Below are 55890 nucleotides of genomic sequence, written 5' to 3'. Positions count from 1 at the left end.
GGAAGAAGCACGGTGGCTGGTAGAGCGCCAGATCCAGCACGCCATCGGATCGCCCGACCTCGCCCATGCCTGCCGGTCCGATCCAGGTCATCGGCAGCGTGGCCAGGCGCTCGGCGTCCGCGCGCGCCCCTTGGTTCATGGCAAGCACCAGATCGAGCTCGCCGCGGTCGAGCCGTTCGAGCAGCAACCGGTTGGGTTCGACCAGCACATCCACCCGAACCGCCGGATAGGCCTTCCTGAACTGCCCCAACGCCGCCGGCAACCAGGACTCGGCGAAATCGCCCGGCAGGCCGAAGCGCACCACGCCGTCGATCGCCGCACCGCGCACCGCGTGGACCACTTCATCGTTGAGTTCCAAAATGCGGCGCGCGTAGGCGTGTACCCGGTCGCCCGCCTCGGTCAACACCACGCGGCGTCCCTGCTTGCGGAACAGCGGCTGGCCCAACTGCAACTCCAGCTTGCGCATCTGCTGACTGATCGCCGAGGGCGAGCGCCCGATCCTTTCCGCGGCACGGGCCAGTCCGCCCAGGTGCAGGATCGCCACCAGGCTGCGCAACGCGTCCATGTCGAGATTGGGGAGCGGCATCGGTAAGCAATTCGAAAATGTTACCGTCAAATTATTCAGTTTTTCCGCATGTCGGCAAGCCCTACGATCGGCGAGGCCTCACCCACGAGTGCGCCACCCGATTCGAAGGAGGAAACCTCATGAACCTGCCCCGCCTGTTCTCCCGCCTTGCCGCCACGGCCTGTCTGCTGCCCGGCCTGGCCCTGTCCTCGGGCGCCACAGCGGCCGACACCCGCGGCGATGTTTCGCTCGCCGGAACCTGGACGCTGGTGGCGGCCGGCGTGCTGCATCCGGATGGCTCGCGCTCGCACGACTACGGCGATGCGCCGAAGGGCCTGCTGCTGATCGACCGCAAAGGGCACTACTCGCTGCAGCTCTACCGCGCCGACCGCCCGCGCTTTGCCAACCCGGACAAGGCCAAGGCCACCGCGCAGGAATACCGGGCGGCCGTGATGGGCGCGAGCACCCACTACGGCACGCTTGCGGTCGAATCGGGCAAGCACCAGTTGGTGTTCCATATCGAAGGCGCCTCCTTCCCCAACTGGGAAGGGCAGGAGCAACGCCGCGCCTTCGAGCTGCGCGGCGACACGCTCAGCTACCGGGTACCGCCGCGTCCGGACGGCAACGTGCCGATTTCGGTTTGGCGGCGCATTGGCGACTGAGCCCTTCGGAAAGGGTCTGACCCGTTAGACGGTTAGATGCAAGTTGGTTGCTTTTCCTGAACCGTGCCGGGCGTCACTCGCCGATACTCGCCAACAGTTACTAACTGGGGAGGTCGCCCGTCGTAGGAATTCTTGAATTCTTCGTGGATGCAGTTGTGATCCGGGCTCAAGGTCGCATGAATAGTCGTATGGACCCTCGTGCCATTGGTCGTGTCATCCAGTTCGACGGTCCACGAATTGCCTTGGATGGCTGTGGTGAACTCCGTACAGCCCTGCATGTTGTCACACCAGACGCTCTTGTATGCCTTCGCGCGGCTGTCCCACCACGTGTAGCTTTGGCCGATTAGATGACCGCTAGAGCCGTGCGACTGGAAATCCTGGACGATCGAAAACCCACCGGGTCCCTTCCTAATTACCATGACACCCCGATCGATTTTCTCTTCGGACGAGCCGGGGCCGGGCACGGTTCGAATGGTTGCTTGCCATTCTCCTATTCGCGGATAGAGCTTGTTCATTTCTGCAGGGGCATGCGTGCCCGCAAGCATCGATGAGGTTGCCGCTTTGGCGTTGTCTTGGCTACCTGCCACTGCTGGATTGTTCTGTTGCGCGCTCGAACAAATCGGTACAAGCAGAATGCAAAATGGAATCACCGAAAGTTTCATGATTTTTGCTCCCAAAGCTTGTGGCGCTACATGATCGCCCCTTCCGCTCAGCGATGAATGGTAAGAACCACCATGTCTCCCGTCACACAGTCCCTCGCGCTTTTTCGCTTGAGGAAAATGAACCTGTTCCCGAACAGTACGAAACGGGCGGGCGGCCGAGCGACTAAAACAGGGGGTGCACTTTTTTAAAGTCGACTCTGCGCCTGTTTTTTGGCGGACCTACCCACGCAACAGGAAGAACGGAATCGTCACCAGGCCCAGCGCGAAGAGTATGCCCAACAAGCTCATCACGACGCGCGCCGGGTCTGCACGAAGCAACGTGAAGAACGTCTCTGCGGTACCTGCCAGCTTGGCAGCGGCGTATTCGGCGCGGGCCCGGGCCGCGCGCTGCTGCTGGTATTCGTCCATCGCGCGCCTGGCATCCGCGTAGGCCGCGTCTTCCATGACCCAGATTCCCCCTGCCGAAATACCCCAGATACTGGGCCTGGTTTCGTAGAACGCGATCCGCTGCGCGTCGAGCATCGCGCGCACATCGTCGGCCTCATCATCAGGCACGTTACGCAGGTTCATGAGCAGCTTGGACATGACGCCATGATAGCCGCCCTTGAGTTCCTCCGACCGCGTTGTGTCAGCACGGAATCACGTGAACCCGACCCGGTTCTTCGGCCGATCAAAGCTCGGGTACGTCCCCCGACTCGAACAGCACTCGCGGCGTGCCGTAGTCTCCGCTCTCTTCGTCCACGTCCATGCTGTAGGCGACGACGCCGGCGTGCTTGCCGGCCAGCAGCCCTGCCCGGCGCGCTGCCTCGTCAGCCGTCTTGAACTGCAGGACCTGGCCTGGTTTCAAGCCATTCCTCACCCGGTCAAAGGGCTGCACCACGTGGATCGTTTCCATATTTGCTCCTGGGTTGAAGCAAGTATGACGGGTTGATATATCAGCACGACAAAGGTCCGAGTCGCCTTTCTCGAGAAAGCTCACTTCGGGGCCCAGCTTCGATTTACTTCCTCCGTCCCCTTTTTCCCGATATCTCCGATTTCACGCAGTACACTGACCGTCCAGCAGTTCGAGCCATCCAGCGCCACAACGAGGGTGTATCAGCATGTTGAGCATGATCGAGGGGCTTCCGGACCACGTGGTCGGCATCCGGATCAACGACAAGCTGCGCGCGGAGGACTACGAGAGGCAGCTCATCCCGCTGGTCAACGATAAGCTGGAAAGGCAGCACAAGCTCGACTTGCTGTGCTGCATCGAGGGCGAATGGAAGGGCATGGAGGCCGGCGCGGTGTGGCAGGATCTGCGGCTGGGGCTGGGCAAGATTGGCCACTGGGCGCGCATGGCGATCGTCAGCGACATCAAGTGGCTCGAGAACGCCATCAAGCTGTTCGGGCTGTTTTCTCCAGGTGAACTGCGGCACTTCGACAGCAACAACTACGCGGCTGCCGAAGCATGGGTCTGCGAGCGCGAGCGCGAGCGCATCGGCATCGCACTGGATGCCGGGGTCGGCGTCCTGGTGCTGGAGCCTGCCGCGGACCAGGCGCTGAGCGAAGACGACTTCGAAGCCGTCGGCAAAGTGATCGGTGACTATCTCAAGGATCACGCCCGGCTTCGTGGCGTCTTGATCCACAGCCGGAAATTTCCCGGCTGGCAGAGTGTGGGCGCCCTGTTCGCACACCTGAAGTTCGTCAACACTGTGCACGACAAAATCGGCAAGATCGCGCTGGTCACCGACAGCCCCATGGGTACATTCGCCGACCATGTACTCGATCCGTTGATGCTGGCCAAGGTCCGCAAATTCGATTACGGCGAGCGCGACCAGGCCATGAGCTGGTTGCAAGATTGAACGCACACGTCAGGCAAAACTTCGAGCCGGAAAACAACCACGGGAAGTGCACTCTGCCCCCTGTTTTCCGGTCAGCCAGCGACCCGACCCCTGTTTTGCGCTGCTTTTGCATGGATTCCGCCGGCGATGTCGAGTTTCGATGTTCCCATTCGTCTTTCCGATAGGGGGCCGGCCGAATCTAGAAAGGGCTGCGAGATGATCACCGTCTTTGGTGAAGGGAGAGGCTTCCGGGTCGTCTGGTTGCTGGAAGAGATGGGGCTTGCGTACCGGCTGAGGCCGGTGGATCTTCTGGCCGGCGTCGAGAAGGACGCGGAGTTCCTGGCCATCAACCCTGCCGGTTTCATTCCAGCGGTTCAGGACGACGACGTCACGATGGTCGAGTCCATTGCGATCATGGAGTACCTGATGGCCCGCTACGGGCCGACGCCGCTCGCGCCCGACCCGCACGATCCGGCCTTCCCCGCCTACCAACAGTTTCTCCACCTCGGCGAAGCCGGCCTCGCAGCCTCCATCTACTTCGTCGTTGGCGCCCGCCATTTTGCGCCAGAGTCCGAGCGGCAGAACTGGAGTGCCGGCCAGGCGCTAAGTGTTTTCGAAAGCCGGCTGACCTTGGTGACGCGGCAGCTTGCACGCACGCCCTATCTTGCCGGCGAGACCTTCACGGCCGCCGACATTTCGGTGACCTACGCGCTGCAGCTCGCCCAAAGAGCTGGAGGCGTCACTCTCGGCGAAGCAGAACACTCCTATATGGCCCGCACCAGCGCACGCGAAGCCTACAAGCGCGCCATGGAAACCTGTCGGTCCAGGAAGGCATGGCTCGCTGAAGCGCCCCTTCCATAACCGCTTGATCAAAGCAGGTCAGAGTCAGTTCCGGCGAGGGCATTAAGAAGCGCAGTCACCCATCGCCGACCGCCATCCCCCCTTCCCTGACTGCGCCACCAACCAGCCAGCTTTAGGCTCGTTGTATGCCGCGCCGCCCACGTCCAGAACTTCCCGGATGCCCGCTCCATGTCACGCAGCGGGGTGTGAACCGCTGTGCGATCTTCGTTGACGATGTCGATCGCCGCCACTTCTACGACCTGCTATGTGATGCGACGGCCGAACATGGCATTGCCGTCCATGCCTATGTCTTCATGGGAAATCATATTCATCTGCTGCTGACAAAAAGGTGTCAGGGACAATTTGGACCTGCCGGCGGACGACCTGCCGGCCGCACGGTAACAAATCGACCGGTTCTCTCTTCAACCCACGACCGAAACCGATCCGTCCCAAGCACCTTCTGCTGCTGCAAGTGGATACGGATCTCTTCGACAAGATCGTCGGGCAACGCCTCGGCAAACAAAGCCCGGTATGCCGAAGCGCGACTTGCCGGGTCTGTGCCAAGCCCCAGATACTCGGGATGCGGAGCAAGCAGCGGATCTGGGCGTCCCTCCGCGTTGGCACCGTAGCTCGACCGGGCGTGCTCGTCTGGCCGCGCCACCATCCAGGCGCGAACCGGATTGAGTTCGATGTAACGACTACAGGTCAAGAAGTAGCGCCCCGAATCCACCAGGCAAGCTTTGAAGCGACCTTCCCACAGTGTTCCTGTACGCCCGTGCCGACCATTGAACAAGCCCACGTAATTGCGCGCGAACGTGAACCTGACCCCGTTTTTCAGCGACATGAAAACGTGGGGAAACCTCAGCATCCGTCCTGGTTTCGCTTTTTCTTCTTTGCTAGTCAGGAGAGTACTGTTTCATGACTGCGATGAAGTCCCAATCTCCTAGATTCAAGACGGCCTCTGAAAGCCCTGCCCCTTTTCGAATAGTTTTCCCGAGTTCCCACGCCTGAATTCCGCGCTTTGCAACGACTGCGAGATACTCGTCAACCAATTCCTCGCCATCTAAATGTTGCGAAATATAGGACAAAGAGCTTTCCGAAAAGCGCACCTCTGCGGCGAGGGAGAACACCGGTTCAACAAGCGCAGCTGGAAGTGATCGAAACTCGATATCCTTTGGAAAGTCAGGGAGAGGCGGAAGTTTCATGCCCGCAGGAAGAATGGAATTGCCTTCTTCATGATGGTCCGTTCGCAGCTCGACATCAGACGCGCAATCTAGCGCGTAGTGTTCGCACATAAGCGCGAGGCGGAGCGCTGAGTAGTGCCGCGAACGGCGCGAAGTGAGCGCCTCACGAATCCAGACCAAACATTGGGTCAGACCAGCACCGAGCACGCCTGACGCGACCGCAATCCAAAGCCCCTGTGGCATCTCCATCCCCTTGTTCCAAAAGCAGCCGGAAAAACGCGGAAAAACGGGACGGAGGAAGTTAAGAGCGACCCCCATTTAACTTCCTCCGTCCCGGTTACGTGAGTTCAAACGGGTGTAAGTGAACCTGACCTTTTTGTTGACCCCGGCGGCGAAATGGTGCCCCCTTTTGCTCCTGCTACTGCGCAAGAGTCAACAGCTCATTGGACCCGAGCATCTCGAAGCCAAACTGTCGCAAAGCCAAAAAATGGCTATTGCCGAGATCAACCGACCTACCACCCATGAGACCATCCGTCCAAAACACTCCTTCCATCAGAACGCGCCCCAGAGGGCCAACATCAGAATCAATATGAGCGCCCCCATCTCTATCGGTGCTTGTCAGTATGACATCGCCTCGCGCCATTAGTGAGCCATCCCTTGCAAAGACAACCTGCTCCCACCAGTTTTTGACCGGGATAAAGTCCCTAAAATCACCTCCCCCAAGTGCAGGGCTAGTCATCCTGAATTTCGTTGGAGCAAGGACGGTAAGTGCGTCATACGATCCGCCGGGCGTCGGCGGATGAGGCCTTACCGTAGTCAGCAATTTAAGTGACTCCTTGGCATGCAAGTGAGTCAGCAAAGAAACGTTCCGTCCGCGATCGTGCAAAAGCACTCGCAGCGAAGTTCCAATTCGAATCGCTTCTTCGTCGATTCCGTCGTCGTAGAGCTGGCAGGAGCGAGAAATAAACCCGAGGTGACGCTTCAACTGCTCCTTGTATCGGTTCACAAGATAGCCTCACTTCTTTGTATTGATGAGCGAACATCGAAAACGGGATGGAGACACTCAGGCTCCAACAATAATGTCTCTGACTCCTTTTGCTTTCTCAGTCAGCGTTAGACCCCGCGGAAGACCACCCAATCCGCCAAAAACTGGGATTAAATGAATCTGACCCCCTTGTTTGTTTGCCATCCGGCTAAGCCGCTTCTGTTTCGGGAACAACTTCCTCGAAGTCATCCCCCATCATCATGCGGTAATGGCCTTCGTGCCCAAGCTTTTCGAAGACACGGCGAAACACATCTAGGTACACCTCGGTGGGGATATCGCCTGGAGCCATATAGACATCGTCGTGGACTGCGTGTGACGCGTCGTTCGCCCAAGACAGCAGTGCATTGCAGGCAAGGCAGTCGTCACCTTCGAACTCCGCGGATTTTTTGTGCACATCCACCCCGCCGAGCAGCTTGAAGTAGCTATCGAAGATGCGTCGCATGGTGTTCGGCAACGTTTCCGAATGCCCCTCTGGTTTTCGAACGTCGTGCCAAAGGAGCTGGTATGAGCTCTTGACCGGGTTGGTGTCCATCGGTCCAACCATCTCCGTCCAGCCGCTCTTCTTTCTGCACGTCCAGTAGGCAGTCTTCGGCAGTGCTCCACCGTTTCTGGCAAAGGTTATTTCCTTGTGGAAGTACACATTGTGGGTAAGGACCAGCACCTGCTTGATGGGTCCGGTGCCGTCCCGGGCCATGTCGGCGATTTCTCGTACGAGGGTTGAGACGATGAACAGGATGTCGCTATCGAGGCTGGAGATGGGGTCGTCGAGCACCACGACCCGGTCGTCCTCAACGCCTGTGGACGAGTCGCCGGCCTGTGCGAGGTGGTAGAAATAGAGGAACGTCACGAACGTTCGCTCACCCTCACTCAGACTGACATGAGCCGGCGCACCGTTCTGACGAATGAGCTGATAGGTGTGCGCTTCATCAGCCGGAGCAAGATGGAAGTTGGTGAAGTTGAACCACCGCAACGTGTGGTTGATTTTGTCCACCGTCGGCTGGGTGCCCGTCGTTTTTTGTTCCAACTCTTCCAGCTCCTGCTTGAGCCTTGCGTGATCCGCCATGGACTGCAGTATCTGAGCTCCGAGCGCCTGGACTGCCTTGCCGACAGTACCGTTGATCCTGTCGTAGGTGGCAGCTGCGTCCTTGAACTCGACGTCAATCAGGTATCGCCAGAAGTCCGCAGTAAGCCTGGTCTTCTCGGCGCCCGCGTTTGCCACCCGGCGATTGTGCTCGGCAATTCGTTCGTTGGCGGTAGTGACAAATTTCCGGATGTCTTCAAGTGAGGACGACACCCCTTCTATCTCAAAAATGGCGCTGGGTCCTTCCACCTTCCTTGTCATCTGGAGCTGGGCTGCGGAGAGGCGTGCATCAAACACGTCGAGCAGCTGTTCAAGCTCGACAGGGTCGTGGTACGGCACAGGCGCGGTCATGAGTGCATTAAGAGCGATCCGGACAACGACTGCCTCTTCACCGTAGTCGTTGACCACCCTGCCGAGGTGCGCCTTGGCGGCGGTGAAGGACTCATCAAAGAAGTCGGTCAGTTCCCGTTCCAGCGAGTCCGGCACCTTTTGCTGGCAGAACGGACATTGAGGGCGGCTCTCCCGGAGGAATACCGCACCTTCCGCTACCCAATCAGAGCTCTGGAGCCTGGCAATGAGGGCGGCAATGTTGACGTCTCCCTTGCCGACGATGGGCTTAGCGAAGATGTCGTCCTCTTCAGCGTCTTGAGCCTTGACCCGTCCGGCGCTGACAACGGCTCTATCCGGGTGGGGTTGCTGGCAAAAACAGACCGGGCTCGCTCCCTGAGTATCCCGAAGTCGTAGAGTGTTCCCTTGTTGTTGCTCCGCTCAGCCAGGAACTTCGTCATGAAGACAGCGCTGTTGCCCCGGACACCCGCAAGTGCCTGCTCGAATTCCTTCTCGTGCTTTCGCGTCTGTTTCAGGCACGCATCCTTCAGCTCCTTCGAAGCCGCTTCCAGTTCCGCCCTTTTGCCTCCCTTGCCGTCCTCGCCTTCGAGCGTGACCGTTAGGCGCCGATGCTTGGCCACCTCTTCTTTCAGCTTCTCTGACAGCGCATCCATGCGGTCTTTGAGGTCGACTCCCTCCTTGCCAAGGGTGAAGACACCTTTGACCCTACCTTTCTCGTTGAAGACTTGGTCGACGAAGTCTCGGTTGTAGACCACCGTCCGGAGCGCCCGGTTGTTCTCCCACGTGACAGAGCAACTGTTGAAGGCTGGAGCCCCCGTTGCGAACAGGTAGCGTGAAAGTGTGGTTTTACCGGCCCCATTCGGACCGTAGACAAAATTGCATGTCGACAACGGCCCCATTTGGGCGCCGACAGCAGCATAGGTGGCAACGTCCGCCAAGCGTATTGACCGAATCATTGTGTCCCCCAATCCCTTAGGATGACTATCGCTCTCCTAACCCCACCGTGCAACGGGGTGATAACCGAAGGCCTGCTTCAGCCCCGCGCGCGAGGCGCTTTTAACTGCTAAACACTCGTCCAGACTATTGTGAAAAAGGGCGCATGAAGGCGCCCTTTTCGTTCGCAGTCGTGGAAGAGGGCTGGGCTACATATTCCGCCGATACTCTCCACCCACGTCATACAACGCATGACTGATCTGCCCCAGCGAGTTGTACTTCACCGCCTCGATCAGCTGCTCGAACACGTTGCGCCGATCGCGCGCGGTGGTTTGCAGCACTTTCAAACTGTCTGAAGCCAACGCATTCCGCGCCTCCCCATACCGCTTCACGTTGGCAATCTGCGCACCCTTCTCCTCCTCCGTCGAGCGGATCAACTCGATCTCGGTCGCAATCTCCCCCCCATGATCCTTCGGCAGGAAGGTATTAACCCCAATCAACGGCAACGACCCATCATGCTTCTTGTGCTCGTAGTACATCGACTCTTCCTGGATCTTGCCGCGCTGGTACATGGTGTCCATCGCGCCGAGCACGCCGCCGCGCTCGCTGATCGCCTCGAACTCCTTGTACACCGCTTCCTCGACCAAGTCGGTGAGGGTGTCGACGACGTAGCTGCCCTGCCACGGGTTCTCGTTGAAGTTGAGGCCCAGCTCCTTGTTGATGATCATCTGGATCGCCACCGCGCGGCGCACGCTTTCCTCGGTGGGCGTGGTGATGGCTTCGTCGTAGGCGTTGGTGTGCAGCGAGTTGCAATTGTCGAACAGCGCGTACATCGCCTGCAGCGTGGTGCGGATGTCGTTGAACTGGATTTCCTGCGCGTGCAGCGAGCGGCCTGAAGTCTGGATGTGGTACTTCATCATCTGGCTGCGGCTGCTGGCGCCGTAGCGCTCGCGCATGGCGCGAGCCCAGATGCGGCGGGCGACGCGGCCGATGACGGTGTATTCCGGGTCCATGCCGTTGGAGAAGAAGAAGCTCAGGTTGGGCGCGAAGTCGTCCACCTTCATGCCGCGGGCGAGATAGTACTCGACGATGGTGAAGCCGTTGCTGAGGGTGAAGGCGAGCTGGCTGATCGGGTTCGCGCCGGCTTCGGCGATGTGGTAACCGCTGATCGACACCGAGTAGAAGTTGCGCACCTTGTGGTCGACGAAGTACTGCTGGATGTCGCCCATCATGCGCAGCGCGAATTCGGTGGAGAAGATGCAGGTGTTCTGCGCCTGGTCTTCCTTCAGGATGTCGGCCTGCACGGTGCCGCGCACCTTGGTGAGCGTGTCGGCCTTGATGCGGGCGTAGGTCTCCGCGTCGACCAGTTCGTCGCCGCAGACGCCGAGCAGGCCCAGCCCTAAGCCGTCGTTACCCTTGGGCAGGTCGCCGTGGTACTGCGGGCGCGACACGTTCTTGTACAGCTTGCCGATGGTCTGCTGCGCGGTGGCCCAGCGCTGTTCGTCTTCCTTGAGGTACTTCTCGACGTTCTGGTCGATGGCGGTGTTCATGAACATCGCCAGGATCATCGGCGCGGGGCCGTTGATGGTCATGGAGACGGAGGTGCTGGGCGCGCTGAGGTCGAAGCCGGAGTACAGCTTCTTCATGTCGTCGAGCGTGGCGATGTTGACGCCGGAGTTGCCGATCTTGCCGTAGATGTCCGGGCGCGGCGCGGGGTCTTCGCCGTACAGGGTGACCGAGTCGAACGCGGTGGACAGGCGCGTGGCGGCGCCGCCCTGGCTGAGGTAATGGAAACGGCGGTTGGTGCGCTCGGGCGTGCCTTCGCCGGCGAACATGCGGGTGGGATCTTCGCCGCTGCGGCGGTACGGGTAGACGCCGCCGGTGTACGGATAGTGGCCGGGCAGGTTTTCGCGGCCGAGGAAGCTCACCAGCTCGCCCCAGTCCTTCGACTTCGGCGGCGCCACCTTGGGCACTTTCTGGTGGCTCAGCGATTCGCGGTAGTTGTCGACGCGGATGACCTTGTCGCGCACCTTGTATTCGTTGACGTCGGCGGTGACGGATTCGTACAGGGCCGGCCATTCGCGCAGCTGGTGAATGGCTTCGTGGCTGAGTTCCTTTAGCGCGGCGTTGTAGCGCTGGCGCAGGAGGATGAGGGAGCGGTCTTCTACTCCCCTCTCCCTTTGGGAGAGGGGCTGGGGGTGAGGGTTCGGGGTTGAGATGGAGCTGCCCGCTCCGCCCGCACCCTCACCCTCGGTCCCTCTCCCGGAGGGAGAGGGATGCAAGTCGGCGCTGCTGTAGAGGTCGAGCGGGCGCGGCAGTTTCGGATCGCCCAGCTCCTTCAGCGCCTCGTAGTAATGCTGCGCCTTGCTGGCGAACTCAGCCTGGTGCGCGATGGCGCTGTTGATGGCGCGGCCCTGCTCGGCGATTTCGGCGAGGTAGCGCACGCGGGCGCCGGGGATCAGCACGGTGGCGCGCGGTTCCTTCAGCGTGGTGTCGAGCTGGGGCGACCATTGCTCCGCCGGCAGCGCGAGCTTCTCGCGCATCAGGCGGCACAGGTTGGTGAACATCCAGGTCACGCCCGGATCGTTGAACTGGCTGGCGATGGTCGGGTAGACCGGCACGTCCTCGTCCTTCACGCTGAACGCGGTGTGGTTGCGCTTCCACTGCTTGCGCACGTCGCGCAGCGCGTCTTCGGCGCCGCGCTTGTCGAACTTGTTGAGCACCACCAGGTCGGCGAAGTCGATCATGTCGATCTTCTCCAGCTGGCTGGCGGCGCCGTAGTCGCTAGTCATCACGTAGACCGGGAAGTCGACCAGATCGACGATCTCCGAATCGCTCTGGCCGATGCCGGCGGTCTCGACGATCACCAGGTCGTATGGCTGGCTCTTCAGGAAGTCGATGCAGTCGTGCAGCACGATGCTGGTGGCGGCGTGCTGGCGGCGGGTGGCCATCGAGCGCATGTAGACGCGATGGCTGCGCAGCGAGTTCATGCGGATGCGATCGCCCAGCAGCGCGCCGCCGGAACGGCGACGGGTGGGATCGACCGCCAGCACGGCGATGCGCATGTCGGGGAACGCGTGCAGGAAGCGCAGCAGCAGTTCGTCCACCACCGACGACTTGCCGGCGCCGCCGGTGCCGGTGAGGCCGAGCACGGGGGTGTGCTTGCCGGCCAGCTTCCACTGCTTGCGCTGGTGTTCGAGTTCGCTGTCGCCGAGCCTGCCTTCCTCGATCGCCGAGAGCATGTGACCGATCGAGATCTCGTCGTCGATGTCGACCTTGGGCAGCGCACGGGTTTCGGACTCGGCGCGCTTCGCGGCAGCACTGCCGGCGCGCTGCATCACATCCTCGATCATTTCGACCAGGCCGAGCTTCATGCCGTCGTTCGGGTGGTAGATGCGCTCGACGCCGTAGGCCTGCAGCTCGCGGATCTCTTCCGGCGTGATGGTGCCGCCGCCGCCGCCGAACACGCGCACGTGGCCGGCGCCGCGCTCGCGCAGCATGTCGACCATGTACTTGAAGTACTCGACGTGACCGCCCTGGTAGGACGACAGCGCGATGGCGTCGGCGTCTTCCTGCAGCGCGGCGCGCACCACGTCCTCGACCGAGCGGTTGTGGCCCAGGTGGATCACCTCCGCGCCCTGAGACTGGATAATGCGCCGCATGATGTTGATCGCCGCGTCGTGGCCATCGAACAGGCTGGCCGCGGTGACGAAACGCAGTGGGGTGGTTTCCGTCTGCGTGGCGCTGGCGGGGACGTGCTTGGCGGGGGAACTCATGGCGACTCCGGCATCGGTGCTTGAACATGTCGATTCTAGTGGATCGACAGGGGGCACGGAGTTTTGAGCTACCACGCCGTCATCCCGGCGAAGGCCGGGATCGCTTCCGAAACATGGGGGAGAAAGTGCGATCCCGGCCTTCGCCGGGATGACGGCGTTATTCCCCCTGAAATTCCGGGGGAGAAGGGAAACCTATACGCAGAGCGCGAGGTCGGGACTGCCGACCACGTGCGTGCCTACCTCTTCGCCGCGCACGAAGGCCAGCGCCGCCTCGATCACCTCGGGCGCGTCGAGCACGCGGCGGTGGCCCAGGCCTTCGGTGGTGTACAGCCGCGCGCCGGGCCAATGCTGGGCGTAACGCTCGCCCTCGCCCCACGGCACGTCGGCGTCGTCGAGGTCATGCACGATCAGCGCAGGCTGGCCCAGCATGGGCAGCTTGCGTTCCACCCGCAGTTCGTCGATGTGCACGCCGGTACGCCGGTGCAGCCATGCGTAGAACGGCTCGCGCAGATAGCCGGCCAGGTGCACGAAGCGGAAGAAGCGCCGCGCCGCCGCCTTCATGTCGGCGGCGGGCGCCACCAGGATCAGCCGGTCGGCATGCCAGCTTTCGTCTTGCGCGAGGGTGACCGCTGCGCCACCGAGCGAGTGGCCGACCGCGAGCGCGGCGTTGCCGTAGCGCGCGCCGATCGCGCGGATCGTGGCAATGAACTCCGGCAGCGTGCACAGCTTGCCGGTGCTGCGGCCGTGGCCGGGCTGGTCGAAGGTGACCACGGCCAGGCCCTGCGCGCGCAACTGCGCCACCCACGGCAGGAAGCGCAGGCCGAAGCTGGACCAGCCGTGCGCCAGCAGCGCGTAGGGCTGGGTCGACGGGTCGCCCCAGACGTAGGTGGCGATGGTTTCGCCGTTGACCTGCAACTCGCCGCGCTGCATGTCCACATCACCCTGCGTCGCCTGCGCGCGGCTGCGGCTGCTGGCATACGGGGTGGCGAACAGGCGCGCGGCGCGGTTCACCGTGCGCTTGGGTGCGATCCGGCCGCCCAGCACGAAGCCGGTACGCACGGTGGTGAGCTTGAGTCTGTCGATGACGGTGGGCATGGGTTTCGCCTCAGGTTTGCCAGCTGCGCCACAGGCGCTCGAAGGCCGCCTTGGTGCAGCGGCCGGCTTCATCGAATCCGAACAGCCCGGCGTCGTGGTGCAGGCCGAGCATCAGGGCGTAGATCTCGAAGGCCAGCAAAGCGACGTCGGTGTCGCGGCGCAGGTGGCCCAGTTCGACCGCCTGCGCGATCGCCTTCTGCAACTCGTCGCGCCAGCCGGCCTGCTGCCGCACCACGCCGTCGTGCAGCGCGCCTTCGCGGCCGTCGTACTCGCTCACGGCGGACAGCAGCACGCAGCCGCTCTGGTGCTCGCGGCTCCACTCGAACCAGTTCGCCACGATCGCGCGCAGCCGCGGCAGGCCGCGCGGCTGCTTCAGCGCCGGCAGCAGCACCTGGGTCACGAAACGCTGCCGGCCGGTGTCGAGCACGGCCAGTTGCAGGTCTTCGCGCGAGCCGAAGTGGGCGAACACGCCACTCTTGGACATGCCCACGTCGCTGGCCAAGTTGCCGATCGACAGGCCTTCCAGCCCGTCGCGGCGGGCCAGCGCGTAGGCGTGGTCGAGGATGGTGTCGCGGGTGGCCGCGCGCTTGCCGGGGTGGGTTGCGATCGTCATGGTAGCGAAAATAGCACGATCGTTCGTTCTATATCAAGCGGCAGTCACGCGGCCTCGGCAGACCTGGCAGGTATGCTTTGCCCCTGCAAGCCAAGGGAGGGTCCCGCATGAAAATCCGCAACCTGAGCATTCCGCTCGCCACCGCCCTGCTGGCCGCCTGCGTCACCTCGCCGACCGGCCGCTCGCAGCTGATGATGGTGTCGGACAGCCAGATGAGCCAGATGGGCCTGAGCGCGTTCAACGACATGCGCAAGCAGGGCAAGTTCGTGGACGCGCCGCGCGAGCGCGCCTACGCCACCTGCGTGTCCAACGCATTGATTGCGGTGCTGCCGCCGCCGTGGAACACCCAGCAGTGGGAGGTGCAGATCATCGGCGACGACACGGCCAACGCGTTTGCCCTGCCCGGCGGCCGGATCGGCGTGAACCGGGGCATGTTCAAGCTGGCCAGCAACCAGGATCAGTTGGCGGTGGTGCTGGGCCATGAGCTGTCGCACGTGGTGTCGCGCCACGGTGCGGAGCGCGTGTCCGACAACATGGCGGCCCAGGCGGCGGTGGCCGCCGGCACGATCTACGCCGGCACGCGCGGCAGCGATGCCGGCAATGCCGCCGCGCTGCTCGGCGTGGGCGCGCAGGTGGGCATCCTGCTGCCGTTCTCGCGCACCCAGGAGAGCGAGGCCGACACGCTGGGCCAGCGCTACATGGCCCAGGCCGGTTTCGATCCGCGCGCGGCGGTGACGTTGTGGGACAAGATGGGCGCGCAGGGCGGCAGCAAGCCGCCGGCCTTCCTGTCCACCCACCCGTCGTCCGGCAACCGTGCGCAGGCGCTGAACAAGCAGGCGCAGCAATTGCTGCCGGTGTACCAGCAGGCGCGCGCCAGCGGCCACGCGCCGAACTGCCGGATGTAGGCCCGACGTAATCGCTGGCTGAACGAGAGGCGGCACGCCGTCAACTGCGCGCGCCGCTCCTCGTTTTCCGTCCTGCCTGCCGCAGTTCGCGGCGCAGACGGAGAACACGATGACCCGCACACCTCTCAAGCTGGCCCTGCTGGCCGGACTCGGCCTGACGTTCGCCGGCGCCATGTATGCGCCGCCCGCCGCCGCGCGCACCCAGGTGGCGGTCGGCATCAACATCGGCGTGGCCCCGCCACCCCGTTTCGAGCGGCTGCCGCCGGCGCGGCGCGGTTACGTCTGGGCGCCTGGCTACTGGCGCTGGGATGGTTACGCTCATCGCCACGTGTGGGTCGGCGGCACCTGGGTGCGGGTGCATCCGGGCCGCCACTACCGCCCGGCACGCTGGGTGCAGCATGGTCGCCAGTGGCGCTTCCAGCCGGGTTACTGGGGTCGCTGAACACGCCATACGCCCCTGGCTTGTTGCGTCGCGTCACCACCTGCAGGGGCGACGTATTAAACTTGTCGCTTTGATTCATCGCCCCGGCTCCGGTCGGGGCGATGAGTTTCAAGCGTTTTCACACCCCCTGGCAGGGTTCCCATGTCGCTCCCCGCCGCCCATCTGTAGATGCCCATCGGCACCGTAAATCATGGAGTCACCGTTCCAATGATCTTTGAAACCATCGCCAACACGGGTCACGAAGAAGTCGTCTTCTGCCACAACAAGGACGCCGGCCTGAAGGCCATCATCGCGATCCACAACACGGTGCTGGGCCCCGCGCTCGGCGGTCTGCGCATGTGGCCGTACAAGACCGAGCAGGAAGCGGTGAACGACGTGCTGCGCCTGTCGCGCGGCATGACCTTCAAGAACGCCGTGGCCGGCCTGAACCTGGGCGGCGGCAAGGCGGTGATCATCGGCGACCCGAGCAAGGACAAGTCCGAGGCGCTGTTCCGCGCGTTCGGCCGCTTCGTCAACTCGTTGAACGGCCGCTACATCACCGCCGAGGACGTCGGCATCGACGTCAACGACATGGAATACGTGTTCCGCGAAACCGAATACGTCACCGGCGTGCACCAGGTGCACGGCGGTTCGGGCGACCCCTCGCCGTTCACCGCCTACGGTTCGCTGCAGGGCCTGATGGCCGCGCTGCAGTTCAAGCACGGCAACGAAGACGTGGGCAAGTACAGCTACGCCGTGCAGGGCTGCGGCCACGTCGGCGGCGAGTTCATCAAGCTGCTGCGCGAACAGGGCGCCAAGGTGTTCGTCACCGACATCAACAAGGAAGCGGTGCAGCGCTGCGTGGACGAGCTGGGCTGCGAGGCGGTGGGCCTGGACGAGATCTACGACGTCGACGCCGACGTGTACTCGCCGTGCGCCCTGGGCGGCACGCTGAACGAGCAGACCATCGACCGCATCAAGGCGAAGATCATCTGCGGCCCGGCCAATAACCAGCTGGCCACCGACGAGATCGGCGACGAGCTGAACCGTCGCGGCGTGCTGTATGCGCCGGACTACGCGGTCAACGCCGGCGGCGTGATGAACGTGTCGCTGGAGATCGACGGCTACAACCGTGAGCGCGCGATGCGCATGATGCGCACGATCTACTACAACCTCGGGCGCATCTTCGAGATCTCGAAGACCGAGAACATCCCGACCTACCGGGCCGCGGATCGCCTGGCCGAGGAGCGCATCAACGCGATCGGCAAGCTGAAGCTGTCGCACATGGGCAACGGCGGCACCCGCTTCCAGGGCCGCATGCGCGGTCAGTAAGCTGCTTCGACACGATATGCCGACCTTCGGCATGCCATGCTCCCCAAAGGCCTGCCGCCATCCGCGGCAGGCCTTTGCATAGGCGGGGCGGTGACCGAATAATCGGACGCAGGAGGTGCCGGATGCGCAGGGTGATGATCTGGCTGGGCGGGGGCGTGCTGGCGCTGTTGCTGCTCATGCTCAGCGGGCTGCTGCTGGCCGACCACCTGACTCCGCGCGCCACCGGTGCACCCAGCACGGCGTTGCCGCTGCTGCCGGCACAGACGGCGATCGACCGCGAACTGGCGCCTTACCTGGCCACGCACCCCGGCGAAACCGCAGCGACCCTGCTGCCCGACGGCCTGGACGCGTTCGCCGCGCGCGCCGCTTCGGCACGCCTGGCCGGGCGCAGCCTGGACCTGCAGTACTACATGTGGCACGACGACCTGGTCGGCCACCTGCTGGCACGTGAGGTGTACGCCGCGGCCGAACGCGGCGTGCGCGTGCGCCTGCTGCTCGACGACATCAACACCAAGGGACTCGACCCGGCGCTGCTGGCGCTGGACGCGCATCCCAACATCGAGGTGCGCCTGTACAACCCGTTTCGCAACCGCAGCGGCGTGTGGCGCCTGCTGGAGATGGTGCAGCGTTTCTTCAGCGTCAACCACCGCATGCACAACAAGGCGTGGATCGTCGACGGCCGGGTCGCGCTGGTCGGCGGCCGCAACATCGGCGACGAATACTTCGACGCCGGCAGCAGCGTGAATTTCCGCGACCTCGACATGCTCCTGCTCGGCCCGGCGGTGGCCGACGCCAGCGCGATCTTCGACGATTTCTGGAACTCCAGCGCGGCGGTGCCGATCGAGGCGCTGAACCCGCAGACGCCGGAAAACCTGCACAAGCTGGTGGCCGCGCTCGCCCACGAGTCCGCCGACGCCACGGCGCAGGTCTACCTGGAGCGGGTCGCCGCCTCGCCCTCCGCGCAGCGGCTGAGCAATCACGAACTGTCGCCGCACTGGAGCGCGAACATCGTGGTGGCGTCCGACCCGCCACTGAAGACGAAGTCCGCCGACCGCGGCGACTGGCTGCAGCCCCGGCTGGCCGCCCACCTCGACGGCGTGCACAGCGAGGTGCTGCTGATCTCGCCCTACTTCGTTCCCGGCAGGCAAGGCACCGCGACCCTGCTTGGACTGGTACGCAGCGGCACCCGCGTCGGCGTGATCACCAACTCGCTGGCCACGAACGACGTGCCGGCCGTGCACAGCGGCTACGAGCGCTACCGTCCCCGCCTGCTGGCCGGCGGCGTGAGCCTGTACGAGCTCCGCCGCAACGGCCCGGTCGCCACCCATGGCCTGTTCGGCAGCAGCGGCGCCAGCCTGCACACCAAGGCGTTCGTGATCGACGGTACGCGCGGCTTCGTCGGTTCGTTCAACCTCGACCCGCGTTCGGCCAACCTCAATACCGAGATGGGCGTGCTGTTCGACGATCCGGGCCTGGCCCGCGACCTGCGCCGGGAATACCTGCGGCTGGCCGCGCCGGCGCTGAGCTACCAGCTCCGCCGCGGCGCGGACGGCTCGACGCAGTGGCTGGACCGCACCACGCAGCCGCCGCAGGTGCTCGGGCACGAGCCCGACGCCGGCTGGTGGCTGCGCGCGATCACCCGCGTGATGAGCTGGCTGCCGATCGAATCGCAGCTGTAGCTCCCGCACCCGCCCGTGGCCGGCGCGGCGAGGCGGCGTGCGCTAAAATCGCCGGTCTGCATTCAAGGAGTTCGCCATGCGTCCGTTTCCGCTCGGAGAAGACATCGACCTGCTGCGCGAGTCCGTGCATGCGTTTGCGGAAAAGGAAATCGCCCCGCGCGCCGACCGCATCGACCGCGACAACCTGTTCCCCGCCGACCTGTGGCACAAGTTCGGCGAGATGGGCCTGCTCGGCGTGACCGTGCCGGAAGAATACGGCGGCAGCGGCCTGGGCTTCCTCGCGCACATGGTGGCGATGGAGGAGATTTCGCGCGCGTCCGGTTCGGTCGGCCTCTCCTACGGCGCGCACTCCAACCTGTGCCTCAACAACATCTACCACAACGGCAACGAGGCGCAGCGACAGAAATACCTGCCGAAACTCTGCAGCGGCGAATACGTCGGCGCGTTGGCGATGAGCGAACCGGGCGCCGGTTCCGACGTGGTCGGCTCGATGAGCTGCAAGGCCGAGCTGCGCGGCGACGTGTGGGTCGCCAACGGCAGCAAGATGTGGATCACCAACGGCCCCGATGCCGACGTGTTGCTGGTCTACATGCGCACCGCGCCGCGCACCGCCGGCAGCCGCTGCATGACCGCCTTCATCGTCGAGAAGGGCATGAAGGGTTTCAGCACGGCGCAGAAGCTGGACAAGCTCGGCATGCGCGGCTCGAACACCTGCGAGCTGGTGTTCGAGGACTGCGAGATCCCGGCCGAGAACATCGTCGGCGAGGTCAACGAAGGCGTGCGCGTGCTGATGAACGGGCTGGACACCGAACGGCTGGTGCTGTCCGGCGGCCCGATCGGCCTGATGCAGGCCGCGCTCGACATCACCATGCCGTACGTGCGCGAGCGCAAGCAGTTCAATGCGCCAATCGGCACGTTCGAGATCATGCAGGCGAAGGTCGCCGACATGTACACGGCGCTGCAGAGTTCGCGCGGCTTCGCCTACATGGTCGCGCAGCAATTCGACAACGGCGTGAAATCCCGCATCGACCCGGCCGCCTGCCTGCTCAACGCATCCACCAACGCGGTGAAGGTCGCGCTGGAGGCGATCCAGTCGCTGGGCGGCAACGGCTATATCAACGAGTTCCCCGCCGGCCGCCTGCTGCGCGACGCCAAGCTGTACGAGATCGGCGCCGGCACCAACGAGATCCGCCGCATGCTGATCGGCCGCGAGCTGTTCCACGGCAAGGCGTGAAATCTTGGTAGGCGGGCAGTGCCCGCCGCTACGAAGCGGGCAACTGCAAAAACACTGGCAACGCGATCAGAACGACCAGCTGAAGTTCGCCGTGGCCATCTGCGCCTGCTGGCGCTGGCCGGTGTAGCGGTCGTAGCCGAGCTGCAGGCTGGCGCGTGGCGACATCTGCCAGTCCAGCGTGGTGCCGAGCACGCCGCCGTAGCGCGACAGGCCGATGCCGCCGACCGGGGCGAACTGGTCGATGCCGCTGAAGCTGGCGTCGAACACGTCGCCACGCACGCCGAACGATTGCTGCCACAGCATGTGTCCCTGCAGGCTGAGACTGCCACCGCCGAGCAACACCCACTCACGCGCCGCGCGCAGGCCCGTGCCAACCTGCCAGCGCGCGGCCGTCTGCGCCGCCGACTTCAGGCCGAAACCATACGCACCCACCTCGTTGAAGCCGTCGCGTTGCAGCTGCGCGTATTGCAGGCTGAAGTAGGGCGTGATCGCCGTGCGCCCCAGCGCCAGCCGATAGCCGCTTTCGGCATAAGCAACACCATAGCGGCCGTTGTCATCGCTGGCCAGACCGGCCGACTGCCCGCCGAGTTCGACCCGGCGACGCATGGTCTCGCGATAGCTGCCGACGCCGAAGCGCCCCATCGTGTACCAGGCATTTCGCACGACGCCGCCGTACAACATGGCCTCCAGCGAATGGCTGTGACCCTGATCAGCACTCTCCTCCAACCGGCCCAGCCCCTGGCTCTGGCCCAGCGCGTATCCAGCGATGCCGTTGCTGCCGACCCGCTGGTCCGCGCCAACGAGGAAACCACTGAGGTCATAACCGACACGGTTGTAGCCGCTGCGCGACATGTCGCCCTGATAGCCAAGGCTCTGCGTCCAGCCACCGGTGACTGGAGTATAAATCAGCCTCTCGAAGCGACCGGACAGCGCGCGGGTGCCGGCGTCGATCGCCTCGAACATCATCGCCGCGCTGGCGGCATGCAACTGCCCTGAGAGACTCTCCAGCGAACGCTGCGCCGTGGCCAGGGTGGCCGACTGCTGCAGACTGGCCGCTCCGGCAATGAAACTCGTCCCCACCGGCCCGCCGCCGACACCAGTACCGGTACCGGCATCAGCCATCTGCGTATTGATCTGCGCGAACGCATTGTCCACGCGCACCGCCGCGCCCATCGAAGCGGCGGTGTAAGTCATCGCCGGGACAGCGCTGGCCTGCACCTGGGTCACGTTCAGCCATGCGCTCGTGGCGTCGTAATTGAGCGTGGCATCGAGCAGTACGCCGGCTCCAGGCGCGAGCAAATTGAAGGTTCCACTCAAGCCGCCCTGCGCTACCAGTACATCCGTGTGTGCGTTGGCGACGTAACCGTTGGCCGCACCAATGACCTCAAGTACGGGGCCGGGGTAGACAGTCCCGGCGGCAGACAACGTCGCCTTGCCTGTAACACGCAGCACCGATCCCAGTTCCAGCGAGAGCCAGCCACTCGGCCCCTGGGCGTAGTCGCCACCGACGGTGACATCACCGCCATTGACCATCAGTGTGCCGCCGTTGGTGACACTGCCACCGACGCTGTGGGTGTCGAGGACGCCACTGTTGGCATTGATGTTGAGCGAACCGCCGATCCCAGCGGCAACCAGCGTGCCCTCCATGACATTGGTCAGGCCCGTATACGTGGTCGGCTGGGTGATGATCAACCTGCCGCCACCCTTCTTGATCAAACCACCGGCACCCGAAATGACATTGTTCCAGGTTGACCCGCCGCTGAAGTCCACCGTCACATCACCCCAGTCGAACTTCGCCGGCCCATTCACCGCGCGGCCAACGTTCAATTCGCCGTAGCCGAATATCGGGTCCACACCCGTCGTGCCAAGATCATCGGCGGTCCCCAGCAGGGTCTGCTGCACCAGGTCGTTGCTGAAATACGGAAAGGCCTGCCACACCAGTGCGGCGGCGCCGGAGACTTCCGGTGCGGCGAACGAGGTGCCGCTGACGACCCAGTAGGTAGGACTGATGCCGGCGACGGCGTCCTTGTCGCTGACGATCACGTCGCCCGGCGCGGCCAGGCAGTAGGTCATCGCCCTGCCGCAGGCGTTCGAGTAACTCGCCAGCTGGCTGGGGTGGTTGCTATCGACCGCCACGGCGACCAGCCAGCCCGGCGCCAGTTGCGGCGCCAGGCTGGGCAGGCTGGCGATATCGCTGGGGTCGCTGCGCGAGTCGTTGCCGGCGGCGAACACCACCAGCCCGCCATGCTGCAGCACGAACGGCTCGTAGGCCTGGGCGAAAGCCTGGTTGATCGAGCTGTTGGTGGTATCCCAGTAGATGCCGCCCCAGGAGTTGTTCATCACTTGCACGCCGGCGTTGATCAGGGCCGGATTGAGCGTCTGCGCGAAGAAGTCGGCATCGGCGGCGGTTACCGCATTGCCCTGGCCCGAACCGTCGTCCTTCGGCTCGACGTCGCTGATGATGCGCGCCGACACCAGGCTGGCGCCGGGCGCGATGCCGCCGGGAAACTTGTCGAACGCCCGTCCGGCGGCGATCTGCGAGACCCAGGTGCCGTGGCCGACCACGTCGTCGATCGCGGTGTTGTTGGTCGACGGATCGACGTAGATCAATTCCTGCTCGACCCGCCCGACCAGCGCCGGATGGTTGCGCATGATGCCGCTGTCGACCACGCCGATGGTCACGCCGGCACCGGTGTAGCCCAGGCTGTGCGCGGCGTCGGCGTTGGTGAGCGTGAGCTGGGCATCCAGCGGCGGCTGATCGGTCGGCGTGCTTGGCGGTGGAGGCGAACTCGGCACCGTCGGCGGTGGTGTCGGTTTGACGTTGCCGCCCCCGCCGCAGGCACTCAATCCAAGCGTCATGGCCACCAGCCACGCCATCTCGCGACGCCGCAAACCCGAGTCGAACGTTTTCATCCATCCCCCGCCAACGCAGTTTCAACCCACGCATCGCCGGCGTAGCAGATACGCCACGGTGCTGCCCTGCCGTGCATCTTGGCACAACGAAAATCCAATGAAACAGGGTGCAAATCCAGGCGCCGCAAGGACTTGCGGCTGTTTGCCGAGTTTCGCGGCGGGCTGCGATAATTGCGGGGTTATCAGTCAGGCGTTCGCGCCCCTCGAGTCTTGCAAGCGGAGTTATCCATGTCGGATGTCAGCGTCGTCATCGTCGGTGCCAAGCGCACGGCCATCGGTTCCTTCCTCGGCCAGTTCACCGGCGTCCCCACCCCGAAGCTCGGCGCCACGGCGATCCGCGCCGCACTGGAACAATCCGGCGTGGCCCCGGCCGACGTCAGCGAGGTGATCATGGGTTGCGTGCTGCCCGCCAACCTGGGCCAGGCGCCGGCGCGGCAGGCTTCGCTGGGCGCCGACCTGCCGGCCAGCACCGGCTGCACCACGATCAACAAGGTGTGCGGCTCGGGCATGAAAGCGATCATGCTGGGCCATGACCTGATCAAGGCCGGCTCGGCGACCGTGGTGGTGGCCGGCGGCATGGAGTCGATGACCAACGCGCCGCACATGGTGCAGGCGCGCACCGGTATCCGCTACGGCGACGGCCAGCTGGTCGACCACATGGCCTGGGACGGCCTGACCAACCCGTACGACGGCAAGGCGATGGGCGTGTTCGGCGAACTGTGCGCCGACAAGTACCACTTCACCCGCGAGGCGCAGGACGCGTTCGCGATCGAGTCGGTCAAGCGCGCATTGGCGGCCCAGCAGAACGGCGGGTTCGCCGGCGAGATCGTTCCGGTCACCGTGAGCGGCCGCAAGGGCGACGTGGTGGTCGACACCGACGAGCAGCCCGGCCGTTCCGACATCACCAAGGTCCCCAGCCTGAAACCGGCCTTCCGCAAGGAGAACGGCACGATCACGGCGGCCAGCTCGTCCAGCATCTCCGACGGCGCCGCCGCGGTGGTGCTGTTGTCGGCCGACGATGCAGGCAAGCGCGGCCTGAAACCGCTGGCGCGCATCGTGGCGCATGCCACCCATTCGCAGGAGCCGGAATGGTTCACCACCGCGCCGGTCGGTGCGATCCAGAAGGTATTGGACAAGGCCGGCTGGAAGGTCGGCGACGTCGACCTGTTCGAGATCAACGAGGCGTTTGCCGTGGTCGCGATGACCCCGATGAAGGAGCTCGGCATCCCGCACGACAAGCTCAACGTCAACGGCGGCGCCTGCGCGCTGGGCCACCCGATCGGCGCCAGCGGTGCGCGCCTGGTGGTGACCTTGTTGAACGCGCTGAAGACGCGCGGCCTCAAGCGCGGCATCGCGTCCCTGTGCATCGGTGGCGGCGAGGCAACGGCGGTCGCGGTGGAGTGCATCGACTGACGCTGATCCATGACCAGCGCGTGATATCCACATGACGGCCGGGTAAATCAGTTTTTAATACGCCCTGAAGCTCCACTACAAAAGGTGTGGCGCAATTTCCGCGAAAGCGCTATTAATACACGGCCAAACGGCATTCCACGGCAAAGGAGATCCACCATGAAGTTTACGCGTACCCTACTCGCCGCCGCGCTCGTCGCGCTGTTGGCGGCATGCAGCAACGGCGCGCAGGATTCCGCGCAGGACGCCCAGAAGTCGGCTGATACCGCCCAGCAAGCTGCCGATACGGCGCAGCAGGCTGCCGCGGCAGCTCCGACCACGGCGACTGAGCAGGCTGCAGACCAGGCCACCACCGCTGCCAACGCAGCCGGTCAGGCCGCCGACCAGGCTGCACAGGCTGCCACCGCAGCTTCCGCAGCTCCGGCCGCTAGCGGCACTGCTGTCGACCAGGCCAAGGACGCCGCCACCAACGCTGCTGACGCTGCCGCCAAGGCTGCCGACGCTGCCAAAGACGCTGCTGACAAAGCCAAGGATGCCGCAAAGGGTCATTGATCCTCTCCGGTTTCCTGAAAAACGGCCGCCTTGCGCGGCCGTTTTTTTTCGCCCGTAATTCGCCGTTTCCGCCCGTTTATTTTGGTCGCAGGCCGACGCCCGCTATTATCCGTGGTTTGGCCTTGATGGCAGTCAATCCGTGAGTCCGCATCCATGAGCGTCATTGCATCGCAGATCGACCCGCGTTCTCCCGAATTCCAGGCCAGCAGCAACCAGCTGCGTGCCGTGGTGGATGACCTGCAGCGCGAGCTGACGCGCAGTGCCGAGGGCGGCGGTGCGAAGGCGCGCGAGAAACACGTCGCCCGCGGCAAGCTGCTGCCGCGCGAGCGTATCCGCGCCCTGCTCGACCCGGGCTCGCCGTTCCTGGAACTGTCGCCGCTGGCCGCGCACGGCATGTACGACGATGCCGCGCCGGCCGCCGGCCTGATCACCGGCATCGGCCGGGTCAACGGCATCGAGGTGGTGGTGGTCGCCAACGACGCCACGGTCAAGGGCGGCACCTATTTCCCGATCACCGTGAAGAAGCACCTGCGCGCGCAGGAAGTGGCGCTGGAGAACCGCCTGCCCTGCGTCTACCTGGTCGACTCCGGCGGCGCGTTCCTGCCCCTGCAGGACGAGGTGTTCCCGGACAAGGAGCACTTCGGGCGGATCTTCTACAACCAGGCGCGGATGTCGTCGCTCAACATCCCGCAGATCGCGGTGGTGATGGGCTCGTGCACCGCGGGCGGCGCCTACGTGCCGGCGATGAGCGACGAGACGATCATCGTGCGCGAACAGGGCACGATCTTCCTCGGCGGGCCGCCGCTGGTGAAGGCGGCCACCGGCGAGGTGGTCGACGCCGAGACGCTTGGCGGCGCAGACGTCCATACGTCCATCTCCGGCGTGGCCGACCACTTTGCCGAGAACGACGCGCACGCGCTGTCGATCGCGCGCGACATCGTGGCCCATCTCAACCGGAAGAAGGACATGCCGCTGGTGCTGCGCGCCCCGGTCGAGCCGAAGTACCCGGCCGAGGAACTGTACGGCGTGATCCCGCAGGACACCCGTCGCCCGTTCGACATCCGCGAGGTGATCGCGCGCATCGTCGACGGTTCGGAGTTTCACGAGTTCAAGGCGCGCTACGGCAAGACCCTGGTCTGCGGCTTCGCGCACATCCATGGCTACCCGGTCGGCATCGTCGCCAACAACGGCATCCTGTTCGCCGAGAGCGCGCTGAAGGGTGCGCACTTCATCGAGCTGTGCAACCAGCGCAACGTGCCGCTGGTGTTCCTGCAGAACATCACCGGCTTCATGGTCGGCAAGAAATACGAGCAGGCGGGCATCGCCAAAGATGGGGCAAAGATGGTCACCGCAGTGGCCTGCTCGCACGTACCCAAGTTCACCGTGGTGATCGGCGGCAGCTTCGGCGCCGGCAACTACGCGATGTGCGGCCGCGCGTACGGCGCGCGTTTCCTGTGGATGTGGCCGAATGCGCGTATCAGCGTGATGGGCGGCGAGCAGGCGGCCTCGGTGCTGGCGACGGTGAAGCGCGATGGCATCGAGGCGAAGGGCGGCGAATGGTCAGCCGATGAGGAGGAAGCGTTCAAGGCCCCGCTGCGCGACCAGTACGAACGCCAGGGCCACCCTTATTACGCCAGCGCGCGGCTGTGGGACGACGGCATCATCGACCCGGTCGACACCCGCCGTGTGCTCGGCCTGGCGATCTCCGCCTCGCTCAACGCACCGATCGAACCGCAGCGCTACGGCGTGTTCCGCATGTAATCCCGGGCGGCTTTCAGCGCGGCTGGCGCACGGCTTCCATCGGGCGGATCAGCCGCGCGCCGGCCCACAGCGCAGCCAGCGTCGACGCGTAGAACACCAGCTGCATGCCAGCCGGCTGGGCGTCGTAGCCGACCAGGATGTGCGCGGTCTGGCCCAGCAGCGAGCCGTTGCCGAGCAGCCAGGAGCTGTCCCACAGCTGATGGCCCCAGGCCGGCAGCAGGTTGGCCTGGATCAGGTAACGCGCGGCAGTCGAAGCCAGTCCGGCGGCCAGCAGCACCAACATGGCATTGGTGGCGCCGAAGAAATGCCGCACGGGAATGCGCAGCAGGCCCGCATACAGCGCGAAGCCGAGTGCCGCGCCGGCCACTACACCGATCGACAGCCCGGCCCACAGGTGTTCCGCCCCACCGGCACGCATGCCGTACAGGAACAGCACCACCTCCGAGCCCTCGCGCAGCACCGCCAGCGCCACCACCACCAGCAGCAGTCCCAACGAGCTGGCACCGCTGTGCACCGCGTTGCCCAACACCTGCATCTGCCGGCCCAGCTCGCGGCCGTGGCTGGACATCCACAGCACGTGCCAGCCGATCATCAGCACCGCCGCCAGCAGTACGCCGGCGTTGAACAGCTCCTGCCCGACGCCGCTGAATGCCGCGGCCAGCAGGTCGGCCGATAACGCCACCAGCACCGCGCCGAAGATTCCCAGCGCGATGCCGCCGCCGACGAACCAGCCGCGCCGCGGCACGCCGCGGGTGGCTGCCGCCACCACGCTGACGATCAGCGCCGCTTCCAGCACTTCCCGAAATACCAGCAAGGCCACTGCCCACATGGCTCTACTCCACCACCAACATGCCCTGCGCGGTGGGCTGGTGGAAATCGCCATAGAAGCGGTAGCGTCCGGGCTTGAACGGGCCGATGAACAGGCTGGTGCGGCTGTTCGGCATCACGATCTTCTCGGCCGGGAAGTCGTCGCTCTCGAACTCCTCCGGCGAGGGATCCTGGTTGATCAGCTCCAGCTTGATCCGGACATTCGCGGGAATGCGCAGCTCGCTGGGCTGGTAGCGGTGATCCTTCAGGGTCAGCGTGTAGCTGGCAACGTCGGCCGCGCTGGCAAGCAGCGGCAGCAGTAGTGCGGCGAGGACAAACGGCAACAGGCGTTTCATGGGTGGTTTCCTGCATCAGGAAAAATTGACTGATAGTCATTCTCATTCAATGATCGAATGATACCCCATTGCCAAGCACGCTGCCGGTGGGTTTCGTTCGGTCATGACGGCAAGCCGTACCGCATTCTGGCAGCGGCAGGCCGCCGCCCCCATGATCTGGATCAGCCGCGGCGTCAGCGAAACGACAGGCTCAGCCTTGCGGCTCTTCCCCGCGCAGGCGCACGTCGTTCGGCAGCATGTCGGTGCGTTCCACGCTGGCCTCGCGTTGCGACTCGAAGAAGCGCTGCACCTGCTGGCACACGGCCATGGTGTTCTCGCGGGCGATCGCCGAGACCAGGAACCAGGGCTGGGTCCAGTCCAGTTCGGCGACGATCTTCTCCGCCACGGCCTGGCGCTCGTCCTCGGCCAGCATGTCGGCCTTGTTGAGCACTAGCCAGCGCGGACGCTCCAGTAATTCCGGATTGAATTTCTGCAGTTCCTGCTCGATCGCACGTACCTGGGCGGCCACGTCGGAACCGTCGATCGGCGCGATGTCGACGATGTGCAGCAGCAAGCTGGTGCGCGCCACGTGGCGCAGGAACTGGATGCCCAGGCCGGCGCCTTCGGAGGCGCCCTCGATCAGGCCGGGGATGTCGGCGATCACGAAGCTCTGGTCGGTGCCGAGGCTCACCACGCCCAGGTTCGGATGCAGCGTGGTGAACGGGTAATCCGCCACCCGCGGCGTCGCCGCGGACACCGCACGGATGAAGGTGGACTTGCCGGCGTTCGGGAAGCCGAGCAGGCCGACGTCGGCCAGCAGGCGCAGCTCCAGCTTCAGCTCGCGCGCCTCGCCCGGCGTGCCCGGCGTGGCCTTGCGCGGCGCCCGGTTCACCGACGTCTTGAAGTGGATGTTGCCCAGGCCACCCTTGCCGCCCTGCGCCACCAGCATGCGCTGGCCGTGGGCGGTGAGGTCGCCGATCACCTCGTCGGTGTCGACGTTGGTGATCATGGTGCCGACCGGCACGCGGATCGTGGTGTCCTCGCCGCCCTTGCCGTACATCTGGCTGCCCATGCCGTTCTCGCCGCGCTTGGCCTTGAAGCTGCGCTGGTGACGGAAGTCGACCAGGGTATTCAACCCCTCGTCGGCCACCAGCCAGACCGAGCCGCCGAAACCGCCGTCGCCGCCGTCGGGACCGCCGAACGGGATGAACTTCTCGCGGCGGAAGCTGATGCAGCCATTGCCGCCGTCACCGGCCTGGACTTTGATGTTTGCTTCGTCGACGAATTTCATGGGAGAGCCGGGAATGGGGAATGGAGAATCGGAAACAGGAAGAGCTGGCAATCGGGATAGGGTACGGGACTTGCGGAAACCCCGCTTTTTACCATTCCCGATTCCCCATTCCCTGCCGCAAACGAAAAGCCCCGCCGAAGCGGGGCCTTCGCTATCGCGTCGCGGAAGGCTTACGCCTGGACGACGTCGACGAAACGGCGGTTCTTGTCGCCGCGGACGGCGAACTTGACGGTGCCGTCGACCAGCGCGAACAGCGTGTGGTCGCGACCCAGGCCCACACCCGTGCCCGGGTGGAACTGGGTACCGCGCTGACGCACGATGATGTTGCCGGCTTCGATGGCCTGGCCGCCGTAGATCTTGACGCCGAGGTATTTCGGGTTCGAATCGCGACCGTTGCGGCTGGAACCTACGCCTTTTTTATGTGCCATGACTCAATGCTCCAGGTGCTCAGGCGTTGATGCCCGTGATCTCGATTTCGGTGAAATGCTGCCGATGGCCCTGCTGACGCTTGTAGTGCTTGCGGCGGCGGAACTTGATGATGCGGATCTTGTCGGCACGGCCGTGCTTGCGCACGGTGGCGCTGACGGTGGCGCCTTCGACGACCGGCGCACCGACGGTGACCGACTCGCCGGAACCGACCAGCAACACCTGGTCAAAGCTCACAGTGGCGCCTTCTTCGGCGGTCAACAGCTCCACGCGCAGCACGTCGCCCTGCTGCACACGGTACTGCTTGCCACCGGTCTTGATGACTGCGTAACTCATGGGAATGCCCTTCTGTCGTTATTCTCTTGGGTATCGCCATGACCTTGTCGGGTCTGGCGAACTGCGGATTATAACGACCTGCCCGCGCACTGGTCAAATACTGACCACAACCGGCTCCGCACCCTCCCGGATGGCCGTGGGCCGGGGCTTGCGCGGCTCAATGGTCCGGTTTCGGTACCGGCTTCGGCGTGGTGGCCGCCGGGCTGGCGGGGCAGCGTCCGTTGGCGTCGAGCGTACCGTTCTGCTGCAGTTGCCGGACCATCGCCTGGCCCCGCTCGCGGCCCCATTCCTGGCCGATCTTCATGCCCTCGGCCATGGTCACCGGCATCTGCGTGATCACCTTCTGGCCCAGCGGCGACTTGTAGAACTTCAGCAGGCCGGCCACGTCGGCGGCGCTGAAGTGATGCTGGTAGATCGGTACCATCCGCCCGAGCAACTGCTGGCTGCCGCTGGCGTCGATGAAACCCTGCCAGTACGACGCCGGCACGCACGGCACCGCCTGTCCCATCACGCCGGCCATCTGCGAGTTCATCTGGTCGAACATGCGCTCCATGTGCATCACCTGGAACAACTGGCGCACCTGCTTTTCGCTCGGCTGTGCCGCCATGACCTGGCCCGCTGTCCCCAGCGCCAGCACCGCGCCGGCCGCCATTCCCACCCACTTCCGCATGATTTACCTCCCACATTCGGCCATGGCGAGCATGGCCATGAAACCGGAATCCACCGGGCACTCCATCAACCAACACAATGAACTATCGAAACTCCTTGGTATAGTAAACGATCCCCCCCATATCCGGCGTCCATGGACACCATTCGCATCCGCGGCGCACGCACGCACAACCTCAAGAATATCGACCTCGACCTCCCGCGCGACAAACTGATCGTGATCACCGGCCTGTCCGGCTCCGGCAAGTCGTCGCTGGCGTTCGACACGATCTACGCCGAAGGCCAGCGGCGCTACGTCGAATCGCTGTCGGCGTACGCGCGGCAGTTCCTGTCGATGATGGAGAAGCCCGACGTCGACCACATCGAAGGCCTGTCGCCGGCGATCTCGATCGAGCAGAAATCCACCTCGCACAACCCACGCTCCACCGTCGGCACGATCACCGAGGTGTACGACTACCTGCGCCTGCTGTACGCCCGCGTCGGCACGCCGCGCTGCCCCGACCACGGCATCCCGCTGGAAGCACAGACGGTGAGCCAGATGGTGGACAGCACGCTGGCGCTGGATCCGGAGCAGCGCTACATGCTGCTGGCGCCGGTGATCCGCGAGCGCAAGGGCGAGCACGTGCAGGTGTTCGAGCAGCTGCGCGCGCAGGGCTTCGTGCGCGCCCGCGTCGACGGCGCCGTATACGACCTGGACGCGGTGCCGCCGCTGACCCTGCGCCAGAAGCACACCATCGAAGTGGTGATCGACCGCTTCCGCCCGCGCGAGGACATCAAGCAACGCCTGGCCGAATCCTTCGAGACCGCGTTGCGGCTGGGTGACGGCCTGGTGATCGTCGCGAACATGGATGATCCGAAAGCACAAGAACAGCTGCTGTCCTCGCGCTATTCCTGCCCGGTCTGCGACTATTCGCTGCCGGAACTGGAGCCACGCCTGTTCTCGTTCAACTCGCCGGTCGGCGCCTGCCCGTCCTGCGACGGCCTGGGCGTGACCCAGGTATTCGATGCGGCGCGCGTGGTCGGCCATCCCGAGCTGCCGTTGTCCAACGGCGCGGTGCGCGGCTGGGACCGGCGCAACGCGCATTACTTCCAGCTGATCCTGTCGCTGGCCGCGCACTACGGCTTCGACGTGGACACGCCGTGGCAGAAGCTTCCCGCGGACGTCCAGAAGGCCATCCTGTACGGCAGCGGCAAGGACAGGATCGCGTTCCGCTACATCACCGAGCGCGGCGGCAAGGTCACCCGCGAGCATGCGTTCGAGGGCATCCTGCCGAACCTGGAGCGGCGCTACAAGGAAACCGAATCCGCCGCCGTGCGCGAGGAGCTGGCCAAGTACATCAGCGACCAGCCCTGCCCCGAGTGCGCCGGCCAGCGACTGAACCGCTCGGCGCGCAACGTGTTCGTCGCCGACCATGCGCTGCCCTCGCTCACCTCGCGCTCGATCGACGACGCACTGGCGTTCTTCGAGGAATTGAAGCTTGCCGGGTGGCGCGGCGAGATTGCGGTGAAGATCGTCAAGGAGATCCGTGAGCGGCTGACCTTCCTCAACGACGTGGGCCTGAACTACCTCACCCTCGACCGCCAGGCCGACTCGCTGTCCGGCGGCGAGGCGCAGCGCATCCGCCTGGCCTCGCAGATCGGTGCCGGCCTGGTCGGCGTGATGTACGTGTTGGACGAACCCTCGATCGGCCTGCACCAGCGCGACAACGAGCGCCTGCTCGGCACGCTGACCCGCCTGCGCGACCTCGGCAACACGGTGATCGTGGTCGAGCACGACGAGGACGCGATCCGCATGGCCGACCACGTGCTCGACATCGGCCCTGGCGCCGGCGTGCACGGCGGCGAGATCGTGGCGCAGGGCACGGTGCAGGACATGCTCGACTCGCCGCGCTCGGTGACCGGCCAGTTCCTCTCCGGCGAACGTGCGATCGAAGTGCCGAAGGAACGCCGCCAGCCGATCGACAACGACGCGTGGCTGCGCCTGAAAGGCGCCAGCGGCAACAACCTGAAGCACGTCGACCTGGCCATCCCGGCCGGCCTGTTCACCTGCGTCACCGGCGTGTCCGGCTCGGGCAAGTCGACCCTGGTCAACGACACCCTGTTCCGCCTGGCCGCGGCCGAACTCAACGGCGCCGGCACCCAGTCGGCACCCTACAAGTCCGTCGACGGCATGGAGCTGTTCGACAAGGTGGTCGACATCGACCAGTCGCCGATCGGCCGCACGCCGCGTTCCAACCCGGCCACCTACACCGGCCTGTTCACCCCGCTGCGCGAGATGTTCGCGCAGGTGCCCGAGGCACGTTCGCGCGGCTACACGCCGGGCCGCTTCAGCTTCAACGTGCGCGGCGGCCGCTGCGAGGCGTGCGAGGGCGACGGCATGATCAAGGTGGAGATGCACTTCCTGCCCGACGTCTACGTACCCTGCGACGTCTGCCACGGCAAGCGCTACAACCGCGAGACGCTGGAGATCCTGTACAAGGGCCACACCATCGCCGACGTGCTCGACATGACGGTGGAGGACGCGCTGAAGCTGTTCGAGAACGTGCCGACCATCGCGCGCAAGCTCGACACCCTGCGCGCTGTCGGCCTCGACTACATCAAGCTCGGCCAGAGCGCGACCACCTTGTCCGGCGGCGAGGCGCAGCGCGTGAAGCTGTCCAAGGAACTGTCCAAACGCGACACCGGCCGCACCCTGTACATCCTCGACGAGCCCACCACCGGCCTGCACTTCCACGACATCGAGCAGTTGCTCGACGTGCTGCACCAGTTGGTCGACCAGGGCAACACGGTGGTGGTGATCGAGCACAATCTCGACGTGATCAAGACCGCCGACTGGATCGTCGACCTCGGCCCCGAGGGCGGTGCCGGTGGCGGCCGCATCCTGGTTTCCGGCACACCGGAAACCGTGGCGGCCACGCCCGAATCGCACACCGGCCATTTCCTCGCGCCGCACCTGAAGCCAGCCAAGCCGAAGAAGCCGGGTGCCGCCACGCGGGTCAAGGCCGCCACCAAGCACATCGCCTCGGCCGACAAGTACAAGCCGATGCGCGGCAGCGGAAAAAAGAAGAAGCCTTCATGAGCGACCATTCGACCGGCATCGCCGAAAACGGAACCGGCGCGTCCGACGCCCCCCTGTTCGTCGCCTCGATCGGCGTGCGCTGGCGTGACCTCGACGCGTTCAATCACGTCAATAATTCCAACTACCTCACCTACCTCGAAGAGGCCCGGCTGCAGTGGCTGAGCCACGTGCCCGGGCCGTGGTTCGACGACCAGGCGATGCCGGTGATGGCCGCCAGCCAAGTCAACTATCGCCGCCCCATCGCATGGCCCGCACAGTTGCAGGTGCAGCTATTCTGCGAGCGCGCGGGCAACAGCTCGATGACGCTCGCGCACCGGGTGATCGACGCCGAACATCCCGACCAGCTGTACTGCGACGGCCACGTGGTGATGGTGTGGATGGACCCGGCCAGCGGCAAGCCGGTGCCGTTGCCCGAGGCGATCCGCGCCGCCATCGCATAGCCGCCCATGCACGCCGCAGCCGCCCGCACTTCATTCACGGTCAGCCCGGACGGAGCCGGCCGGGTCGAGACGATCGCGGGCGCGCGCCACGCCTGGCGCTTCCGGCCGCACTTCCACGCTGGCGACGAGATCGTGCTGGTGCTGGCCGGCCGGGCACGGCTGCGCCTTCCGACGACCTGCCGCGAAGTCGTCGCCGGCGACACCGTCGTGGTACCGGCCGGCGTGATCCACCGCTTCGAGCCGGTGGACGGCAGCGGCTGGGCTTTCAGCTCGCGCTTCGTGCCGCCCACCACGAAGAACGCCCCTGCCGACGGCCCTCACGATGCGCTTGGCGCGCAGGCCAGGGCCTTGCTGAGCGGGCGCCCCTCGCTGCACACCGACGTGGAAGCGATCGCGCAAGCCTGCGCGGTTTCCGCCGGCCACCTGGCACGCGCGTTCCGCCGCGAGACCGGCACCAGCCTGCACAACTTCCACGTCCTGCTGGCCCTGCACAAGGCCAAAGCGTCGTTGCGCAATCGCGCACCGGTCATCGAGGCGGCGCTCGACGCGGGTTTCTACGACCAGGCCCATCTCAACCGCGAATTCGTGAAGACGTTCGGCATGACTCCCGCCGTTTTCCGCGCGGGCTGGGCGGCGGCGTAGCTCAGGCCGTTCCCGGCTCGAGCTCCAGCGCCATGTACAACGTGCCTGGCACCGGGTTGTCGTAATACGCCCCCACCGGACGAAACCCCAGCGCGACATAGAGTTGCCGGGCCGCCTGCATCGAGGCCAGCGTGTCCAGCAGCACGCGCACGTAGCCGGCACGGGCCGCCCAGGCGATCACCGCCTCGGCCAGTCGCCGTCCCAGCGCCTGTCCGCGCGCCGCGGGTCGCACATAGAGACGCTTGATCTCGCATACGCCCGGCTGCGACCAGGGTCGCAGCGCCACGCAACCCAGGGCCGCTCCCGCGTCGTCGCGCGCGATCAGGATCGCGCCCCGCGGCGGCGCGTACTTGCCGGGCAACTGCGCCAGCTCCGCACCCACGTCCTGGAAGGAAAGATCGATGCCGAGGCTGTCGACGTACTCCGCGAACAGCCCGCGCACGGTCTCGATGTCGTCCGGCATGCGGGCGGGTGAGATTTCGATCGTCGAAGTTGCAGCCATGGTCGGGGCGTCCACAAGGAATCCGCACACCACGATAGTGAATCCGCGCCATCCACGCTTGGACAATCCAGACCAACAGCATGGGAACCGGCACAAATATCGGCATCCCTCGGCACGCAGCGACGCAGTCGACGCACGCATGCACGTGCCGTCGCTATGATGGCGATCCGGTCCCCACGATGGAATGCGCCTCATGACGACAGCACATCGCTCCGCCCTCGCCTTCGCCTGCATCACTGCCCTGGCCGGCGCATGGCCGGCATATGCCGCCGATACCACCGCGCTCACCCTGTATCGCAGCGACAGTGCCGCCCTGTACGCCAGCCATGGAGGCGGCGACGTCGGGGACGGCTATGCGGTGGTGCGCGAACAGCGCTCGCTGAATCTCGCGGCCGGCACGCACGATGTGATGGTCGGAGACCTGCCGAATTCGCTCGACGCCGAGGCGCTGGCACTGGGCTTCCCCGACGGCAGCGCGAAGGTGATTTCGCAGCGTCTGTTGCTGGCGCAGGGAACCGGCGCCGCGTTGACCGGACTGATCGGCCACAGCGTGGACGTCCTCGGTGCCGGCGGTCTGCCGCTGGCCAGCGGCACCTTGCTGCGGGCGGGCGACGCCCTGTTGGTGCGCGACAACGGCCATACCACCCTGGTCAGCAACTATGCCGCCGTACGCAGCAGTGGCGCGGATTTTCCCACCGGCTCCAGCCTCAGCCTGCGCGTGGACGCCGCGCGCGCCGGAGCGACCCGCGCCGTGCTCAGCTACCCCACCTCCGGCCTCGGCTGGCGGGCCGCCTACGTGGCGACGCTGCAACCCGGTGCGGCCTGCCGCATGCAGTTCGAGTCGCGCGCCAGCATCGCCAACCGCAGTGGCCGCGACTGGCACGATGCCCAGGTCACCCTGATCGCCGGCGAACCGAACATGGCCAAGGCGTCGGCACCGCGGCCGATGATGGCGATGGCGCGCGGCTACAGCGCCAAGGCCGAGAGCGCCGACATGCCGCAGCAGGACAGCGTGGGCGACTACCGCAGCTACACCCTGCCCGCCGCGGTCGAGCTGCCCGACGGCAGCGTCAGCCAGGTGCCGCTGTATGCGGTGCGCACGCTGGATTGCGTGCGCACCGCGCTGTACGAGAACGGCAACAGCTTCCAGCCGCAAAAGCCGATCCTCAGCCGCGACTTCAACCAGGGCGGCGGCAGCGCCATCGTCAGCACGCTGAAGCTGAAGGCGTTCGACAGCCTGCCGGCCGGCTTTCTGCGCGTGCTCACCGCCGACAGGAACGGCACGCCGCAATTCATCGGCGAGGGCCGCATCGACGACACCCCGAAAGGCAGCGACGCGTCCATCACCCTGGGCACCGCGTTCGACCTGCGCGCCGAGCGCGAGCGCACCGCCTTCAGCACCGACAAGGCCGGCCGCACCCTGGACGAGGCATTCCGCATCAGCCTCAGCAATGCCGGCGACAGCGCGCGCACGGTGACCGTGCGCGAGCATCCCAGTCGCTGGCGCCAGTGGACGCTGGTTTCGTCCAGCAGCAAGCCGAGCGAACAGACGCCGGACACGCTGGAGTTCCGCGTCGACGTGCCGGCCAACGGCAAGGCCGTGCTGGACTACGCGGTGCGCTACAGCTGGACCGCCGACGAACAGCCGCAATAATCCCGACCGGAGTTCTCCATGCTCAACATCACCAACCATGACAACGGGATCCGCGAGATCCAGCTCGCTCGCCCGCCGGTCAACGCACTGAACCTGGAGCTGCTGCGCGCGTTGCACGCTGCCCTCGACGATGCCGTGCAGGGCGGCGTGCGCGGCATCGTGCTGTCCGGCGCGCAGGGGCTGTTCTCCGCCGGCGTCGATGTACCGGCGCTGCTCGGCTGCGACCGCGCCGGCGTGCGCGAATACTGGCGCGAGTTCTTCGCGCTGTGCGCCACCCTGGCGCACGCACCGATCCCGCTGGTGGCGGCGATCACCGGCCACAGCCCGGCCGGCGGCGCGGTGCTGGCGCTGTTCTGCGACTACCGGGTGATGGCCGAAGGCCCGTACCGGATCGGCCTGAACGAAGTGCAGGTCGGGCTGATCGTGCCCGAGTCGATCCAGCTGGCGCTGCGCCGCGTGGTCGGTACCTACCGCGCCGAGCGGCTGCTGGTCGCCGGCGCCATGATCGAGGCCGGCGAAGCACTGGCCTGCGGCTTCGTCGACGAACTCACCGGCGTCGATCAGGTCACCACGCGCGCCCTGCACTGGCTGGGCGAACTGCTGGCCTTGCCGTCACACGCGATGCTCGCCACCCGCACGCTGGCCCGCGCCGACCTCGCCGCCGCCTATGCCGACCTGGACGCGTTGCCGCTGGATGATTTCGTCGACGAGTTCTTCCACCCGCAGACGCAGGCGGTGCTGCAGCAGTTGGTAGCTCGGCTGAAGAGCAAGAGCGAAAAGTGAGTGGCGAGGAGTGAGAAACGAGAGCGCGCCGCCATTCGTTTCTCACTCCTGCTTTTCCACTCACTCTTCGCCTTTCGCCACCGGCCGCGACGGGTCGCTGACCCAGCCGCTCCACGACGGTGCGTAAAGCCGCGAGCCGTGCAGGCCGGCGTGTTCCATGGCCAGCAGGTTGTAGCAGGCGGTGACGCCGGAGCCGCACATGTGCACGACCTGGTCGGGCGTGGCGTCACCCAGCACCGCGGCGAATTCCTCGCGCAGTTGCGCCGGCGGCTTGAAGTGCCCGTCGGCAAACAGGTTGTCGGCGTACGGCCGGTTGCGCGCCCCCGGCACATGGCCGGCAGCGCGGTCCAGCGGCTCGACCTCGCCGCGGTAGCGCACGGCGGCGCGGGCGTCGAGCAGCAGCGGCGATGGCGCGGCATGCAGGGCCGCGTGGTCGACGATCACCTGCCGCGCATCGTAGGCCAGCGTCACCTGGGTGGGTATGCGCGGGCGGACGACGGTTTCCACCGGCTGTCCGGCCGCCTGCCACGCGGCGAAACCGCCGTCCAGCACCGCCACCGCATGCACGCCGGCCAGCCGCAGCAGCCACCACAGCCGCGCCGCCGCCAACGCACCCGGCCCGGTGTCGTAGCACACCACCTGCAGGTTCGGCGCCCAACCCCAGCGGCCAAGCACGGCACTGAACGCTGCCGCCGACGGCAGCGGATGCCGGCCCAATCCCTCGGGCACGCGCGACATGTCGGAAAGGTCGCGTTCGAGGTCGGCGAACACGGCACCGGGAATATGCCCAGCCAGGTAGCTGCGCTCGCCCTGCGCGCGGTCGGCCAGGTCGACGCGGCAGTCGACGACCAGTACCTCGTCCGCCGGCAACGCGGCCAGCGCGGCGACATCGATCAGGGTGGTTTTCAGCGTCATGTGCGTCCCATCCTCTGCAGCAGGTTGTACAGCATCGCGGCGGTGGCGCCCCAGATGCGGTGGCCGCCGTGGATGAATTCCACCATCGGCCGCTGGTGGCCGCGGAATTCCATCGTATAGCGGCGCAGGTTGGCCGGCTCCAGCAGGAACGCCAGCGGCACCTCGAACACTTCGGCCACCTCGTCCGGCGCCGGATACAGCTGCGCCCCGGCCGCAATCTTCGCCACCACCGGCGTGACGCAGAAGCCGCTGATCGTTTCGAAGCGATCGAGATAGCCCAGCGGCGTCACCAGCGTGCGGTCGAGACCGATCTCCTCCTCGCTTTCACGCAATGCGGTAGCGAGCGCATCGCCATCGTCCGGGTCGCTGCGCCCGCCGGGGAAGGCCACCTGGCCGGCATGCGCCTGCAGGCTATCGGTGCGCACGGTAAGCACCAGTCGCGGCTGCACGCCTTCGCGAAAGCCCACCAGCACCGCGGCGGGCAAGCGCCGGCTGCTGCCGAGCAGCCGGGACATGTCCGCGTGGTTCCAGCCCGGCCCGGTCGGCGGCGCCGACAACGGCAGCAGCGCCTTGACTAACTCGTCGATCATGAGGTCCTGCGCAGCGGCAGGATATCGCGCATCACGTGCAGCCGTTCGGCATCGCTCATCGTGCGCCAGCGGCCGATTTCGTCGCCGTTGCGCTGGCAGCCGATGCAATAGCCGCGTGCATCCAGCCGGCAGGTGCCGATGCAGGGTGTCAGTGGCGGCGTTTCGGCGGGGATCGGGGCGTTCGGCATGCCTCGCCATGCTACCACCGCAGGGGCGTCGAGCAGGTTCTCAGGGCTTGCCTGTATCCGGCTTGATCGCGAGCAGCTCGATCTCGAACACCAGCGCTTCGTTCGGGCCGATCCGCGGCAACGCGCCGGTCTCGCCGTAGGCCAGCTGCGGCGGGATCACCACTTTCCAGCGGTCGCCCACGTGCATGCGCGGGATCACGTCCTGCCAGCCGCGGATCACCTTGTCGACGGTGAAGCTGACCGGCGCGCCATGCGCCCAGGTGCTGTCGAACTCAGTGCCGTCCACCAGCATGCCGCGGTAGTTCACGGTGACCGTGCTGGTGACCGTGGGGCTGGTCTTGCCGCTGCCCGCGCTGAGCACGGCGTACTGGATGCCCGACGGCAGCTGCACCACGCCGGGCCGCTGCCGGTTCTGCGCCATGTACTGCGCGCTCTTCCGCGCGTTGGCAGCGGCGACCCGCTTGAACTCGGCCAGCGCATCGGCATGCATCTGCTGGTCGAGCCGCTGCAATTGCTGATGCATGTCCTGCATCGACACGCTGGGATGGCGCCTGGCGTAGGCGTCCTGGATCGCCCGCACCAGCACCGGGATTTCCACGTCCGGCTTGCCGTCGGCAAACTGGCTGCCGATCTGGTAGCCGATCGCGTACGACAACTTCGCCTTGTCGGGCTTCGTCGTCGGCACGGCACTTTGCGCATGCGCCACGCCGCCCAGCAACAGCACTGCGCCCAGCAACCCGCAACGCAGATGTGTCATGCCTTTCTCCACCGGGCCTTTCCCTATCGCGACAATCGATCCTGACGGTTCATCCTAAGCGGTTCGCGCGATTCGTGCAGCGCTGGCGCTCGTGGCTTGAGAAACCCCGCGGCGGCAAAGGTTCCCGCTGCTACCATTTGCCGTTCTGCATCCACCGGGAATCGCTCATGGCCTATCGCAATCTGGAAATCAGCAACCGCGGCGCAGTGCGCACGATCGTGGTCAACCGCCCGGACAAGCTCAACGCGTTGAACCGCGACACCCTCAACGAGCTGGGCCTGGTGTTTGCGCAGGCCGCGCAGGACGACGCCGTGCGCGTGGTGGTGTTGACCGGCGCCGGCGAGAAGGCGTTCGTCGCCGGCGCCGACATCGCCGAAATGAACGGCTACACGCCGGTGCAGGCGCAGGGCTTCTCGCGCGCCGGCCAGCGCCTGATGACGTCGATCGAGCGGCTCGGCAAGCCGGTGATCGCGCGCGTCCAGGGTTTCGCGCTCGGCGGCGGCATGGAGCTGGCGATGGCCTGCCACCTGCGCGTGGCCAGCGAGAAGGCGAAGTTCGGCCAGCCGGAAATCAACCTCGGCCTGATCCCCGGTTTCGGCGGCACCCAGCGCCTGCTGCGCCTGGCCGGCCGCGGCGCGGCGCTGGAGCTGTGCCTGACCGGCGCGCCGATCAACGCGCAGCGTGCGTACGAGCTTGGCATCGTCACCCGCGTGGTCGCGCCCGAGGCGCTGGACGAAGCCGTGAACACGCTGGCCGACCAGCTCGCCGCGGCTGCGCCGTTGGCCGCCGCCGGCATCCTCGACGCCGTGCTGCAAGGTGGTGAGACCGCGATCGACCAGGGCCTGGAGTTCGAGACGCAGGGTTTCGCGCTGGCGTTCTCCACCGGGGACATGCGCGAAGGCACCACGGCATTCCTGGAAAAACGCAAGCCGCAGTTCACCGGGCGTTGAGCCGAGCCATCGCGTCGCGGCGGCTCAGTGCCCACCGCCAAGAAACTTCATCTCGCCCGCGGTCACCGGCAGCTTCAACCGATTTTCCGGCGGCGCCAGCGGGCAGACCACATGCGGGGTGATCGCGCATGGCGGGTTTTCGGCCAGGTTGAAGTCCAGCAGCACCTTGCCGTTCTTCGGCGCCGCGGCGTACAGGAAGCGCGCGCCGCCGTAGGTCAGCTTCCCGGCCGTGCGGTCGCTGAACACGAAGAACAGCCGGCCGTCCTCGTCGATCGGCAACAACTCGTAAGTGTGGCCGTCGCGCCGGAACACCGCCTTGCCCGCGATCGGCGTATCGCTCACGGTACCGGTGACGTAGGCGATCTTCAGCATGTGCGGCGCGGGGAACGGTACCCAGTCCGCCTCGATCCGAAATGACGGGTCGATCGGGAAATAGTCGAAGCCGGGGAAATGCGTGCGCAACGGCGCGGCATTGTTCTTCGCCCGCAGGCCGCGCTGCGTGCCGTTCTCGATCACGTACAGGTAGCTGCTGCCGAAGCCCACATGGGTCGGCTGCTGCTTGCCGTCAGGGCCTTGCGTACGCAACACGTTGACGGCTGCCGCTGGCTGGCGGTCGACCGTGATCCCGCGGGTTTCCGCCAGGTGCAGGCTGACCTGTCCGTCCGCCGCCAGCTGCAGCGTGCCCAAGTGCGCGGGTGCGCCGGGAACCTCGAAGCGATTGTCTGCCGCGCTGCCCACGCTGTTCGCGCCGGGTTGCAGCCAGCCCGAGGCGGTGAGCGCCAGATAGCCGTCCACTTGCTTCAGCTGCTCGACGCGCTCGATGCGCGCCCTGGCCACCGCAGCGGCGTAATGCTCCGGTGTCGCGGCCGGCGTGGAAAACGGAAGCAGCAACATCAGCGCGGCGACCGCGCACCACTCAGTGATTCGAGCCACGGTAGTTCTTCTCGCCGGCAGTGACGCGCAGGTCCAGCCGGTTTTCCGGCGGCGCCAGCGGGCAGGTGGCGAACGGGGTGAATGCGCACGGCGGGTTGTACGCCTTGTTGAAGTCCAGCACGACCTTGCCGTCTTTCGGCGGGTCGATGTACAGGAAACGCGCGGCGCCGTAGGTCTCCTTGCCGCTGGTGCGGTCGGCGAACACGATGAAGTACTGCGCGTCGCCGGGCACCTCGATCACCGGCAGGATCTCGAAGTGCTTGCCGTCGCGGGTGAACTCCAGCTTGCCCGGCACCGGGTACTTGTCGATGGTGCCGATCACCGAACCCATCTCCAGCGTCTCGCCCGGCTGCGCCGGCACCCAGGTCGCCTCGATCCGCCACGACGGGTCGATCGGGAACGTGTCGATGCCGAGGAAATGCTGGCGCGTCGGCGCCTGCGTGTCCTTCACCCGCAGTCCCTTGCGGCCGTCGCGGTCGATCACGTAGAAGCTCGCGCTGCCGAAAGCCACCTTGGTCGGCGCCGCGTCCGCGCCGGCGTGCAGGTCGTCCACCAGCGCGGCTTCCGTCACGGCCTTGCCGTCGATCGTGGCGCCGCTGTCCTTGTCCAGCACGATGCGCATGCTGCCGTCCTGGGCCAGCGTGACCACGCCCAGATGCGCGGGGCCGGCGCTCAGCACGATGTCGTTGTCGGCCGCGCTGCCGACACGGTTCGTACCGTCCTTCAGCCATTCCAGCCCGATCAGGCTCAGCCAGCCGTCCGGCGCGGTCAGCCGTTCGACCCGGCCGGCCTGCCACTGCTCGATGCTGTGCTTGTAACTATCGATGTCGGCGGCTTGCACGGTAGCGACTCCCAGGATGGCGGCGGCAACAAACAGGCTGGTACGTATCATCAATATCTCCAGCGAAACGTTTCTTGAAGGCGCGTCAACGGCCGCGCATGAACAACTTGTCGAGCTCGGCCAGGCTCAGCTGGACCCAGGTCGGACGCCCATGATTGCACTGTCCGGAGCGTTCGGTCGCCTCCATCTCGCGCAGCAACGCATTCATCTCGGGAATCGTCAGGCGTCGGCCCGCACGCACCGAGCCGTGGCAGGCCATCGTCGAGAGCAGTTCGTTCTCCAGCTCCAGCAGGCGACGCGAGCTGCCGTGCTGGGCCAGTTCGGACAACACGTCACGGCTGAGCTGGCCCACGTCGGCGCCTTCCAGCAGCGCGGGAATGCGCCGTACCACGATCGTCGCCGGGCCGCTGCGCGACAGCTCCAGCCCCCATTCGGCCAACGCCTCGGCATGTTCCTCGGCGGCGGCGGCTTCCTTCGCGCTGACCGCGACGGAAAGCGGTACCAGCAGCACCTGCGAGCGCAGGTTGCTGGTGACGCGGCCGGACTTCAGCTTTTCATAGGTGATCCGCTCGTGCGCCGCGTGCATGTCGACCAGCACCATGCCGTGCGCATTCTCGGCCAGCACGAAGATGTTCTTCAGCTGGGCGATCGCGAAACCGAGCGGCGGTGCCTCGCCTTCCGCCGCTTCCCGCACCGGCGCGGGTGCACTGGCGATGGATGGCGAGGCACCGAGCAAGGCGGCGTAATCGGCCAGCGGTTCCTCGCGCGTGCCCAGGCTCAGCCGGCTCTGGCTGGACGGACTGGGCCAGGCCACCGGAGCAGGCGACGCATACGCGTAACTGGCCACCGGCATCGGCTCGGTCGCCGGCAGTGTGCCCAGTCCCGCGCGCGTCTGCGCCAGCGCCTCGTGCAAGGTGCGGAACAGGAAGTCATGCACCAGCCGCTGTTCGCGGAAACGCACTTCATGCTTGGCCGGATGCACGTTCACGTCGACGCCTGCCGGATCGAGTTCCAGGTACAGCACGAATACGGCGTGGCGGCCGTGGAACAGCACGTCGGCATACGCCTGACGCACCGCGTGGGCGACGATGCGGTCGCGCACCAGCCGCCCGTTGACGTAGAAATACTGCGAATCGGCCTGCGCGCGCGATGCGGTCGGCAGGCCGACCCAGCCGGACAGGTGCAGGCCGGCCGCGGTGTGGTCGACGCGCAGGCTCTGCGCCGGAAACTCGTCGCCAAGTACTTCCGCCACCCGCTGCAACTGCGCCTGCTCGTCGCGTGCGGCCTTCCAGATGCGCACCGGCTTGCCGTTGTGGCTGAGTCGGAACTCGACCGAGCCGCGCGCCAGCGCCAGCGATTTCAGCAGGTCGTCGATGTGCGCGAATTCGGTGCGCTCGGCGCGCATGAACTTCTTGCGCGCCGGCACGTTGTAGAACAGGTCGCGCACCTCGACGCTGGTGCCCTGCGGATGCTGCGCCGGACGCGCCGCCTGCAGTTTGCCGCCGTCGACCTCGATGCGGAACGCGGCGTCCTGGTCACGCACGCGCGAGGTCAGGGCAAAGCGCGCCACCGACGATACCGACGCCAGCGCCTCGCCGCGGAAGCCCATGCTGGCGACGTGCTCCAGGTCGTCGAAACTGCCGATCTTGCTGGTGGCGTGCGAGGCCACCGCCAACGGCAGCTCGTCGACATGGATGCCGCCGCCGTCGTCGCGCACGCGGATAAGGCGCGCGCCGCCGGCCTCGATATCCACTTCGATGCGCGTGGCGCCCGCATCGAGGCTGTTTTCGACCAGTTCCTTGACCACCGAGGACGGGCGCTCGATGACTTCGCCGGCAGCGATCTGGTTGATGAGTTCGGGGGGAAGCAGGCGGATGACGGTCATCCGCGAACTTTAGCAGCGAACGCGCGCGAAGCCGTCGGCGCGCGAACCAGCCAGGGTCAACCGGCTGGGATGGTCAGCGTCGTACCGGCACGGACCGTGTTGCTGTTGATCTGGTTCGCGTTCTTCAGTGCACCGACGCTCACGCCGTACTGCCGCGCGATGCTGCTCAGGCTTTCGCCACGGCCGACCTTGTGCACGTCGCGCGCAGGTGTCCCCGTAGCGACCGCCTTGCCGGCGCCGGAATCCGAACTGGATGCCAGCTGGACGCCGTTGCGACGCGCAGCCTCGGCGGCAAACCAGGTACCGGGCGGCGGCGTGGATTCGAAATAATTGCGCACGCCGCCCATCACCGCTTCGGCGAGCTTCTTCTGGTGCGCGGGATCGCGCAGCCTGCGCTCTTCGGCCGGATTGCTGATGAATGCGGTCTCGACCAGGATCGACGGCACGTCCGGCGAACGCAGCACCACGAAGTTCGCGCGCTCGACGTAGCCGCGATGGGTCGGACCCAGCTGGGCCAGCGCCTTGAGCACGTTGCCGGCGACCACATCGCTGGCCTGCATCGCCCAGCCCTGCTGCAGGTCCAGCAGGACCTTGGCCAGGCTGTCGTCCTTGTCGTCGAGCGTGGTCCCACCGATCAGGTCGGCGCGGTTTTCACGATCGGCCAGCCAGCGCGCGGCCTCGCTGGTCTTGCCGCGCGGCGACAGCACCCACACCGACGAGCCGCGGGCGTCGTCGCTGGTGAAGGCATCGGCGTGGATCGAGACGAACAGGTCGGCGTTGTGCTCGCGGGCAATCTGGTAACGCTGCTTCAGCGGGATGTAGAAATCGCTGTCGCGGGTCAGTACCGCCTTCATGCCGGGCTGGCGATTGATCTGCGCCGCCAGATCGCGGGCCACCGCCAGCGTGACGTTCTTTTCCAGGGTGCCGCCGGGGCCGTGCGCACCTTGGTCCTTGCCGCCGTGGCCGGCGTCGATCGCCACCACCACCTGGCGCTGGCCGTTGAGCATCGCCGCCGCCTGCTCGGCTGCCACCCGGCGGCTGTGCGTGGGGTTGCTGTACGACGGAACCGCCGCGGGTGCCTGGACGACAGGCGCAGGTGCGGCCTCGGCCGGCGCGGCCGTAGCGATGCTGGCGCTGGCGGGATACAGGTCCAGCACCAGCCGGTAGTCCGTGCCGCTGGCCGGCTTCAGCACGAAACTTTTCAGGCGGCTGGCCGGAGCGACCTTCGCGGTCAGCTGCATGCCGTCGCCGATCCGGGCGTGGCTCATGCCGCGGTACAGGCCTTGCGCGGATGGACTGGAAAAACTGCTGGTCGTGCGGCTACCCGGCAAGTCGACCACGACCTGACCATCCTTCTGGCTGATCGTGTAGCGCAGCGGGCCGGAGGCGTCGAGCACCACGCGGGTGTATTCGGGGCCGGCCCAGACCCGCGCGCCCTTCAATTCCGCCGCCTGTGCCGCACACAGCGGCATCGCCGCCAGAATCGCGACGACAACCCACCCACCCCAGTTGTTCAGGTAACCCCTCATGAGCCGCATTGAAACGCAGCGATGTGCGGAATGCAAGAGTTTTTCCTTTGAATATCCATAACCTGCGCACCATTCATCAGGCTGCGTCAAGTTATGGACCGCAAGTCGCACATTCCGAACAGATCCTTGCCAGAATCACCGGATCGTATTTTTTCAAGAAGAGTCAGTACTTAGCCAGCCGTGCCTGCAGCCGCTCACCCCGTGCGGTGAACGCATGCAGCGACGCCCGGCGGCCTTGGCCGGCATAGTCCAGCTGCAGTTCGATATCCGCTGCCGGCAGCGCGCCGGCGCCGCGCTCGGGCCACTCCACCAGCACCAGCGCCGCCGGATCGGCCAGCGCGTCCAGGCCCAGCCACTCCAGTTCGCCGGGATCGGCGATCCGGTAGAGGTCCAGATGCCAGGCCGGCCGGTCCCGCGCCATATAGCCCTCGACCAGGCTGTAGGTGGGGCTCTTGACCCGCTCGCCCACGCCCAGCGCGGTCAGCAGGGCGCGCGCGAAACTGGTCTTGCCGGCGCCCAGCGGGCCATGCAGGTACAGCACCAGGCCGTCGTCCAAGGCGCGGGCCACGCGCGCAGCCAGCGCCGCGGTGGCGGCTTCGTCGGGCAGCGCCCACGCCAGATCGATATCGGCCGGCTCAGTCATGTTCACATTCGTAACCCGTCATGCCGTTGCCCAGCGCCCGCAAGGGAGCCAGCAGGTCGCTGGCCAGCAACCCGCGCTCGCCCTGCTGGGCGGCGCGATCACCTGCCCGCGCATGCAATCCGACGCCGAGGCAGGCGGCCTGCCATGCGCTGCAACCCTGCGCCAGCAAGGCCGCCACGATGCCGGTGAGCAAGTCGCCCATGCCGCCGGTCGCCATCCCGGGATTGCCCCACGGACAGACGTCCAGACGTCCATCCGGATCGGCGATAAGGCTGCCGGCGCCCTTCAGCACGACGACCGCGGCGTAACGCCGGGCCAGTTCGCGCACCGCGGCGAAACGATTCTCCTCGACAGCGGCGGTGGCCACCCCGAGCAGCCGCGCCGCCTCGCCCGGGTGCGGTGTCAGCACGGTCGGTGCCCCAAACCGGCGTGGCTCAACTGCCAGCAGGTTCAGGCCGTCGGCATCGAGCACCAGCGGTTTGTCCGCGTCCAGTGCGGTCAGCCACAACGCATGGCCCCAGGCGGCTTGGCCCAGGCCCGGCCCCAGCGCCAGAACGCTGGCCCGCTCCAGCAGCGGCGCCAGCGCCTGCGGCCCGTCGACGCCATGCGCCATCAGTTCCGGCCGCGCGGTGTTCAGTGCGTACACGTGTCCGGCGCGCGTCGCCACGCTGACCAGGCCGGCGCCGGCACGCAGCGCCGACTCGCCGGCCAGGCGCGCCGCGCCGGCCATGCCCTGCTCGCCGCCGATCACCAGCACGTGGCCGTAGTTGCCCTTGTTCGCGTAGCGCGCGCGCGGCGGCAACGCCTCGGCAACCAGCAAGCGCGCGTCGGGCAGCGTGTCGACATAGACGCCGTCCGGCACGCCCAGGGTCGCCAGTTCGAGCACGCCAACCTGATCGACAGCACGTCCGGTGTGCAATCCGCGCTTGCCGGCGATGAAGGTCACCGTGACATCCGCGCGGATCGCCGTGCCGGGACAGTGGCCGGTGTCGGTATCCAGACCGCTGGGCACGTCCAGCGCCAGCACCGGCCGGCCGCTGCGGTTGATCGCTCCGATCAGCCGGGCCGGCACCGGCTCGGGCGCGCGGTTGAGACCGATGCCGTACAACGCATCGACGTGCAACTCGGCTTCGGGCAGCGTCGCTTGCGCGTCCCACAAGCGCACCCGGCCACCGCCTGCTTCCCACGCCACGCGTGCCGCCGCGGCGTCGCCGTGCGAGGCCGCCGTCAGCGCCACCAACTCGACCTGCAGGCCTGCCTCGCGTGCCAGCACGCCGAGCAGGAAACCGTCGCCGCCGTTGTTGCCGGGGCCGCAGTGAATGCAGACCTGCTGCAGTTGCGGCCAGTGCCGGCGCAAGCTGTTCAGTGCGGCACTGGCCGCGCGACGCATCAGTTCGGGGCCGGAAATGCCCAGCGCCGACAGCGCCGCGCGCTCCATCACGCGCAACTGTTCGACGGTATGCAGATTGCGGCTGTACGGGTGGGCAGGCATGCGCGGATTATAGGCATGGGCCGCATCTACAATAGGCGGATGTCCAGCATCACCCCGTCCGGTTCACCCGATTACACCGTGCTCGCGCGCGACATCAAGCGCTGGGCGATCGAACTGGGCTTCGCCGACGCCGGCATCAGCGGCACCGACCTGGGCGAAGACGAGCAGCACCTGCAGCGCTGGCTTGCCGACGGCCATCACGGCGAGATGGAGTACATGGCCCGGCATGGCACCAAACGCACCCGCCCGGCCGAACTGGAGCCGGGCACGCAACGGGTGATCTCGGTGCGCATGGACTACATTCCGCCCGGCACCGCGAACGCCTGGGACGTGCTGGGCGACACCGAAGCCGGCTACGTGTCGCGTTATGCGCTGGGGCGCGACTACCACAAGCTGATGCGCAACCGTTTGCAGAAGCTGGCCGAGCGCATCCACGGCGTGGTCGGCGATTTCGGCTATCGCGCCTACGTGGACTCCGCGCCGGTGCTGGAGAAGGCGCTGGCGCGCAACGCGGGGCTGGGCTGGATCGGCAAGCACACGGTCTTGATCAACCGCCACGCCGGCTCGTACTTCTTCCTCGGCGAGCTGTACACCGACCTGCCGCTGCCGGTCGACGCACCGGCCAGCGCGCACTGCGGCAGTTGCGCGCGCTGCATCGAGGTGTGCCCGACCCAGGCGATCCTGGGGCCGTATCGGCTCGACGCGAAGCGCTGCATCTCGTACCTCACGATCGAGCTGAAAGGCAGCATCCCGGAAGAACTGCGCACGCCGATGGGCAACCGCATCTTCGGCTGCGACGACTGCCAGCTGGTGTGCCCGTGGAACAAGTTCGCGCAGGCCACTGCCGAGCCGGATTTCGCGCCGCGGCACAGCCTCGACGGTGCGAAGCTGGTCGAGCTGTTCGCGTGGAGCGAGGACGAGTTCCTCAAGCGCACCGAAGGCATGGCGATCCGCCGTGCCGGCTACGAGGGCTGGCTGCGCAACATCGCGGTGGCGCTAGGCAATGCGCCGAAGTCAGCGGCAGCGATCGAGGCGCTCAACGCCCGCGCCGATCACCCGTCGGCGGTCGTGCGCGAGCACGTGGCGTGGGCGCTGGCGAAGCAGCAGGGCTGAGGACTCAGGCCGCGGCCATCTGCTTGGGGATGGAGCGGTTGGTGTGGCTGATGCGGTTGCCCGGACCCGGCGCGATGTAGACGCAGGTGGGCTGGTACTGCTCCAGTTCCGCCTCGCTCAACTGCACGAAGGCCGCGATGATGACGACATCGCCCGCTTGCGCGCTGCGTGCAGCGCTGCCGTTGACCGAGATGATGCCCGAGCCTTCCTCGGCGCGCAGCGCGTAGGTGACGAAGCGCTGGCCGCTGTTGACGTTCCAGGCGTGGATCTGCTCGTACTCGCGGATGCCCGAGGCATCCAGCAACAGACCGTCGATCGCGATCGAGCCCTCGTAATGCAGCTCGGCGTGGGTCACCGTGGCGCGGTGGATCTTGGCCTTGAGCATGTTCAGGTGCATGACATTCTTTCCAGCAGGGACATCCTGCAAAGTCGGCAATTATCGAACCGATGACGTTGCACCGCAACATCAGCGGCAACGCCCCCGATATGCGGGCAGCTCAGTCGAACAGCAAGTTGTCGATCAGGCGGGTGTTGCCCAGGCGGGCCGCGACCAGCGCCACCAGCCCCTCGTGCTCGCCTTCGGCCGGTTCGGCCAGGTCCTCGGCGCGGCGTATCGCCACGTAATCGGGTACGAAGCCCGCCCGCTCGAGGCGCGCGGCGGCGGTCTGCTCGATGGCTTGCCACGGATGCCCTTGCGCCAGCAGTTCGCGCATCTTCTGCAAGGTGTCGTGGATCAGCGGCGCGCGTGCGCGCTCCTCCGCGCTCAGGTACTGGTTGCGCGAACTCAGCGCCAGGCCGTCGTCGGCGCGCAGGATCGGCGCCGCCACCACCTTCACCGGCAGCCCCAGGTCGCGCACCATCCGCTCGACCACCTTCAACTGCTGGAAATCCTTCTGGCCGAACACCGCCACGTCCGGCTGCACCAGGTTGAACAGCTTGCACACCACGGTGGCCATGCCGTCGAAATGCCCCGGCCGGTGCGCGCCCTCCAGCGTATCGGTGATCCGCGGCACGCGCACGCTGACGCTGTGTTCGGGACCGAACGGGTACATCGTGGCCACGTCCGGCGCGAACAGCAGGTCGCAATCCTGTTCGGCCAGCGCCGCCTGATCCTGTGCCAGGGTGCGCGGGTAGCGGTCGTAATCCTCGTTCGGGCCGAACTGGGTGGGGTTGACGAACACGCTGGCGACCACCTTTTCGGTGCGCGCTCGCGCCAGCCTGATCAGCGACTGGTGACCCGCGTGCAGGTTGCCCATGGTCGGCACGAAGCCCACGGTCTGGCCCTGCGTGCGCCAGCCGCGGATAGCGGCACGCAATGCCGGGACGTCTTGTACGGTCTGCATGGGACGTCGACTCGCCAGGTCAGTTGAAACAATGCTCGGGAGCCGGGAACGCGCCGCTGCGCACGTCCTCGGCATAGGCGGCGATCGCCGCGGCGACAGAATCGCGCCCGATCAGGAAATCCTTGCTGAACTTCGGCCGCTTGCCCGGGGTGATGCCGAGCATGTCGTGGATCACCAGCACCTGGCCATCGCAATGCGGCCCTGCACCGATGCCGATCACCGGTATCGTCAGCGCCGCGGTCACCCGCTGGCCAAGCTCCACCGGCACGCCCTCCATCACCAGCAGGTCCGCCCCGGCCGACTGCACCGCCAGTGCCTCGGCCAGCACGCGGTCGGCCGCCGCCTGCTCGCGGCCCTGGATGCGGAAACCGCCGAACTTGTGCACCGACTGCGGGGTGAGCCCCAGGTGCGCGCAGACCGGGATCGCGCGCTCGTTCAGCGCCGCGATCACTTCGAGGATATGCGGTGCGGCGCCCTCGATCTTCACCATCGCCGCGCCGGCTTCGCCGACCAGCCGCGCAGCGGCCTCCAATGCATGCGCCACGTCGCGGTCGGCCATGAACGGCAGGTCGGCCACCAGCAGGGTCGCCGACAGTCCGCGCGCCACCGCGGCGGTGTGATAGACCATGTGCTCCAGCGTCACCGGCAGCGTGCTGCCGTGCCCCTGTACCACCATGCCGAGCGAATCGCCGACCAGCGCCACATCGACACCGGCCGCCTCCAGCTGCCAGGCGAAGCTGGCGTCGTAGGCGGTGAGCATCACGATGCGCCGTCCCTGCGCCTTCATCGCAAGCAGGCCTGGCACGGTCACCGGCTTGCGGTCGGGGACACTGGCGTTCTGCACGTACACGGCAATTCCTGGGATGGGGTGGCCGCCGATTATCCGGCGCGCCACGGTGATGGCTCAAGCCACGCGTTCGCAGCCGGCCAGATCGAGGCGGGCGAGCAGTTCCGCCACCGTAGCCTGCCCGGGCAACCGAAGCGTGGGCGCAATGTCGTGCAAGGGCAACAGCACGAACGCGCGTTCAGCCATGCGCGGGTGCGGCAGGGTCAGTTGCGGATCGTCCAACTGCACGCCGTCGACGTGCAGCAGGTCCAGGTCCAGGGTGCGCGGCCCATTGCGTTCGGCGCGCACGCGGCCGGCGCGCTGCTCGATCGCCAGCATGGCGTCCAGCAAGGCGTGCGGCGACAGCGCGGTATCCAGTTCCACCGCGGCGTTGATGAACGGCGGCTGCTCCAGCATGCCCCACGGCGGCGTGCGATACAGCCGCGAACGCTGCAGCAGGCGGGTATCGGGCAGGTTCGCCAGCGCCGCCATGGCGTCGAGCAACTGTTGCCGCGGATCGCCGAGATTGCTGCCCAGCGCGACGTAAGCCAGGGTCACGCGGAACCTGATTTGTCGCCCGGCCGGCGTCGCCGACGGCGCGGACGCGGCGGCTTGGCGGCTACCGGGGCCGCCACGTAATCACCGGTACTGCCGCCACCGGCCGGCAGCGCGGCCGCCAGCACGTCTTGCGGCAGCTGTTGCGCATGCGCCCACCATTCGCCCAGTTCGCGCATCGCCGGCGACTCGCCGGCGCGCAGCAGCAGGAAGTCGAACGCGGCACGAAAGCGCGGATGCGCCATCAGGCGGAACACCCGCTTGCGCTGGATCTGCTCGAAACGCGGCTGCAGCGACCAGATCTCCTCCATGGTGAAGGTGAACCGGCGTGGGATCGCGACCCGCTGGCACTGCTCACCGACCACCTGGCCGGCGGCGCGCGCCCACGCCTCGTTGCCTTCGACACCCCGGCCGATCAGCTGGTGCGCCACGTCGCGCACCTCGCCCCACAGCAACACCGCGAACAGGAACGCCGGGGTCACCGACTTGTCCTCGGCGATCCGCGCATCGGTATTCGCCAGGCCGCGCTCGACCAGTGCACGCAGCGCCTCGTCGCCGCGCCTGAGCGCGCGCGCGGTGGCGGGGAATAGGAATTTCAGCAGGCCGCACTGCTCCAGCATGCGAAAGCTCTTCAGGCCGTTGCCGGCCAGGAACATTTTCAGCGACTCGTCGAACAGCCGCGCCGGCGCGGCATCGGCCAGCAGCGGCCCGAGCGTCTCGAACGGCGCCATCGCGGCGGCGTCGATGTGCATGCCCAGCTTTGCCGCCAGCCGCGCCGCGCGCAGCATGCGCACCGGGTCCTCGTGATAGCGGGTGTCCGGGTCGCCGATCAGGCGCAGCACGCGATCCTCGAGATCCTGCATGCCGCCGACGTAGTCGCGCACGGAGAAGTCGCTGATGTCGTAGTACATCGCGTTGACGCGGAAATCGCGGCGCACCGCGTCTTCCTCGATCGTGCCCCAGATATTGTCGCGCACGATGCGGCCGTCGATGATGTGGCGATCGCCCTCGCCGCCCTCCTCGCCGGTGCCGCGGAAGGTGGCTACCTCGATGATCTCCGGGCCGAACACCACATGGGCCAGCCGGAAGCGGCGGCCGATCAGGCGACAGTTGCGGAACAGTTTCTTCACCTCGTCCGGCGTGGCGTCGGTGGCCACGTCGAAGTCCTTCGGCCGCAACCCCAACAGCAGGTCGCGTACCGCGCCACCCACCAGGTACGCCGTGTAGCCGGCTTCGTTCAGGCGGTACAGCACGCGCAACGCCGCCTTGCTGATGTTCTTGCGCGAGATGATGTGCTGGTCGCGCGGAATGACCCGCAGCGTCGGCGTGGCGTCGGTCCTCGATTCGAGATTCAAGCGGTCGGAATCCTTGCGGGCGAAGCTGCCCTTGGGTTGTGCAATATATCGCGGCGCGCGAGGCCGCGGACCGTCCCGCGGGGACGCGGGACGCGTGCACCGGCGGGGTCTGCTTCGAACGGTGCAGGCCGATGCGTGCCAAGCATTGCCGGGCGAAACAATTCCGCTATACTAGCGCGCCTCACAGGATAACGCTCCCTTCGTCTAGTGGCCTAGGACACTGCCCTCTCAAGGCGGGAACACGAGTTCGAGTCTCGTAGGGAGCACCATCTGCTTGTGCAATCGTCCATGATTGCCGTTGTCTGGAGGGGCCTCGATCGCCTATGGTTGCTGGCCCTTGGCCAGATCAGAAGCGGCCATCCATGGCCGCACTCTTCATGAGAGCCTCCGACCGGTTCCTCACACAGCTGAATTGCCGCCCATGACCTTTGTTGTCATCGACAACTGCATCAAGTGCAAGTACACCGATTGTGTCGAGGTCTGCCCGGTCGACGCCTTCCACGAAGGCCCCAATTTCCTGGTGATCGATCCGGACGAGTGTATCGACTGCACCCTGTGCGAACCGGAGTGCCCGATCAACGCGATCTATCCGGAAGACGACGTGCCGGCCGGCCAGGAAGCGTTCGTGGCGCTGAACGCCGAACTGGCGAAGGACTGGCCGGTGATCACCGAACGCAAGGACGCCCTGCCCGACGCCAAGGCATGGGAAGGCAAGCCGGACAAGCTCGAGCTGCTGCAGCGCTGAGTTCACTCGCCAGACAAAAAAGAACGCCGCCTTGAAGGCGGCGTTTTTCTTGGTGGTGCCGTCCGGGGTCAGCCGCCCAGGCGCGACTTCAACGCGTCGATCACCTTGCCCACGGCCGCGGCATTGCCTTGGGCGCGTATTTCGCTGGCCGCCGTGCCGCTGGCGTTGACGCTGATCTGCACCTGGTGCGAGCCGGCGCCCGGAGCACGCACGGAGCTGCCCTTATCGCGCCCGAACAGGCGGCCGAAGAAGCCTTTCTTCTTTTGCTGAGCCAGCGCGTCGGAAACATTCAGCGTGTAGCTATGCGTGGCGTCGTCATGGCCGGCGACTTCACCCAGGCTGCCGCTCTCCAGCACCTGGCCGACCCGGCGGTAGGCATTGTCCACGCTGTCGGCCAGCACGAAGCCATCGGTGATCTGCCCGCCGGCCGAGCCGACGCTTGCGGTGGCGCCATTGGCGGTCGGCTGGTTCGCACCCGGCGGCGGAATCACCAGCGCGTCGCTGGTCGACGGCCGGTCGAGGCTCGGCGGGATCTCCAGCGGGGCTTCCTGCACGGCGGTATCCCACGCCTTGTGCGAGCGGAACGCGCCGCAGCCGGAAAGCAGCAGGCCACTGAGGACCACAGCCGGCAGGGCCACGAGGAGCGAAGTTTTCTTCATGTAATCGGATTCCGTGAGTAAGTCAGGCAACCGTCAACCGGCCGCAGTCGCCAAGGATGCCAGACTGGACAGCGCTTGGTGCAATCGGGCGCGATCCGGACCGTCGTTCAGTTCCACCAGCGGCAATCTCGGCACGGCCAACCCCAGCCCCAGTACGGGCAGACCGGCCTTGACCGCGATCGGATTCGGCGCACAGTTGAGCGCCTGCACCAACGGCTCCAGGGCGGCCTGGCAACGCGCCGTCGCCGCCTGGTCGCCGCCGGTAGCCGCATCGCACAGGGCACGGAACGCCTGCGGCACCAGGTTGGCCACCACCGAGATGGTGCCGGCCGCCCCGGCCAGCATCGCCTCGCCGGCGCTGCCGTCATCGCCGGACAGATAGACGAAATCTTCGCGCACAAGTTCCGCCAGCGCCGAGATCCGCTCGCGATCGCCGCGCGCTTCCTTGATCCCGACGATCGCCGGGTGCTCGCGCAGCGCGGCCACGGTCGACGGCAGCAGGTCGCAGCCGGTGCGGGTGGGCACGTTGTACAGCAGCACCGGCAGGCCACCGTGCTCGGCCACTTCCAGAAAATGCCGGCGCAGGCCTTCCTGGGTCGGGCGCACGTAGTACGGCGTCACCACCAGCGCCGCATCGGCGCCCAATGTCTTGGCGCGGCGGGTCAGCGCCACCGTCTTGGCGGTACCGGCCTCGCCGGTGCCGGCGATCACCGGCACCCGCCCGGCCACGCGCTCGAGCGCGAACGCCAGCAGGCGGTCGAACTCGTCGTGCTCCAGCA

At 66.2% G+C, this 55890-nt stretch carries 53 protein-coding genes, 1 tRNA gene and 2 pseudogenes (2 of these 56 running past the window's edge); 20 read left to right on the top strand and 36 right to left on the bottom strand.

The genetic code is table 11. The annotated features are described in order from the left end of the window. Positions 1-586, bottom strand: partial view of a LysR substrate-binding domain-containing protein gene (locus tag ABIE04_RS11870; RefSeq protein ID WP_354550296.1) — the 5' portion only. 296 nt of this gene lie to the left of the window's left edge; 586 of the gene's 882 nt are visible here — the first part of the coding sequence; it begins with the start codon at positions 584-586; its stop codon lies beyond the left edge, outside the window. A 119-nt stretch (positions 587-705) separates the two neighbouring features. Between ABIE04_RS11870 and ABIE04_RS11865 the strand changes: the two genes are divergently transcribed. Beyond that, positions 706-1227 (top strand): lipocalin-like domain-containing protein, encoded by a 522-nt coding sequence (locus ABIE04_RS11865; protein ID WP_354550294.1) that lies wholly within the window; start codon positions 706-708, stop codon positions 1225-1227. A 32-nt stretch (positions 1228-1259) separates the two neighbouring features. On the opposite strand, the gene ABIE04_RS11860 is transcribed toward ABIE04_RS11865, so the two are convergent. The 3 genes from ABIE04_RS11860 to ABIE04_RS11850 form a co-directional block, all read right to left on the bottom strand. Further along, positions 1260-1889, bottom strand: coding sequence for a hypothetical protein (locus tag ABIE04_RS11860; RefSeq protein WP_354550292.1), 630 nt, complete (start codon positions 1887-1889; stop codon positions 1260-1262). Positions 1890-2108: 219 nt separating this feature from the next. Then, on the bottom strand, positions 2109-2474 hold the full coding sequence (locus tag ABIE04_RS11855; protein WP_354550290.1) for a DUF6164 family protein: 366 nt from the start codon (positions 2472-2474) through the stop codon (positions 2109-2111). 85 nt (positions 2475-2559) lie between these two features. Beyond that, positions 2560-2784: a hypothetical protein gene (locus ABIE04_RS11850; RefSeq protein ID WP_354550288.1), complete on the bottom strand. Its 225-nt coding sequence runs from the start codon at positions 2782-2784 to the stop codon at positions 2560-2562. A gap of 214 nt (positions 2785-2998) precedes the next feature. Here ABIE04_RS11850 and ABIE04_RS11845 point away from each other — a divergent pair, with 214 nt between their 5' ends. After that, the gene (locus ABIE04_RS11845) at positions 2999-3730 is read left to right on the top strand and encodes an STAS/SEC14 domain-containing protein (protein WP_354550286.1); all 732 of its coding nucleotides are present in this window, start codon (positions 2999-3001) and stop codon (positions 3728-3730) included. Positions 3731-3925: 195 nt separating this feature from the next. Further along, positions 3926-4570 (top strand): glutathione S-transferase family protein, encoded by a 645-nt coding sequence (locus ABIE04_RS11840; RefSeq protein WP_354550284.1) that lies wholly within the window; start codon positions 3926-3928, stop codon positions 4568-4570. A 331-nt stretch (positions 4571-4901) separates the two neighbouring features. On the opposite strand, the gene ABIE04_RS11830 is transcribed toward ABIE04_RS11840, so the two are convergent. From ABIE04_RS11830 to ABIE04_RS11800, 8 genes and pseudogenes are all read right to left on the bottom strand, one after another. Then, positions 4902-5417 (bottom strand): hypothetical protein, encoded by a 516-nt coding sequence (locus ABIE04_RS11830; RefSeq protein WP_354551490.1) that lies wholly within the window; start codon positions 5415-5417, stop codon positions 4902-4904. Positions 5418-5445: 28 nt separating this feature from the next. Then, on the bottom strand, positions 5446-6051 hold the full coding sequence (locus tag ABIE04_RS11825) for a hypothetical protein (RefSeq protein WP_354550282.1): 606 nt from the start codon (positions 6049-6051) through the stop codon (positions 5446-5448). A 100-nt stretch (positions 6052-6151) separates the two neighbouring features. Continuing rightward, positions 6152-6739 carry a hypothetical protein gene (locus tag ABIE04_RS11820; protein WP_354550280.1) on the bottom strand — a complete coding sequence of 196 codons (588 nt, stop codon included), beginning with the start codon at positions 6737-6739 and terminating at the stop codon, positions 6152-6154. Positions 6740-6926: 187 nt separating this feature from the next. Continuing rightward, a pseudogene (locus ABIE04_RS11815) lies at positions 6927-8498 on the bottom strand (AAA family ATPase); the annotation flags it as partial. Continuing rightward, on the bottom strand, positions 8405-9163 hold the full coding sequence (locus ABIE04_RS17750) for an AAA family ATPase (RefSeq protein WP_436410383.1): 759 nt from the start codon (positions 9161-9163) through the stop codon (positions 8405-8407). The gene ABIE04_RS17750 and the pseudogene ABIE04_RS11815, both read right to left, overlap by 94 nt. Before the next feature lie 186 nt (positions 9164-9349). Further along, positions 9350-12916, bottom strand: coding sequence for a methylmalonyl-CoA mutase family protein (locus ABIE04_RS11810; protein ID WP_354550278.1), 3567 nt, complete (start codon positions 12914-12916; stop codon positions 9350-9352). 192 nt (positions 12917-13108) lie between these two features. Continuing rightward, a complete protein-coding gene (locus ABIE04_RS11805; protein WP_354550276.1) occupies positions 13109-14011 on the bottom strand; it encodes an alpha/beta hydrolase in 903 nt (300 codons plus the stop codon). A 10-nt stretch (positions 14012-14021) separates the two neighbouring features. Continuing rightward, entirely contained in the window at positions 14022-14624 is a 603-nt protein-coding gene (locus ABIE04_RS11800) for a TetR/AcrR family transcriptional regulator (protein WP_354550274.1), read from the bottom strand. A 107-nt stretch (positions 14625-14731) separates the two neighbouring features. On the opposite strand from ABIE04_RS11800, the gene ABIE04_RS11795 reads away from it, so the two are divergent. From ABIE04_RS11795 to ABIE04_RS11775, 5 genes are all read left to right on the top strand, one after another. Next, on the top strand, positions 14732-15529 hold the full coding sequence (locus ABIE04_RS11795; RefSeq protein WP_354550272.1) for a M48 family metallopeptidase: 798 nt from the start codon (positions 14732-14734) through the stop codon (positions 15527-15529). Between the two features lie 109 nt (positions 15530-15638). Beyond that, entirely contained in the window at positions 15639-15971 is a 333-nt protein-coding gene (locus ABIE04_RS11790) for a hypothetical protein (RefSeq protein WP_354550270.1), read from the top strand. Between the two features lie 207 nt (positions 15972-16178). Continuing rightward, entirely contained in the window at positions 16179-17282 is a 1104-nt protein-coding gene (locus tag ABIE04_RS11785) for a Glu/Leu/Phe/Val dehydrogenase dimerization domain-containing protein (RefSeq protein WP_354550268.1), read from the top strand. A 122-nt stretch (positions 17283-17404) separates the two neighbouring features. Beyond that, a complete protein-coding gene (locus tag ABIE04_RS11780; RefSeq protein WP_354550266.1) occupies positions 17405-18961 on the top strand; it encodes a phospholipase D family protein in 1557 nt (518 codons plus the stop codon). A 76-nt stretch (positions 18962-19037) separates the two neighbouring features. Further along, a complete protein-coding gene (locus tag ABIE04_RS11775; RefSeq protein WP_354550264.1) occupies positions 19038-20195 on the top strand; it encodes an isovaleryl-CoA dehydrogenase in 1158 nt (385 codons plus the stop codon). A gap of 66 nt (positions 20196-20261) precedes the next feature. On the opposite strand, the gene ABIE04_RS11770 is transcribed toward ABIE04_RS11775, so the two are convergent. Continuing rightward, complete coding sequence (locus ABIE04_RS11770; RefSeq protein ID WP_354550262.1) at positions 20262-23108, bottom strand: S8 family serine peptidase; 2847 nt, start codon at positions 23106-23108, stop codon at positions 20262-20264. A gap of 228 nt (positions 23109-23336) precedes the next feature. Between ABIE04_RS11770 and ABIE04_RS11765 the strand changes: the two genes are divergently transcribed. The 3 genes from ABIE04_RS11765 (at position 23337) to ABIE04_RS11755 (ending at position 26831) form a co-directional block, all read left to right on the top strand. Further along, positions 23337-24521, top strand: coding sequence for an acetyl-CoA C-acyltransferase (locus tag ABIE04_RS11765; protein WP_354550260.1), 1185 nt, complete (start codon positions 23337-23339; stop codon positions 24519-24521). A gap of 156 nt (positions 24522-24677) precedes the next feature. Further along, complete coding sequence (locus tag ABIE04_RS11760; RefSeq protein WP_214556955.1) at positions 24678-25070, top strand: hypothetical protein; 393 nt, start codon at positions 24678-24680, stop codon at positions 25068-25070. Positions 25071-25223: 153 nt separating this feature from the next. Next, entirely contained in the window at positions 25224-26831 is a 1608-nt protein-coding gene (locus ABIE04_RS11755; protein ID WP_354550257.1) for a carboxyl transferase domain-containing protein, read from the top strand. A 13-nt stretch (positions 26832-26844) separates the two neighbouring features. Here the strand turns inward: ABIE04_RS11755 and ABIE04_RS11750 are convergent, their stop codons facing one another. The 6 genes from ABIE04_RS11750 to ABIE04_RS11725 all read right to left on the bottom strand — a co-directional run bounded on the left by ABIE04_RS11750 (position 26845) and on the right by ABIE04_RS11725 (position 30696). Further along, the gene (locus tag ABIE04_RS11750) at positions 26845-27660 is read right to left on the bottom strand and encodes an FTR1 family iron permease (protein WP_354550255.1); all 816 of its coding nucleotides are present in this window, start codon (positions 27658-27660) and stop codon (positions 26845-26847) included. Between the two features lie 4 nt (positions 27661-27664). Continuing rightward, positions 27665-27994 (bottom strand): cupredoxin domain-containing protein, encoded by a 330-nt coding sequence (locus ABIE04_RS11745; RefSeq protein WP_354550253.1) that lies wholly within the window; start codon positions 27992-27994, stop codon positions 27665-27667. A gap of 190 nt (positions 27995-28184) precedes the next feature. Continuing rightward, positions 28185-29264 (bottom strand): Obg family GTPase CgtA, encoded by a 1080-nt coding sequence (gene cgtA, locus ABIE04_RS11740; protein ID WP_354550251.1) that lies wholly within the window; start codon positions 29262-29264, stop codon positions 28185-28187. Between the two features lie 170 nt (positions 29265-29434). After that, positions 29435-29692 carry a 50S ribosomal protein L27 gene (gene rpmA, locus ABIE04_RS11735; RefSeq protein WP_149363639.1) on the bottom strand — a complete coding sequence of 86 codons (258 nt, stop codon included), beginning with the start codon at positions 29690-29692 and terminating at the stop codon, positions 29435-29437. Positions 29693-29711: 19 nt separating this feature from the next. Further along, a complete protein-coding gene (gene rplU, locus ABIE04_RS11730) occupies positions 29712-30026 on the bottom strand; it encodes a 50S ribosomal protein L21 (protein ID WP_056384909.1) in 315 nt (104 codons plus the stop codon). Between the two features lie 157 nt (positions 30027-30183). Beyond that, positions 30184-30696: a DUF2059 domain-containing protein gene (locus ABIE04_RS11725; protein WP_354550248.1), complete on the bottom strand. Its 513-nt coding sequence runs from the start codon at positions 30694-30696 to the stop codon at positions 30184-30186. A gap of 132 nt (positions 30697-30828) precedes the next feature. On the opposite strand from ABIE04_RS11725, the gene uvrA reads away from it, so the two are divergent. Genes uvrA through ABIE04_RS11710 form a run of 3 tightly spaced genes read left to right on the top strand, consistent with a single transcriptional unit; the run spans position 30829 to position 34853 of the window. After that, positions 30829-33771 carry an excinuclease ABC subunit UvrA gene (uvrA, locus tag ABIE04_RS11720; protein ID WP_354550246.1) on the top strand — a complete coding sequence of 981 codons (2943 nt, stop codon included), beginning with the start codon at positions 30829-30831 and terminating at the stop codon, positions 33769-33771. Continuing rightward, positions 33768-34211 (top strand): acyl-CoA thioesterase, encoded by a 444-nt coding sequence (locus ABIE04_RS11715; RefSeq protein ID WP_354550244.1) that lies wholly within the window; start codon positions 33768-33770, stop codon positions 34209-34211. The genes uvrA and ABIE04_RS11715 overlap by 4 nt, the downstream gene beginning before the upstream one ends. Before the next feature lie 6 nt (positions 34212-34217). Further along, on the top strand, positions 34218-34853 hold the full coding sequence (locus tag ABIE04_RS11710) for a helix-turn-helix transcriptional regulator (protein WP_354550242.1): 636 nt from the start codon (positions 34218-34220) through the stop codon (positions 34851-34853). 1 nt (position 34854) lies between these two features. On the opposite strand, the gene ABIE04_RS11705 is transcribed toward ABIE04_RS11710, so the two are convergent. Next, on the bottom strand, positions 34855-35355 hold the full coding sequence (locus tag ABIE04_RS11705) for a GNAT family N-acetyltransferase (RefSeq protein ID WP_354550240.1): 501 nt from the start codon (positions 35353-35355) through the stop codon (positions 34855-34857). A gap of 193 nt (positions 35356-35548) precedes the next feature. On the opposite strand from ABIE04_RS11705, the gene ABIE04_RS11700 reads away from it, so the two are divergent. Continuing rightward, positions 35549-37009, top strand: coding sequence for a DUF4139 domain-containing protein (locus ABIE04_RS11700; RefSeq protein ID WP_354550238.1), 1461 nt, complete (start codon positions 35549-35551; stop codon positions 37007-37009). Positions 37010-37027: 18 nt separating this feature from the next. Next, positions 37028-37792, top strand: coding sequence for an enoyl-CoA hydratase/isomerase family protein (locus tag ABIE04_RS11695; protein ID WP_354550237.1), 765 nt, complete (start codon positions 37028-37030; stop codon positions 37790-37792). Positions 37793-37852: 60 nt separating this feature from the next. Here ABIE04_RS11695 and ABIE04_RS11690 read toward each other — a convergent pair whose 3' ends face one another. From ABIE04_RS11690 to ABIE04_RS11680, 3 genes and pseudogenes are all read right to left on the bottom strand, one after another. After that, positions 37853-38707 carry a sulfurtransferase gene (locus ABIE04_RS11690; RefSeq protein ID WP_354550235.1) on the bottom strand — a complete coding sequence of 285 codons (855 nt, stop codon included), beginning with the start codon at positions 38705-38707 and terminating at the stop codon, positions 37853-37855. Further along, positions 38704-39485, bottom strand: a pseudogene (locus tag ABIE04_RS11685) (NUDIX hydrolase). The gene ABIE04_RS11690 and the pseudogene ABIE04_RS11685 overlap by 4 nt, the downstream one beginning before the upstream one ends. 40 nt (positions 39486-39525) lie before the next feature. After that, complete coding sequence (locus ABIE04_RS11680; protein ID WP_354550233.1) at positions 39526-40242, bottom strand: FKBP-type peptidyl-prolyl cis-trans isomerase; 717 nt, start codon at positions 40240-40242, stop codon at positions 39526-39528. 167 nt (positions 40243-40409) lie between these two features. Between ABIE04_RS11680 and ABIE04_RS11675 the strand changes: the two genes are divergently transcribed. Then, positions 40410-41192, top strand: a complete 783-nt coding sequence (locus tag ABIE04_RS11675) for an enoyl-CoA hydratase/isomerase family protein (protein ID WP_354550231.1) — start codon at positions 40410-40412, stop codon at positions 41190-41192. A 24-nt stretch (positions 41193-41216) separates the two neighbouring features. On the opposite strand, the gene ABIE04_RS11670 is transcribed toward ABIE04_RS11675, so the two are convergent. The 6 genes from ABIE04_RS11670 to ABIE04_RS11645 form a co-directional block, all read right to left on the bottom strand. Further along, on the bottom strand, positions 41217-42125 hold the full coding sequence (locus ABIE04_RS11670; protein WP_354550229.1) for a DUF1684 domain-containing protein: 909 nt from the start codon (positions 42123-42125) through the stop codon (positions 41217-41219). Continuing rightward, positions 42109-43017 (bottom strand): DUF1684 domain-containing protein, encoded by a 909-nt coding sequence (locus tag ABIE04_RS11665; protein WP_354550227.1) that lies wholly within the window; start codon positions 43015-43017, stop codon positions 42109-42111. The genes ABIE04_RS11670 and ABIE04_RS11665 overlap by 17 nt, the downstream gene beginning before the upstream one ends. A gap of 34 nt (positions 43018-43051) precedes the next feature. After that, positions 43052-44851, bottom strand: coding sequence for a DNA mismatch repair endonuclease MutL (gene mutL / locus ABIE04_RS11660; RefSeq protein ID WP_354550225.1), 1800 nt, complete (start codon positions 44849-44851; stop codon positions 43052-43054). A gap of 56 nt (positions 44852-44907) precedes the next feature. Then, the gene (locus ABIE04_RS11655) at positions 44908-46380 is read right to left on the bottom strand and encodes an N-acetylmuramoyl-L-alanine amidase (RefSeq protein WP_354550223.1); all 1473 of its coding nucleotides are present in this window, start codon (positions 46378-46380) and stop codon (positions 44908-44910) included. Between the two features lie 163 nt (positions 46381-46543). After that, positions 46544-47023 carry a tRNA (adenosine(37)-N6)-threonylcarbamoyltransferase complex ATPase subunit type 1 TsaE gene (gene tsaE, locus ABIE04_RS11650; RefSeq protein WP_354550221.1) on the bottom strand — a complete coding sequence of 160 codons (480 nt, stop codon included), beginning with the start codon at positions 47021-47023 and terminating at the stop codon, positions 46544-46546. Further along, the gene (locus ABIE04_RS11645) at positions 47016-48515 is read right to left on the bottom strand and encodes an NAD(P)H-hydrate dehydratase (protein ID WP_354550219.1); all 1500 of its coding nucleotides are present in this window, start codon (positions 48513-48515) and stop codon (positions 47016-47018) included. Before ABIE04_RS11645 ends, tsaE begins: the two co-directional genes overlap by 8 nt. Positions 48516-48530: 15 nt before the next feature. Here ABIE04_RS11645 and queG point away from each other — a divergent pair, with 15 nt between their 5' ends. After that, entirely contained in the window at positions 48531-49628 is a 1098-nt protein-coding gene (gene queG / locus ABIE04_RS11640; RefSeq protein WP_354550217.1) for a tRNA epoxyqueuosine(34) reductase QueG, read from the top strand. Between the two features lie 4 nt (positions 49629-49632). Here queG and panD read toward each other — a convergent pair whose 3' ends face one another. The 5 genes from panD to pcnB all read right to left on the bottom strand — a co-directional run bounded on the left by panD (position 49633) and on the right by pcnB (position 53707). Then, positions 49633-50025, bottom strand: a complete 393-nt coding sequence (panD, locus tag ABIE04_RS11635) for an aspartate 1-decarboxylase (RefSeq protein WP_056384874.1) — start codon at positions 50023-50025, stop codon at positions 49633-49635. 100 nt (positions 50026-50125) lie between these two features. Then, a complete protein-coding gene (panC, locus tag ABIE04_RS11630; protein WP_354550214.1) occupies positions 50126-50971 on the bottom strand; it encodes a pantoate--beta-alanine ligase in 846 nt (281 codons plus the stop codon). 19 nt (positions 50972-50990) lie between these two features. Continuing rightward, positions 50991-51821 (bottom strand): 3-methyl-2-oxobutanoate hydroxymethyltransferase, encoded by an 831-nt coding sequence (panB, locus tag ABIE04_RS11625; RefSeq protein ID WP_436410382.1) that lies wholly within the window; start codon positions 51819-51821, stop codon positions 50991-50993. A gap of 54 nt (positions 51822-51875) precedes the next feature. After that, positions 51876-52355, bottom strand: coding sequence for a 2-amino-4-hydroxy-6-hydroxymethyldihydropteridine diphosphokinase (gene folK / locus ABIE04_RS11620; protein WP_354550212.1), 480 nt, complete (start codon positions 52353-52355; stop codon positions 51876-51878). Beyond that, the gene (gene pcnB, locus ABIE04_RS11615; protein WP_354550210.1) at positions 52352-53707 is read right to left on the bottom strand and encodes a polynucleotide adenylyltransferase PcnB; all 1356 of its coding nucleotides are present in this window, start codon (positions 53705-53707) and stop codon (positions 52352-52354) included. Before pcnB ends, folK begins: the two co-directional genes overlap by 4 nt. A 193-nt stretch (positions 53708-53900) precedes the next feature. Between pcnB and ABIE04_RS11610 the strand changes: the two genes are divergently transcribed. Together ABIE04_RS11610 and fdxA are read left to right on the top strand one after the other, a co-directional pair. After that, a tRNA-Glu gene (locus ABIE04_RS11610) sits at positions 53901-53976 on the top strand. 152 nt (positions 53977-54128) lie between these two features. Beyond that, positions 54129-54452 carry a ferredoxin FdxA gene (gene fdxA, locus ABIE04_RS11605; protein WP_056384867.1) on the top strand — a complete coding sequence of 108 codons (324 nt, stop codon included), beginning with the start codon at positions 54129-54131 and terminating at the stop codon, positions 54450-54452. Positions 54453-54520: 68 nt separating this feature from the next. Here fdxA and ABIE04_RS11600 read toward each other — a convergent pair whose 3' ends face one another. Beyond that, a complete protein-coding gene (locus tag ABIE04_RS11600; protein ID WP_354550207.1) occupies positions 54521-55111 on the bottom strand; it encodes a hypothetical protein in 591 nt (196 codons plus the stop codon). A 33-nt stretch (positions 55112-55144) separates the two neighbouring features. Beyond that, positions 55145-55890, bottom strand: the 3' portion of a protein-coding gene (gene dapA, locus ABIE04_RS11595; protein WP_354550205.1) for a 4-hydroxy-tetrahydrodipicolinate synthase. 151 nt of this gene lie beyond the right edge of the window; the window shows 746 of its 897 coding nt (coding positions 152-897); its start codon lies off the right edge, out of view — the gene reads right to left on this strand; it ends in the stop codon at positions 55145-55147.

The organism is Rhodanobacter soli (assembly GCF_040548735.1).
GTDB lineage: Bacteria > Pseudomonadota > Gammaproteobacteria > Xanthomonadales > Rhodanobacteraceae > Rhodanobacter > Rhodanobacter soli_A.
The sequence above is the reverse complement of the archived record's forward strand: the minus strand, read 5'-3'. Positions and strand labels throughout refer to the sequence as shown.

Coding starts and splice junctions, on each gene's coding strand:
- ABIE04_RS11865 (WP_354550294.1), top strand. CDS start 706: ATGAACCTGCCCCGCCTGTTCTCCCGCCTTGCCGCCACGGCCTGTCTG.
- ABIE04_RS11860 (WP_354550292.1), bottom strand. CDS start 1,889: ATGAAACTTTCGGTGATTCCATTTTGCATTCTGCTTGTACCGATTTGT.
- ABIE04_RS11855 (WP_354550290.1), bottom strand. CDS start 2,474: ATGTCCAAGCTGCTCATGAACCTGCGTAACGTGCCTGATGATGAGGCC.
- ABIE04_RS11850 (WP_354550288.1), bottom strand. CDS start 2,784: ATGGAAACGATCCACGTGGTGCAGCCCTTTGACCGGGTGAGGAATGGC.
- ABIE04_RS11845 (WP_354550286.1), top strand. CDS start 2,999: ATGATCGAGGGGCTTCCGGACCACGTGGTCGGCATCCGGATCAACGAC.
- ABIE04_RS11840 (WP_354550284.1), top strand. CDS start 3,926: ATGATCACCGTCTTTGGTGAAGGGAGAGGCTTCCGGGTCGTCTGGTTG.
- ABIE04_RS11830 (WP_354551490.1), bottom strand. CDS start 5,417: ATGCTGAGGTTTCCCCACGTTTTCATGTCGCTGAAAAACGGGGTCAGG.
- ABIE04_RS11825 (WP_354550282.1), bottom strand. CDS start 6,051: ATGGGGGTCGCTCTTAACTTCCTCCGTCCCGTTTTTCCGCGTTTTTCC.
- ABIE04_RS17750 (WP_436410383.1), bottom strand. CDS start 9,163: ATGATTCGGTCAATACGCTTGGCGGACGTTGCCACCTATGCTGCTGTC.
- ABIE04_RS11810 (WP_354550278.1), bottom strand. CDS start 12,916: ATGAGTTCCCCCGCCAAGCACGTCCCCGCCAGCGCCACGCAGACGGAA.
- ABIE04_RS11805 (WP_354550276.1), bottom strand. CDS start 14,011: ATGCCCACCGTCATCGACAGACTCAAGCTCACCACCGTGCGTACCGGC.
- ABIE04_RS11800 (WP_354550274.1), bottom strand. CDS start 14,624: ATGACGATCGCAACCCACCCCGGCAAGCGCGCGGCCACCCGCGACACC.
- ABIE04_RS11795 (WP_354550272.1), top strand. CDS start 14,732: ATGAAAATCCGCAACCTGAGCATTCCGCTCGCCACCGCCCTGCTGGCC.
- ABIE04_RS11790 (WP_354550270.1), top strand. CDS start 15,639: ATGACCCGCACACCTCTCAAGCTGGCCCTGCTGGCCGGACTCGGCCTG.
- ABIE04_RS11785 (WP_354550268.1), top strand. CDS start 16,179: ATGATCTTTGAAACCATCGCCAACACGGGTCACGAAGAAGTCGTCTTC.
- ABIE04_RS11780 (WP_354550266.1), top strand. CDS start 17,405: ATGCGCAGGGTGATGATCTGGCTGGGCGGGGGCGTGCTGGCGCTGTTG.
- ABIE04_RS11775 (WP_354550264.1), top strand. CDS start 19,038: ATGCGTCCGTTTCCGCTCGGAGAAGACATCGACCTGCTGCGCGAGTCC.
- ABIE04_RS11770 (WP_354550262.1), bottom strand. CDS start 23,108: ATGAAAACGTTCGACTCGGGTTTGCGGCGTCGCGAGATGGCGTGGCTG.
- ABIE04_RS11765 (WP_354550260.1), top strand. CDS start 23,337: ATGTCGGATGTCAGCGTCGTCATCGTCGGTGCCAAGCGCACGGCCATC.
- ABIE04_RS11760 (WP_214556955.1), top strand. CDS start 24,678: ATGAAGTTTACGCGTACCCTACTCGCCGCCGCGCTCGTCGCGCTGTTG.
- ABIE04_RS11755 (WP_354550257.1), top strand. CDS start 25,224: ATGAGCGTCATTGCATCGCAGATCGACCCGCGTTCTCCCGAATTCCAG.
- ABIE04_RS11750 (WP_354550255.1), bottom strand. CDS start 27,660: ATGTGGGCAGTGGCCTTGCTGGTATTTCGGGAAGTGCTGGAAGCGGCG.
- ABIE04_RS11745 (WP_354550253.1), bottom strand. CDS start 27,994: ATGAAACGCCTGTTGCCGTTTGTCCTCGCCGCACTACTGCTGCCGCTG.
- cgtA (WP_354550251.1), bottom strand. CDS start 29,264: ATGAAATTCGTCGACGAAGCAAACATCAAAGTCCAGGCCGGTGACGGC.
- rpmA (WP_149363639.1), bottom strand. CDS start 29,692: ATGGCACATAAAAAAGGCGTAGGTTCCAGCCGCAACGGTCGCGATTCG.
- rplU (WP_056384909.1), bottom strand. CDS start 30,026: ATGAGTTACGCAGTCATCAAGACCGGTGGCAAGCAGTACCGTGTGCAG.
- ABIE04_RS11725 (WP_354550248.1), bottom strand. CDS start 30,696: ATGCGGAAGTGGGTGGGAATGGCGGCCGGCGCGGTGCTGGCGCTGGGG.
- uvrA (WP_354550246.1), top strand. CDS start 30,829: ATGGACACCATTCGCATCCGCGGCGCACGCACGCACAACCTCAAGAAT.
- ABIE04_RS11715 (WP_354550244.1), top strand. CDS start 33,768: ATGAGCGACCATTCGACCGGCATCGCCGAAAACGGAACCGGCGCGTCC.
- ABIE04_RS11710 (WP_354550242.1), top strand. CDS start 34,218: ATGCACGCCGCAGCCGCCCGCACTTCATTCACGGTCAGCCCGGACGGA.
- ABIE04_RS11705 (WP_354550240.1), bottom strand. CDS start 35,355: ATGGCTGCAACTTCGACGATCGAAATCTCACCCGCCCGCATGCCGGAC.
- ABIE04_RS11700 (WP_354550238.1), top strand. CDS start 35,549: ATGACGACAGCACATCGCTCCGCCCTCGCCTTCGCCTGCATCACTGCC.
- ABIE04_RS11695 (WP_354550237.1), top strand. CDS start 37,028: ATGCTCAACATCACCAACCATGACAACGGGATCCGCGAGATCCAGCTC.
- ABIE04_RS11690 (WP_354550235.1), bottom strand. CDS start 38,707: ATGACGCTGAAAACCACCCTGATCGATGTCGCCGCGCTGGCCGCGTTG.
- ABIE04_RS11680 (WP_354550233.1), bottom strand. CDS start 40,242: ATGACACATCTGCGTTGCGGGTTGCTGGGCGCAGTGCTGTTGCTGGGC.
- ABIE04_RS11675 (WP_354550231.1), top strand. CDS start 40,410: ATGGCCTATCGCAATCTGGAAATCAGCAACCGCGGCGCAGTGCGCACG.
- ABIE04_RS11665 (WP_354550227.1), bottom strand. CDS start 43,017: ATGATACGTACCAGCCTGTTTGTTGCCGCCGCCATCCTGGGAGTCGCT.
- mutL (WP_354550225.1), bottom strand. CDS start 44,851: ATGACCGTCATCCGCCTGCTTCCCCCCGAACTCATCAACCAGATCGCT.
- ABIE04_RS11655 (WP_354550223.1), bottom strand. CDS start 46,380: ATGAGGGGTTACCTGAACAACTGGGGTGGGTGGGTTGTCGTCGCGATT.
- tsaE (WP_354550221.1), bottom strand. CDS start 47,023: ATGACTGAGCCGGCCGATATCGATCTGGCGTGGGCGCTGCCCGACGAA.
- ABIE04_RS11645 (WP_354550219.1), bottom strand. CDS start 48,515: ATGCCTGCCCACCCGTACAGCCGCAATCTGCATACCGTCGAACAGTTG.
- queG (WP_354550217.1), top strand. CDS start 48,531: ATGGGCCGCATCTACAATAGGCGGATGTCCAGCATCACCCCGTCCGGT.
- panD (WP_056384874.1), bottom strand. CDS start 50,025: ATGCACCTGAACATGCTCAAGGCCAAGATCCACCGCGCCACGGTGACC.
- panC (WP_354550214.1), bottom strand. CDS start 50,971: ATGCAGACCGTACAAGACGTCCCGGCATTGCGTGCCGCTATCCGCGGC.
- fdxA (WP_056384867.1), top strand. CDS start 54,129: ATGACCTTTGTTGTCATCGACAACTGCATCAAGTGCAAGTACACCGAT.
- ABIE04_RS11600 (WP_354550207.1), bottom strand. CDS start 55,111: ATGAAGAAAACTTCGCTCCTCGTGGCCCTGCCGGCTGTGGTCCTCAGT.